A 56506-nucleotide genomic window follows, 5' to 3' on the forward strand; every position below is an offset into this window, starting at 1 on the left:
CGTCGCGTCGCCTCGCGCGGACAACCGCCTGGCCACCCGCGGGATCCGGTGCGCGACCCGCACCACCGGCGCCCGCCGCCCCAGCAGCGTCGCCAGGGGAGGGGCCGTCTCGCCGAGCGCGTCGACGATGGCGTCGAACCGGCCGCCGGCCAGCCACCGGTAGATCCCGCCCGGTCCACGGACCCGCCGCACCTCGATGCCGTCGACCAGCGCGTTGGCCGCCGAGGCAGGCGTCCCGGTGCAGAGCCACGTCACCCGGGTGCCCCAGGCCACCCAGCGCAGTGCGATCTGGTGCAGGTAGTACTCGGCCTCGCCGGCGAGCGGGTGCGCGGTGTCGCGCTGGCTGACGACCACCACCCGCCGCCCCGCGAGCGCCTCTCCCCTGGACATCAGTGCTGGTACAGCTGGAGGAGGGCCGCGAACGCGGGGAGGCCGTCACGAACCGGCCGGAAGGTCGAGCCGAGGTCGTTGGTCCACGCGACCGGCACCTCGACGATCCGCCCGCCGTCCCGCTGGATCTGCCGAAGCAGCTCGACGTCGAACGCGAAACCGTTGACCCAGCAGCCGGACAGCGCGCGTTGTGCGGCGGCACGCTCGAAGAACTTGAACCCGCACTGGGTGTCGTGGACGTCATGGACGAGCTGCCGTGCCAGCACACGGAAGGCGGTGCCACCGACCCTGCGGCCGAGCGACTGCGGGTGCACGAGCCGTGCACCCGGCGCGTGCCGCGAGGCGATCACGGCCGCCGCGCCGGTCGCCAGCTCCGCCATGACCGGGCCGAGGGTGCCGACCGGTGTGGAGAGGTCCGCGTCGGCGAAACCGACGAACCGGGAGGTGCTGCTGAGCACTCCGCGCCGCACGGCGGCGCCTTTTCCCGGCCGCGAACAACCGATCACGACGACGTCGACGGAATGGCGGGTGACCGCGTCCGCGAGCGCCACCGTGTTGTCCGTACTGCCGTTGTCGACCACGACGACCCGGGAACGCCATTCCTGTTCCTCGAGGAAGTCGACCAGGGCGCGAAGGGTCGCCGGCAGGCGTTTCGCCTCGTTGAACGCGGGTACGACCAGTTCGAGGTCCAGCGGCGTGCGTGGCCGCGCGCCGTGATCAGTCTTGGTGGATGTGTGCACGACGAACTCCCCGTGGTAAGGATGTCGATTCCTGAAGGCACGCCGAATACGGCCGGTTGTTTAATCGTGAAACGCAACCGGAAACTGATATGAAGGTAGCAGGAAGCAACCCATGTTTCAGTCATGCTGATCAGTGCGGGGAATGCGACTATCAGACCAATAGGAATTCGCGATGGCGCCATCGCGAAGGGTGTTCGCCCTCGCCGCTGAACGACCGGCGGGCTTGGCCCGACGCGAACGAACTCGGCGCTTCCCCCGGCCGTGGCCAGGGAAAGCGCCGAGTTCGTACCGGCTCGGCCGGCATCTCCGGTTCGTGGTGCGTACGCACCGGTCGATGCGGCTACCGTCTCATTTCGTGCTTCTGTCTCATTTCCTGCGTCTGTGGTGCTGAAGGTGTTGCGTGTACTCGGCGAAGTCGGCCGCCAGCTGCTCGGGGGTCCAGCCGCCGTCGCGGTGGGTGACGAACGACTCGGTCGGGTGTGCCCAGATCGCGAACCGGTCGCCGCCGAAGCTGAAGTACTGGCCGGTGACGGCGGCCGACTCCGGAGAGCTGAGGTAGACGATGATCGGGGCCACGTCCTCGACCGTGCCGGTGCCCTCGTGGCGCAGGTCGGCCGGGACCGGCTCACCGGCCTCCACCTTCGCCACGATCTCGGTCAGCGCCGGGATGGTCGCCGACATTCTCGTCAGCGCCTTCGGGATGACGGCGTTCACCGTGACGTCGATCTTCGCCAGCTCCACCGACCAGACCCGGACCAGGGCGATGATCGCGGCCTTCGACGCCGCGTACGCGGTCTGGCCGAACCCGCCGAGCTGACCGGCCGGTGACCCGATGAGGATCAGCCGGCCACCCTCGCCCTGCTCACGGAACCGGCGCGCCGCGGCCCGGCCGCAGGTGATGGTGCCACGCACGTGGCTGTCCAGCACGAGATCCAGTTCCTCGTCGGTCACCTTCAGCAGGGTCCGGTCGCGCAGGGCGCCCGCGTTGGTGCACATGACGTCCAGCCGGCCGAACTCCTTCACCGCCCGGTCGACGAGCGCGTCCGCCGCCGCGGCGGTGCCGACCGCGCACACCTCCGCGACGGCGGAGCCGCCCGCCGCGGTGATGGCGTCGACCACCTCCGCCGCGGCGTCGGCGTCCAGGTCGTTGACCACGACGCCGGCCCCGGACCGGGCGAGGGCCTCGGCGTACGCGCGGCCGAGCCCACGTCCGGATCCGGTGACGACCGCGACCCTGCCGGTCAGGTCGATCTTCTGCATCCTGGTCCTTCCGGTCAGCCGCTGATCTTCACGGAGGCGAAGTCGTAGTCGCCGAACTTCGGCACCTGGAACCCCGTGACGCCCTGGCGGAAGGCACCCACCCACAGGACGCCGCAGACGGGGATCATCGGCGGGCCGGCGTCGAACACGTCGCCGACGATCTCCCGCATGGGGCCCTGCCGCTCCTTCTCGTCACTGCTGGCGCGGGCCTTCGCGAGCTGGTCCGTCACCCCGGCCACGGTGAAACCGCCCGCGTTGTAGCTGCCGCCCGGCACGTAGAAGTCGGCGACGAACTGGCTCGGGTCGGGTCGTCCCACCTGCAGCAGCGACGTGGCCGCGGCGAAGTTGCCGGTCCTGCGGTTCTGGAGGATCTGGCTGAACTCCAGCGTGCGCACCGACGCGGTGATGCCGACCTCCTTGAGCTGTGCCTGGAGCACCTGGCTCAGGTTCTCGTAGGTCGTGTTGGGGCCGTTGACGAGCTCGAACGAGAAGCCGTTCGGCAGCCCGGCCTGCTTGAGCAGGTCCTTCGCCTTCGCAACGTCGTGGTACTTCGCGACGTCGTTCAGCTTGGGGTCGTTCGGCCAGAACCCCTCGGCGAACGGCTGCACGGTCGGCGCGCACCCGCCGTCGAACAGGCTGTCGCTGATGGCCTTGCGGTCGACGGCGTACATCAATGCCTTGCGCACCAACGGGTTGCCGAACTCCGAGGCCTTGGTGTTCAGCAGGACCCCCATGATCTGGCTGTTCGGGCCCTGCACGATCGAGAGGCCGTTCGCCTCGGCCTCCTTCTTCTGCCCCGCCGAGATGGTCGTCCCGTCCATCTCGCCGGACACCACCGAGCGCAGCCGCGTCGGCTCGTCGGAGAAGACGGTCATCTCGATCCCGCCGATGGTCGTCTTCTTGGCGTCCCAGTACTTGTCGAACTTGGCGAACGTGATCTTTCCCTGCTGCAGCCCGGTCAGCGTGAACGCCCCGGTGCCCACGGGCTTCGTGGCCAGGTCGGGGCTGTCGAGCGCCTTGGGCGCGACGACGATGCCCGCCTCACCGGCGAGGACGTTCAGCATGTACCCGGACGGCTGGGAGAAGTCGATCTTGACGGAGTACTTGCCGACCGCCTGCACGGCCGCGACGGTCTTGAGCGACCCCGCCTGCGCGCCGGACTTCTTGAGCGCGTTCATCGACGTGACGACCGCGGCCGAGTCGAAGGCCTCGCCGTCGTGGAAGGTGACCCCTTCGCGAAGGGTCAGCGTGAGCGACTTCTGGTCGTCGGAGAACGTCCACTTCGTCGCGAGCCCCGGCTCGAACTTGCCGGCCGGCGTGCGCCCGATCAGGCTTTCGTAGACCACGTCGAGGAAGACCGGGTCCAGCGGGGACGCGAGCCGTGGGTCGAACGAGGTCGGCATGGCCGGCACGCCGTACTTGAAGACGGCGTTCGGGTCGTAGGCGCTGTCGGCGGTCTCGGCCGACCCACCGCCGCCGCAACCGGCGAGCGCCAGCACGGCGGCGCCTAACAGCGCGACGATCCGGAGGGGACGTTGTCTCATTGGTGACCTCCACTGGCATGGCTCGTCGCGGGTGGCGTGCCGCCGACGAGAGGGAACTGGGCTTGCGGCGGCATGGGTTCCGCCGGTTCGTGGCGTAGGCAGGCGACCCGGCGGGTCGGCCCGATCTGGAGCAGGGGCGGGTCCTGGGTGGCGCAGCTGTCCATCGCGACCGGGCAGCGGCTACGGAAGTTGCACCCGACGGGCGGGGCTGCCGGGTCGGGCAGGTCGCCCTGCAGAACCGTGCGCTGCCGGGTCCGCTGCAGGTCCGGGTTCGGCACCGGCACCGCCGAGAGCAGTGCCTTCGTGTAGGGGTGCAGGGGCGACTCGGCGATCTCGGCCGCCGTGCCCTCCTCGACGATCCGGCCGAAGTACATGACCGCGATCCGGTGCGACAGGTGGCGGACGGTAGCGAAGTCGTGCGAGACCAGCACCACCGCCTGGCCGCTGTCGGCCTGGATGTCCATCAGCAGGTTCAGGATCTCCGACCGCGTCGACAGGTCCAGCGCCGACGTCGGCTCGTCGGCGATCAACACGCTGGGGGACAAGGCGAGCGCCCGCGCGATGCACACCCGCTGCCGCTGCCCGCCGGACAGCTCGTCCGGGCGCCGGAACGCGAACTCACGGTCGAGCGCGACCCGTTCGAGCAGCGGGCCGGCGTGCGCGGCCAGCTCCCCGCGCGAGATCCGGCCGTGCACCAGCAACGGCTCCGCGACCGCGTGCCCGACGGTCTTGGTGGGGTCCAACGCGCCGTACGGGTCCTGGAAGATGTACTGGAGCCCCTGCCGGACGGCCTTGAGCGCCTTGCCGCGGGCCCGCGTGACGTCGACGCCCCGCACCTCCACGGTGCCCTCGTCGGGCTCCTGGAGGCGGGAGATCAGCTGCCCGACCGTGGTCTTGCCGGAGCCGGACTCGCCGACGATCCCGAGCGTCGTTCCCGAGTGGACGGTCAGGTCCACGCCGTCGACCGCCCGCACCGACCGAAGTGGACGGCCGAACAGGTTGCGGGTCAACGGGAAGCTCTTCACCAGCCCGCTGGCCCGGACGACCACGTCCTCCTCATCCACGAGGCACCCCCGAAAGCGTCACGGCGCCGTCGGCCACGCGGCAACACCTCGTGCGGTGCCCACCATCCAATTCGGACTCCCCCTGGGGGAGTGCGCACGGCTCGGGCAGCGCGTGCCCGCAGCGGGGTTGGAACCGGCAGCCGTCGGGGAACCGGCCGGCGGGCGGGACGCGGCCGGGGATGACCGGCAGCCGGGTCCTCGGCTCCTCCGCCGACGGCACCGAACCCAGCAACGCGCTGGAGTACGGGTGTTTGGGCTCGTAGAACAACCCGTCGACCGACGTCCGCTCGACCACGTGTCCCGCGTACATCACCACGACGTCGTCGCAGAAGTCGGCGACCACCCCGAGGTCGTGGGTCACCAGCATGACCGCGAGGTCGAGGTCGCGCCGCAGGTCGGCCAGCAGCGCGAGGATCTCGGCCTGGATCGTCACGTCCAGCGCGGTCGTCGGCTCGTCGGCGATGACGAGCTTCGGGTCGCACGCGATCGCCGCGGCGATCATGACCCGCTGCTGCATGCCGCCGGACAGCTCGTGCGGGTAGGACCGGATCCGCTCCCGGGCGTTCGGGATCCCGACGCGGTCGAGCAGTTCCACTGCTCGACGCGACGCGGTCGACCGGCGCTCCCCGAGGTGGATCCTTCGCGCCTCGGCGATCTGGTCGCCGACGGTCATGGTCGGGTTGAGGCTGCTCATGGGCTCCTGGAACACGATCCCGACCGGGCCGCCCCGCACGCGGCGCAGCTCACGCTCGGAGCAGTGCAGCAGGTCCACCCCGTCGAACTCGACCGAGCCGGCACGCACCGGCAGGTTGGGTGGCAGCAGCCCCAGGACGGCCATCGAGGTGAGGCTCTTCCCGCACCCGGACTCGCCGATCAACGCGAGCGAACCCTTCTGGTGCAGGTCGAAGCTGACGTCCTCGACGAGCCCGCGCTGGCCAGGGTCGCCGGACAGGTCGATGGTCAGGCCCTTGACCGACAGCAACGGTGTCCCGAGTTCGCTGTTCTTCTCGACGCTGCTTGTCATCGCGGTCACGCCCGCCTCCTGATGCCGACCGCGTCGCGGATCGCGTCGCCGATCGTGTTGAACGACAGCACGGTCAGCACCATCGCCACCCCGGGTGGCACGACCGCGAACGGCGCCTTGAACTGGCTGCCGTAGGCCGCCTTGAGCATCGAGCCCCAGCTCGCGTCCGGCGGCTGGACACCGAGCCCGAGGAAGGAGAGGCTCGCCTCGACCAGCAGCGCGACGCCCATCAGGATGGTCACCTGCACCAGCACCGGCGCGGCGATGTTGGGCAGCACGTGGACCGCCAGGATCCGCCGGCGCGACGACCCGATGGCGACGGCCGAGCGCACGAAGGTCTCCTCGGCGACCGACACGGCCGCGCCCCGGACGACACGGAACATGGTCGGCGTGAAGATGATGCCGACCGCGATCATGGTGGTGACGAGACCGGGCCCCAGGACCGATACGATCGCGAGCGCGCCGACGAGTGCCGGCAGGGCGAGCACGGTGTCGGCCAGCCGGCCGGCGATCGCGTCGACCCACCCGCCGCTGATCGCCGCCAGCATGCCCAGCGGCAGCCCGATCAGCACCGCGATGCCGACCGAGATCAACGGGGCGAGGATCGTTATCCTGGCGGCCTCGATCATCCTGCTGGCCACGTCCCGGCCGAAGTCGTCCGTGCCGAACAGGTGCGTCCAGCTCGGCCCGGCGAACGGGTTGGCCAGATCCTGCGCGCCCGGGTCGTGCGGCGAGATCAGCGGGCCGAGGACCGCGAGCAGCACGAGCAGCCCCACGAAGCACACCGAGACCGCACTGGCGGGCCTACGCATCACCGCGCGAACCACCTCGCCACGCCGGGGATTGCGGGTCACGGCCACCTCTGGGCTGGCCGTTGCCGTCTCGATACTCATGACGCGCGCACCTTCGGGTTGATCCAGCCGTAGGCGAGGTCCACGACGAGGTTGACGACCACCACGACGACCGCGCAGAACAGCACGTACCCCTGGATGACGGGGTAGTCGCGGTGGAGGACGGAGTTGACGGCCAGCGTGCCGAGCCCACTGATCCCGACGACCGCCTCGACCACGATCGTCCCGCCGAGCAGGCGGGAGGTCTGCAGGCCCAGCACCGTCACCACCGGGATCGCCGCGTTGCGCAGGACGTGCCGGCGGACCAGCCGGACCGTGCCCGTCCCACGCGACCGCGCGGTCCTGATGTAGGGCCTGGTGAGCACATCGGCGACGGAGCCGCGGGTGTGCCGGGCCAGCTCGGCGGCCGTGGCGAGGCCGAGCGCGATCGCCGGGATGATGATGTGCGACAGCCAGATCCCGAAGCCCCGCTCCAGGGGCACGTAGGTCGTGGCGGGCAGCCACTTCAGCGAGAGTGAGAACACCGACACCAGCAGCATCGCGACCCAGAAGCTCGGCATGGCGATCCCGAGGGTCGCGACCGTCGAGATCGTCCGGTCGAGCCAGCCGCCCTGCCGCAGACCCGCCAGGACCCCCGCGCCGACCCCGATGACCACCGCCAGCACGATCGCGGTCAGCGTGAGCGCCAGGGTGGGCGGCGCCGCGTCGACGATGGTCGAGGTGACCGGGCGGTGGGTGAACAGCGAGCTGCCGAGGTCCCCGCGGAGCACGCCGCCCAGCCACGAGAAGTACTGCTCGACCACCGGCCGGTTCAGCCCCAGCTGCTCGCGGATCCGGTTGACGTCCTCGACGGAGGCGTTCTCGCCCGCGACGACCTCGGCCGGGTCGCCGGGGATCAGCCGAACCATGAGGAAGGTGAGCAGTGAGACCAGCCAGAGGACGAGTAGTCCGCCGCCGAGCCGGCGGAGGGCCATCCGTGCGGTCATTGTCGTCTCCGTCCGACGCTGGGCGGTAGAGACACAGCCGATGAGCTGCGTGGTCGGTGGTGGTGCGCGAAGGTCACGCGGGCGGTTGCGCCCCGGCTACTGTCCGATAATGGGACAGTCTTTTCATATTGTGACAAGTATTCTGCATGTCGGTGGCCTGGAGGTCAACGTCCGTCCTGGCGGGAACGGGCGCGCCGGACGCGTGGCACGCACGGTCAGATGTCCCCGTCGGCGATCTGCCCCGCCGCTTCCGTCAACCGCTTCGCCACGTGCTCGACGTCGACCTCGACCATCGAGATGATGCCGATGGCCGCGTCGAGCGAGTTCCCCTCGCCGTCGAACAGCGGCACGGCCACCCCGACCGCTCCGGCCGTGAGCCTGCCGCGGGAGACCGCGTACCCGATCTCCCGGGCCTCCAGGACGGCGGGCGGGTCGGCGGCGTCCGGCTTGCGTGCCATCAGGACCGCCAGGCCGCTGGCGCCCTGGTCGAGTGGGTGGCGGGCGCCGCTGTGCTGGGACAGGTGGTACACCGACGCGGGCGGCTCCACCACGGCGAGTGCCACCGCGTCGTCGCCGTCGGCCACGACGCACTGCGCGGTCGCGCCGAACTCGTGGGCCAGCTTGCGCAGGTGCGGTGCGGTCGCCCGGCGCAGCTCGTGGCTGACCTGCCGGGTCAGCTGGATGACGCCGAGACCGAGCCGGTAGCGGCCCGCGCCGCCGTCGGCCACGAACCGGTGGGCACGCAGGGTGGCCAGCAGCCGGTAGACCGCCTGCCGGTGCACCCCGAGGGCGGTCGCCAGCTCCGCGACCGTCATGTCGCGGTCCTCGACGGCGAGCAGCTCCAACAGCCGCAGCCCACGGTCGAGGGTCAGGGAACCGCTCTGGGCGGGACCATCACCGTCACTGGTCATGTCTGGCACCTTCCGAACCCTATCCACGCGTTGGACATCTCACCGCAACCCGGTCCGGTTGGCCGCCACGGCGGCCCCCGCGATCCGGCCGAAGGCCATGCACTCGGCGAGGCTGGCGCCGCCCGCCGGGTAGAGCAGGCCGTGCAGCGAGCCGAGCTCGCCCGCCGAGTACAGGTTGGCGACCGGCCCGCCACGTGCCGCGAGCACCCGCGCGTGTTCGTCGCGCCGGGGGCCGCCCACGGTGTGCGAACCGCCTGGCCACAGCGGGATCGCGTAGAACCGCGCGCCGGTGAGCGGGGTGAGCGTGGCCGGGTCGCGGCCGAAGTCGTCGTCCCGGCCCCGCGCGCACAGGTCGTTGTAGCGCTCGACCGTCGCGGACAGCGTGTCGGGATCGAGGTCGCAGGCGGCCGCGAGCTCGCGGATCGTGGTGCCACAGCTGATCCACCCCTTGTCCAGTTCGGTGCTGTTGTCGGCGCTCCACGTGTAGTCCCGCACCGGGCCCGCCGGGCCGGCGTAGGTCGTCACGAGTGGCGCCTTGCTGAAGCGGGCATCGTCGAAGATCCACCAGGTGGGGACCCTCGGGTGGGTCAGCGTCCGCCCGTCCAGCGCGGTCAGTTCGAGGTTCGCGGCGTGCTGGCGGCCGGGCTCGGCGAGGAAGCGCCGGGCCGAGCCGTCCACGAAGATCGCGCCGGGGTTGTCGGCGGTGGGCCCGAACCGGTTGGACCCCCACAGGTCGATGCCGGTGCCGCCGCCGTACCCGGCGCCGGGGAAGCGTGCGACGAAGTGCCCCGGCCACGTGTTCATGTGCCACAGCTCCGCGCCGACGTCCTGGGCCAGCCGGATCCCGTCGCCGGTGTTGTCCTGGCTGCCGTAGAAGTGTGCCGGGGTGACGGGGAGGTACTGCCGCTTGAGCGACTCGTCGCCCTCGAAGCCGCCGGTCGCGAGCACGACACCGCGCCGAACGCCGAGGTCGCCCTGCCGCGTCCGGACGCCGGTGACGTCGCCGTCCGGCCCGGTCAGCAGTGCCGTGGCGGCGGTGTCGTACCGGACCTCGATGCCGCGGTCGGCGACCAGTGACCGCAGGAGGCCGTGCAGCGGACAGCCCGGGTAGTCCGAGGTGGGTTGTGCCTTGTAGACGGTGACCGACTTGTGGTCGGGCAGGAAGTCGTGCTCGCCGTGCAGGTCCAGCACGGCGTACTCGCCGCCGTGCTCGGTGAGCCAGGCCGGGTTGGCGGCGGTCTGCTCGGCCCAGACGCGGATCAGCGCGGGGCTGACCTCCTCGCCGTTGACCGCGTACAGGGACTCGAGGTAGCGGCAGGCGCCGTCGACGTCGTTCGGGACCAGGAAGAAACCGGCCGCGTACCGGCTGTTCGGCCGGTGGGTGTCCTCGGGCTGCTTCTCCAGCACGACGACGCGGGCGCCCGCGTCGTGCGCGGTCATCGCCGCGACCGCGCCCGCGTTGCCGAGTCCCAGCACCGCCACGTCGGCCGTCTCGTCGAACTCGTCGGTGAAGTACATCGCTCAGCCCAGCCCGAACAGGCGCGCGGCGTTGTCCTTGAGGATCTTCGGCCGGACCTCGTCGCGGAAGCCGGCCTTGGCGAAGTCCGCCAGCCACCGTTCCGGGGTGATCATCGGGAAGTCCGAGCCGAACAGGACCTTGTCGCGCAGCAACGTGTTGGCGTACTGGACGAGCTGCGGCGGGAAGTACTTCGGCGACCAGCCGGACAGGTCGATGTGGACGTTCGGCTTGTGCATGGCCACCGAGAGCGCCTCGTCCTGCCAGGGGAACGACGGGTGCGCGAGGATGATCTTCAGGTCGGGGTGGTCGGCCGCCACGTCGTCGACGGCCAGGGGGTTGGAGTACTTCAGCCGCAGACCGCCGCCCCCGGGCCGGCCGGCACCCGCGCCGGTCTGTCCGGTGTGGAACAGGGCGACCATCCCGTGTTCGGCCAGGACCTCGTAGAGCGGGTAGGCCATCCGGTCGTCGGGGAAGAAACCCTGGGAGGTCGGGTGGAACTTGAACCCGCGCACGCCGTACTCGGTGATCAGGCGCCGCGCCTGCCGTACGCCGGCGGCGCCGCGGTGCGGGTCGACGCTGGCGAAGGGGATGAGCACGTCGCTGTGCTCGGCGGCCTGCTCGGCGATCTCCTCGTTGGACGGGTGGGGCTCGTTCCCGGTCAGGTGCACGGAGTCGACGGTGAACGTCACCGCGGCCATGTTCCGGGACCGGTAGTAGTCGGCGAGCATCGGGACCGTGAACCGGGTGACCTCGCCGGCCTTGAAGTACTTCGCCATGGCGGTGAAGCCCTCGCCGCCGGTCTCCTCCGGACCGTCGGCCACGGAGAGCTGCACATGGGTGTGCACGTCGATGGCCGCCAGACCGGCGACGTCGATGGTCACGGGACCACCACCGTGGCCGAGCCGCTCAACACCGTGACGGCACCGTCCTTGCTGGTGGCCTCGACCGAGACCGTCGCGTGCCGCTCACCGCCGACGTCGGTGATCTCCTCGACCCTGGCGGTCACCGAGATGGTGTCACCCGGCCAGGTGGGCGCCTGGAAGCGGGCCCGGTACCTGCGGACCCGCGCGGTGCCGACCCAGTCGGTGAGCACCTGGCCGACCATGCCCATGACGAGCATCCCGTGCGACATCACCGTCGGGTTGCCGGCCACCCGCGTGGCGAAGGGCTCGTCGGTGTGCAGCGGGTTGAAGTCTCCGGACGCCCCCGCGTACATGGCGATCTGGGTCCGTTTGAGGTCGGACACGACAACCTGGGACCGCTCGTCGCCCACCTTCATCGCTTCACCACCGTCACGGTCGTGGACCGGGCCACGAGTTCCCCCTCGGCGTCGAGGAAGTCGGTGTGCCGCTCGGTGAAGTCCAGCGCACCCGAACGGCCCTCCTTGGTCCACGTCCGGCCCGGTCGCTTGTGGACGGTCAGCGTCTCACCGACCCGCAACGGCCGGAAGTACTCGAACTCCTGCTCCGCGTGCAGCCCGCCGCCGCCCTTCTTCACGCCGGGCTCGGCCCCCGAGCCGTGCCACGGCTGCCCGGGGCGCATCACCAGCGGCCAGTCCGGGTCGAAATGGGCGTAGGCGATGGGAAACGTGAGGGGAACCCCGCCATCCGGCGCCGCCCCGAGTGCCCGCGCGAACGCCCGCACGTGCCCCTCCTCGATGGGAAAGGTACTCATCGGGCGGCCTCCTGGGCGGCGATCTCCCGTGCCAGCGAGCGGTTGAGCTTGCCGGCGGGCGTGCGTGGGATCGTGTCGGTGCGGACCAGTCGTCTGGGGTGCTTGTACCGGGCGAGCTGCCCGTCGAGGTGAGCGGTCAGCTCGTCGTCGGTGATGCCCGACAGCGCGCCGGCCGGCGCGACCATCGCCGTCACCGTCGCACCCCACCGCGGGTCCGGTGTCCCGAACACGACGGCGTCGGTGATCGCCGGGTGTGCCAGCAACGCCTGCTCGACCTCCTCGGGGAAGACCTTCTCCCCGCCGGTGTTGATGACGCCGTCACCGCGGCCGAGCAGCACCAGCTTGCCGTCGGCGTCGAGCGACGCCAGGTCACCGGGGACGGCGTAGCGCACCCCGTCGATGACCCGCCAGGTGCGCGCGGTCCGTTCCGGGTCCTTGAGATAGCCGACGGGCTGCGGTCCGGAGCTGGCCAGCACGCCGACCTGGCCACTGCCCGGCCGCACGTCCTGGTCGTCCTCGTCGAGCACCCGGGCCACCGAGGCCAGCGCGAACCGGCCGTCCGCCAGGTCCGCTGCGGTGCGTGCCTCCGCGACGCCGAACGGGCCGCCCTCGGACGCGGAGATCTGGTCCACCAACGTCATCGAGCCCCGCTCCAGCAGCGCACGTTTCACGTCGACGCTCCAGATGACGCCGGAGCTGTTCATCCTGGCGAGACTGGAGATGTCATAGGGCCGTCCCGACCGCTCGGCCTCGGCGAGTGCGGCGACCAACGGCCGGCCGAACGCGTCCCCGACGATGACCATGTCGGTGATCCGGTGGTCCTGGACGGCCTGCCAGACCTCGTGCCCGTCCAGTGACCGGGAGGTGGCGAAGCAGACGGTGCCGCCGCCGAGGAGGGTCCGCACGGCGTGGAAGAACCCGGTGCCGTGCATGAGCGGTGACATCGGCAGCACGACCGGGGTCACGTCCCGCTCCGCCAGCGCGGCGACCGCGGCGCGAACCTCGGCCGGCGTCGCCGGCGCCGGCAGGCCGCGCTGCCGGAACACCGAGCAGAGGATGCCGAGCAACCCGTCCCGGTCCCAGATCACGCCCTTCGGCCGGCCGGTGGTGCCGCCGGTGAGCAGGATGATCCCGTGCGGGGAATCCGCACCGGACAGGACTCTCGCGGGGCCGGTCGTGGCGGCCTCGTCGTAGGAGCCCGCCGTGGCCGGACCGACCCCCAGTACGGCCTTGAGCCCGGGAAGCTCGCCGGTGACGTTCGCCAACCGGTCGGCGAGGGCGTCGTCGTGGACGACCGCGACCGCGTCCGTGTACTCCAGGACGTAACGCAGCTCCGGCTCCCGGTACCGGTAGTTGATGTTGACCGGGACCGCGCCGAGCACGAACGCGGCGAGCACGGTCTCCAGGTACTCCGGGCTGTTGTGCAACCCGACGGCCACGACGTCCCCCTGCCCGACCCCGCGCGCCGCGAGCGTCCCGGCCACCCGGCTCGCCCGGACGTGCAGCTCGGCGTGGCTGATCCGCCGGTCGCCCTGGACGACCGCGGCCCGCGTGCCCGCGACCTCGCCCGCGGCGCGCAGTGCCGCGGCGACGCTCATCCGCGTCGACGGCGGGATACCGGGCGTCGGGATACCGGGCGACGAGGTACCAGGCGAGGTACCGGTCGACGGGGTGCTAGGCAACGTGTCCTCCGATTCGGGTGTGTCCGCGCAGCAGGTCGCGGGAGATGATGAGTCGCTGCACCTCGTCGGTGCCCTCGAAGATCCGCATGGCTCGCACCGCGCGGTACCACCACTCGAGCGGCAGGTCCTTCGTGTACCCCATGCCGCCGTGGATCTGGAGCGCCCGGTCCACGACCCGGCCGACCATCCCGGTGCAGTACAGCTTGGCCATCGCGGTCGAGTGCCGCGCGTCGGCGCCCCGGTCGGCGTCCCACGCGGCCCGCAGGGCGAGCCAGCGCCCGGCCTCCAGCTCGGTCTCCGAGTCCGCGATCATCCACTGGATCGCCTGGTTGCTTCCGATCGCGCGGCCGAACGTCCTGCGGAGGCCGGCGTAGTCGACGGCCATCCGCAGGCACCGCGTCGCGATGCCCACGCACTGCGCGGCGATGGCGTGCCGGCCGGCGCCGACCCAGCGCATGGCCAGCTCGAAGCCCTTGTCCACCTCGCCGAGCACCGCGGTCGCGGGGACCCGGACCTCGTCGAGGAACAGCGTCGCCGGTTCGTGCCAGCTGCCCATGGTCGCGATCGGGGTGGACGTCCACCCCGCGGTCCGGTCCACCAGGAACGCGGTGATCCCACGCGTGTCCCGGTCGGTCACGGCGAAGACGATCGCGTAGTCGGCGTCGTTCCCGTTGGTGATGAACGTCTTCTGACCGTTGATCAGCCAGTCGTCGCCGGCGCGCCGCGCGGTCGTCGCGATGGCCGAGGCGTCGGAGCCCGCGCCGGGCTCGGTGAGTGCGAAGCAGCCGAGCCGCTCGCCCTCGATGGTCGGCACCAGGTACTCGGCCCGTTGCTCGGCGTTGGCGTGGAACAGGATGTTGTCCGCCGTGCCGCCGAACCGGAACGGGACGCACGTGGTCGCGAGTTCGGTGTGGACGATCGACCGTGTGATGGCGGGCAGGTCCATCCCGCCGTACTCCTCGGGCGTGGCGAGTCCCCAGAAGCCGAAGGCGCGGGCCTTGTCCTGCAGCTCACGCAGCTCGTCGCGGGGCAGGCCGTGCCGCAGGAACCCCGCCTCCCGGGGGAGAAGCTCGGCGGCGACGAACCTCCGGACCGTGCCCCGGATGGCGAGCTGTTCGTCGTTGAGCGCGAAGTCCACTCCTGTCACCCCCTGCCACGGGGTGGCAGGTCGTAGGCACGGGCGTTGGAGATCATCGCCGCGTCCATCATCCACGCCTTCGCGCGTTCGGGGTCGGCGACGGTCTCCTGCATCTGCCGCTGGAACCGTTGCCGTTCCAGCTCGTCCCCCTCGGCGAGCGCGGTCGTCGTGCGGTGGGTGATCCGCTGGACCGTCTCCACGGCTGCCTTCCGCCGCCGCGTCGCCCAGAGGTCGAGTGCCGTCTCGTCGGCCGTGCCGTCGAGGAAACCGGTCAGCTGTACGGAAAGGTCGAACGCGTCGTGGATGCCGCCGTTCAGCCCCATGCCGCCCATCGGGCTGTTCACGTGCGCGGCGTCGCCGAGCAGCAGCACCCGGCCGTGCCGGAAGCTGTCGACGACCCGCTGGTGCACCGCGTAGGTCTTGCGCTCACGCAGCACCAGGTCCGGCCGGCCGAAGAGAGCCTCGAGCCGGGCGCCGACGTAGGCGTCCGACACCGCCTCGTCCGCGCTCACGTGCGGCGGCACCGCGACGACGACCCGCCAGACGTCCGGGACCTTCAGCACGAGCAGGTGCTCGACCGGGTCGGCGATGTAGTTGACGTGGCAGATGCCCGGCAGCAGCGTCTCGATCGGGTGGTCGATCGAGAGCACGAGGTACCGGTGCTCGTAGGTCAGCCCCTCGAACGGGAACCCCAGCGCCTTGCGGACCGTGCTGCTGGCCCCGTCGGCGGCCAGCACCCAGCTCGCGGTCGTGCTCTTGTCGCCGGCAGTCACCACCACGTGGTCACCCGACTCGCGGAGGTCGGTGAGCCCCGAGCCCATCCGGATCGTCACGTCCGGGTGGTCGGCTTCCAGCGCCGCCCGGATGATCTGGGTGTACTTGTACTGCTCCAGCTGCAACCGGTACGGGTACTCGGTCTCGTCGGCCAGCGCGCCGAAGTCGAACTCGGCGATCAGGCCGTCGCGGCGGTCCCGCACCTGGTAGCGCGGCGCGACCAGCCCGGCCTCGATCATCGTGTCCGCGATGCCGAGATGCCGGGCGATCTCGATGGTCGGCGGGTGGAAGGTCGACGCACGCCACTCGGTGGACAGCTCGGTCGCCTGCTCGAAGACGGTGACCGGCACGCCACGGCGGGCGAGTGCCAGCGCGGCGGTGAGCCCGACCGGCCCGGCCCCGATGACGGCTACCTCGGCGTCGGCCATCACGGGCTCCACTCGACGATGTGGTCGCACATCTCGGCGGCCAGCTCCGGGGTGCCCTGGAAGTAGTGGTCAGCGCCGGTGATCTCGACCAGCGCGCGCCGGTCGTGGGTCACCGCGTCGTACATCCCCTTGGCATGACTGGGAAAGGCAGCGCAGTCGGCCGAGCCGTACACGACCAGGACCGGGGCGGCCACGCCTGCCAGGCAGCGGTAGGCGTTGGCGCGACTGCGGGTGTAGCTCCACTGGCTGAGCCAGGACCGCAGGCTGGTGAGGTGGCCGAGCGACGCGGGCTGGAAGTTCGCGGTCCACGGGTCGCCCCACAGCGTCCCGGGGCGGCGGTCGGACGGGTCGACGGCCAGGTCGGTGAACCGCGGGTCGGCGGCCGTGCCGTGGACGACGAACGGGAGGTCGTCCGGGCCGGTCTTCTCACCGTGCCGGCCTTCCCGCCCGTGGGCGGCGAGGCCGGCCAGCTGGTCGTCCACCCAGCCGGTGATCCGCTCGTTGCGGGCGATCTGGGCGGCCCGGTACCGGTCGAGGAACTCGGCGTCGAAGGTGGGGCCGTGGGCGAACATGTCGAGGGCGAGGTCGCGGTCGAACGGGCGGGTCTCGTCGGTGATCGCCGGGTCCAGGCCCTCGGTGTAGACGGTCGCGCGGCCGGGATGTGCCATCGCCATCACGATCCGGTCCGCCGGCGGCAGGCCGGTGAGGTCCACCGGGTCGCCGGCCGGGGTCTCGGTGATCGTCGGGTGCTCAGCCTGCTCCTGGTAGAGGGCGGCCAGCCCGCCGCCGCCGGAGTTGCCCACGAGCACGACCTCGGCGTAGCCCAGCCCACGCAGGTGCGCGATGGCGGCGCCGATGTCGAGGACGCAGTTCTCCATGATGAGCGCCGAGTCGTTGCCGACGTAGCGGGTGCACAGCCCCACCGCGGCCACGCCGCGGGACGCGAGGTCCCGCAACGCGTAGTGCCCCAGGAAGTTCGACGCGGGGTGCACGATGAGGACCGCCGTCGTCGGGGACTGCCGGTCGTCGCGCCACAGCGCCGCCCAGATCGAGCCGGACAGCCGGGCAACGCCGGAGTTGATGTCCAGCCGCTGGCCGGCCGGCATGGGGATCGCGAGGAGTTCGCGGGTCAGCACGAGCGTCAGGCCTTGCGTGCGTTCCAGGCGCGCAGTGCGGCGGCGCCTTCGGTCGCGTCGTCGTCGGTGAGGTCACGGGTCTGGAGCGTCAGCTCGATCCGCACGCCGTTGGGATCGAAGATGTACAGCGACTCCCAGACGCCGTCGTGGTCGACGATCCCGTTCACCTCGATGCCCTCGGCCTCGAAGTGGGCCTTCCACGCGTGCAGCTCGTCCATCGAGTCGACGTTCAGCGCGATGTGCCGGATCCAGGACGGGATCCCGTCCGGCGTGGCGTTCGGCAGGCCGTCGACCTCGAAGAACGCGATGGCCCCGCCGTCGCTCAGCCCGAAGAAGGTGTGCAGGTACGGGGTCCGCTCACCACTGGAGGGCACCACGTCCAGCTTGATCGCGGCGAGGAACGGGCACTTCAGCACCTGTGTGTAGAAGTCGTGCGTCCGCTGGGAGTCCCAGGTCGGGTAGGCGATGTGGTTGAGCGAGCGAGGGGCGCGGAGGACAGGGGTCTCTGAACGAGCGACGGTGCCAGTCATTGCAGCCCTTCTCGATTATGGGACACATAGTCCGCTATGAGTAACGATAGTGGGACCTTACCTGTCGGGTTGTCAATTGGCCATTACATATAGGACAGTAGGTCCGATAATCGGTCAACCGAGGAGTCCAGTGTGGAGTACACCCGTCTCGGCCGCAGCGGGCTGGAGGTCAGCCGCCTGGTGCTGGGGACCGACAACTTCGGCACCCAGACCGACGCCGACGATGCCTTCGCGATCATGGACCGGGCGCTGGACCTGGGGATCAACATGATCGACACGGGTGACGTCTACGGCTGGCGGTTCGGCGAGGGGTACACCGAGCAGATCATCGGGCAGTGGCTGGCCACCGGCGGCGGCCGCCGCGAGCGCACGGTGCTCGCCACCAAGCTCTACGGGAAGATGGCCGACTGGCCCAACAACTCCGGCCTGTCCGCCCTGCACATCCGCCGCGGCTGCGAGGCGTCGCTGCGCCGCCTGGGGACCGACCACCTCGACATCTACCAGCCCCACCACATCGACCGATCGGTGTCGTGGGAGGAGATCTGGGAGGCGATGGACGTCCTGCGGACCCAGGGCAAGATCGTCTACGTGGGGTCGTCCAACCATCCCGGCTGGCACATCGCGGCGGGGCAGGAGGCGGCGGCCCGGCGCAACCGGATGGGCCTGATCAGTGAGCAGACCATCTACAACCTGCTCGAACGCACCGCGGAGCTGGAGGTGCTGCCGGCCTGCCAGCACTACGGCCTCGGCATGATGGCGTGGTCGCCACTGGACGCGGGGCTGCTCGGCGGGGTCCTGCGCAAGGAGCGCGAGAAGACCATGGGCGAGCCGCTGCCCGGCGCGCGGATCGCGAAGACGCGCGGCAACCGGCTGGCCAAGCTCGACCGCCACCGCGACGCCGTGCAGGCGTACGAGGACCTGTGCGACGAGCTGGGCGCCGCGCCGGCCGACGTCGCGATGGCGTGGCTGCTCGGCCGGCCCGGTGTCTCCGCGGCGCTCATCGGACCGCGCACGGTGGACCAGCTCGTCAGCGCTGTCGGTGCCCTCAAGGTCGAGCTGGACGAGCGGACCCTCGCCCGGCTCGACGAGATCTTCCCCGGCCGAGGGCCCGCGCCCGAGGCCTACTCCTGGTGAGTGGTCAGCGAAACGTCTGCCGCAGCCCGAGCAACCGCGTCACCCCGATCCGCTCCAGGTAGCCGGCGTGGTCGTCGACCGAGTGCACGTACTCCTTGAGGTACTTGGCCGTATCGCCGGCCACGGCCAGGTCCCGGTACTCGACCAGCTGGTCGCGGTCGTAGCCGTAGTGGCCCGGTGAGGACAGCGGATGCGCGCCGTAGGGGGCGTGCGCGACGCGTTCGACGATCGCGCCGGGGATGGAGACGATGCGCGGGTCGGGGGCCGGCGCGTACTCGTCGAGGATCTCGTCGGAGCTGATGATGACGTGGTCGCTCGCCTTCGCCATCACGTCCTCGAAGCGGCGCTGGCCGAAGATCTGGGTGTTGCCCTTGCGGTCGGCGACCTGCGCGTGGAAGAGACCGTAGTCGGCCCGCAGCGCGGGAATCGTGGTCACGGTCCTGCCGGTGTACGGGTCGGTCGTGGTCTTGATCATCGGGTTGACCTTGGGCAGGTCGGTGCCCTCGTACAGCGGCGGCAGCGGCAGGAAGGGCAGGCGGCTGGCGCCGGCGCGGAAGCCGTAGACCACGTACGCCTCGTCGCCCTCGACGATCTCGATCGTCTTCTCCTGCGCGGCCCGGCGGAAGTTGGGTGCGAGACCGAGGAACTCCAGGCCCACGTAGGACACGTGCAGCTTTCGCACTGCGCCTGCCGCGATCAGCATGTCGACCGGCGGTCCCGCGCTGGGCGTGGGGATCAGCTCCAGATCCTTGACCCCACGCCGGATCAGCGCGTTGACGAGCGCCATCGGGCTGTTGTGCGAGTGCACGCCGCCGAGCGCGATCGTCGCGCCGTCGGGGATGTCGGCCACTGCCTCGTCGGGGGTGGTCACCTTGCTCATGAACGCTCCTTGGTGCCGAGCAGGGCCAGGCCGGAACCGCTTTTCAGCTCGGCCCTCTTGATCTTGCCGCCCTCGTCCACCGGCAGCGTGTCGACGAACTCGACCTCGCGAGGGCACTTGTACCTGGACAGCTGTGTGGCGCAGTGGTCGATGACGTCCTGCTCGGTGAGCCGGCTGCCGGGGACGACCTGCACCAGCGCCTTGACAGCCTCGCCGAACCGTTCGTCCGGCACGCCGAGCACCGCCGCCCGGTGCACGCCGGGGCAGCTCTGCAACACCGCCTCGACCTCGCCCGCGTAGACGTTCTGGGCACCGGTGCGGATCACGCCCTGCGCGCGGTCGGCGAGGTAGAGGTAGCCGTCCTCGTCCCGCCAGGCCATGTCACCCAGCCGCAGCCAGCCGTCCTTGAGGACCTTCTGGGTGGCCTCCGGCTGGCACCAGTACCCGGAGAAGACGCTGGCGGCGCGGATCCGCATCTCGCCGGTCTCGCGGGGCGCCACCTCGCGGTCGTCCTCGTCGAAGATCTTCACCTCGGCGAACGCGGCCGGCCGTCCCACCGGGACGATCGACGAGGCGTCGGTGCGCAGGAATCGTTGGTGGTCCTCAGGGGTGAGCAGCGCGGCGAAGCCCCCGGCCTCGGTGGCCCCGAACGCGTGGTAGAGCCGCAGGTCGAGCCGCTCGGTGAGGGAGCGGATGAGGTTCCAGGACACGGCGGCGCCGCCGTAGCCGACGAGGTCGAGCGTGCGGGCGCGGGTCGCGTCCAGGTCCGGCAGCGCGGCCACGAGGTCCACCAGCATCGTCGGCACGAGGAAGGCATGCACGACGCCGTACCGCTCGACGTCGGCCAGGAACGCCGCGGGGTCGAACCGGCGGCGCACCAGCAGCGGGACCCCGAGGTAGGCGGTGGTGGTGACGAAGGAGGCGCCGACCCCGAGGCTCATCGGCATGGAGATCCAGGTCGGCCCACCCCTGGGGACCTCGACCTCGCACAGGTAGTTGGCGGTGCTGGCGAGCTGCTGGTCGTGGGTGGCCATGCAGCCTTTCGCCGCGCCGGTGGTGCCGCTGGTGTAGCGCAGCGAGCGCAGGTCCGACCCGGTGCCCATCTCCGGTACCGGCTCGGGGTCACCGCTCGCCAGCACGTCGTCGAAGGGGTCTCCGCCCTCGATGTCGCCGACGGTGATGATCCGGCGGATCGCCGGGGCGCCCGCGGCGGCCTCGACCGCGACCGCGGAGTCGCAGATTACCGCCGAGGCGCCGGAGTGGACGAGGATGCGCCGCATCTCGGGCACCGTCAGGCGGGGGTTGATCCCGACCGTCACCAGGTTGGCCTTCCACAACCCGTGGTAGGCGATCACCACCTGGACGTCGTTGGCGAGCACGAGCGCGACCCGTTCCTGGGGCAGGTGGCCGCGGTCGATCAGCGCGTGGGCGAGGCGGTTGGTCTCGCGGTCAAGCTCGGCCCAGGTCAGCTCGGCGCTCTCGGCGATGACGGCGAGCTGGTCGGCGCGCCGCACCGCGTTCTGGCGCAGGAGGTTCTCGATGCGCATGGCGGCTCCGGAGGTCAGCCGCGCGTCGCGGCGAGGTCGGTCTTGATCAGGTCCGCGACCCGGGCGGGGTGGTCGAGGTGCGGGTTGTGGCCGGCACCGGGGATGATCTCCACCGCACGGCCGAGGACGGCGGCCATGTCGGCGGGGTCGATCCCGGGGTCGGCGTCCCCGCAGACGAGCCGGACCGGCGACGCGGCGCGGCGCATCACGGTGGCCAGTTCCTCTTGCGTGGCAGGGGGATCGGCGGTGAGGTGCGGGTCGGCGGCCAGTTGGTAGCCGTCCGGGGTGTGCCGGATCCCGGACGCGAGGCCGGGGGAGTCCTCGCGCAGCCCGCTGACCTTCGCGAAGCGGCGCAGCGCGTCGTCCCGGTCGGCGAAGGTCCGAGGTGGACGGCTGCCACGCCTGGAGAGTTCTTCCGGCGTCCAGAGGACTTTCATCGCGATCGCGGTCACCGTGCGGGTACGGAAGTGCGTCCCATCGGCGAGAGTCAGTGCGATGAGCCCGCCGAGCGAGTGCCCGACGACGAGGTCCACGTCGGTCCCGACCGCCGCGCCGATCGCCGCCGCGTAGTCGTCGTGGTGGTAGGCGGGCAGCCAGTCGGATCGGCCGTGTCCCGGGAGGTCCACGACGATCCAGCGGCAGCCGATCTCACCGAGGACGGGTGCCCATACCGCACCGGTCGCACCTGAACCGTGCAGGAACAACACCGTCGGCCCGGGGTCACCACCGCGTTCGATGTGGACGGTCACGTGGCCACCTCGTTCAGGAACTCGAGTACGGCGGCGGCGAATTCGGCGGGCCGCTCGATCTGCGGGTAGTGCCCGCTGCCGGCGACGGTGACGGTCCGTGCCCCCGGGATCTGGTCGGCCAGCGCCTGCCAGGTGTCTGCCGGAACCAGCGCGTCATGCTCGCCCCGGATGAGTTGAACCGGAACCCTGATCGACCCGTAGTCGCGGGCCGGTTGGGGGCCACCCCGCGCACGGACCGGGGAGCGCAGTGCGGCTGCCGCGCCGGTCTCCCAGGCGCCGGGCATCGCCGCGAACTCGTACCTCCGGCGCAGGAAGTCCTCACTGTCCCGGAAGGCCGGGTCGTGGAACAGCACCTCCATCGAGGGCCGCAGCCCGTCGAGGGTGCCGTCGAAGTCCTCCAGCACCTTCCGGCCCTGCGCGCTGGGCGGGGCGAGCCCGATGCCCGCCGCCACCACGGCCTCGATCGGCCACGGCGCGGAGTCCCGGTTGACCATGTCCAGCAGCATCCGGCCAGTGAGCGAGGTGCCGACGAAGTACGCCCGCTGGATGTCCAGCGTCCGCAGCACCGCCGACACCTGGGCGATCATCAGCCTGCGCTGCCCGCCCGCGAAGTCCCGGAGCTTGCTGCTCCGGCCGAAGCCGACCAGGTCCAGTGCCAGCACTCGGAACTGCGTGCTCCACAACGGGATGCAGCTCTCCCACGTCAGCTCCGCCGCCGCGCCGTACTCCCCGCCATGCAGCAGGACGACGACCGGGCCGTCCCCGGCGTCGCGGTAGTGCGTCCGGATACCGTCGGCGACGACGTAGTGGCTCATGCGACCGGGGCGTAGCGGCGGAGCACGCCGTCCGAGTCCACCGCGGTGCGGAGCAGGTGCAGTTCCTCGGGCGTCGGTGGCGTGACGGTCTCGACGTCGTCCGCGACTGGCAGGTCGAACCCGGTCGCCGCGCGGATCTCCTCGACCGTCGTCCACGGGTGGGTCTTGCGCAGCCGCATGTGCTTGGTGTCCGGTTCGAAGTCGAAGACACCCAGCGGGGTGAACACCCGCCGTGGTCCGGAGGACTCCGGCCGCAGCACCTCCGCGCGGGAGTCGCCGCCGGACAGCCAGCCCGCCCCGCTGACGAAGTCCACCTTGTCCACGAACACCCTCGGCGTGTGGTGCTCGGTGTAGATGAAGCTCGACTTGAACCCGCCGGTGAACACCAGCCCGATGCTGCCAGGACCACGCACCTTCGGCTTGTCCCAGTCGCCGATCATCGCCATGTTCAGGTTGCCGAACTTGTCGATCTGCAACCCGCCGAGGAACGCGAAGTCGAAGCGGATCGCGGTCTCGAAGTCCACGACGTCGTCCAGGCTGTACTGGTACTCGGCCGTCACTAGGTTGCGGTAGTCCGCAGAGGACTCCGTCAGCCGACGGATCTTCGGGTTGCTCGCGCCGCTCCCGCCACAGAAGAACGTGAGGTTCGGCGCGTGTGTCAGCTGGGCCAGCCGCAACCCCGCCGCCGGGATGTGCGAGGCGGCGCCGATGGAACCGAACTCACCGTCCGACATCTCGTGCGAGATCGAGATCGCCATCATCTCGGCCCAGGTGTACGGCTCCGCGACCATGCGGCCTCCTCGTTGCGTGCCAGCGAGTTCCCGATTAACGTACACTAAGTCCAGATTTCGTTACAACGACGATGTTCACTCCGCAAGCTCCGGTCAGAAGTCGCCGATGGAGTCGCCGATGCCCCCCGCCACCGCGATCGAACGAGCCTTGCACGGTCTGGTCGACCTGCACTGCCACTCCGGGCCCAACCCCCTGCCGCGGCGGTTCGACCACGTCGAGGCCGCGCGGGACGGCGCCCGGCTGGGGATGCGTGCCCTGCTCGCCAAGTCGCACCACCACAACACGGTGATGGACATCCTGGCGATGCGAGAACAGCTGAGTGGACTGTCCACACAGGTGTACGGCGGCATCGCGCTGAACCAGTGGGTCGGCGGGATCAACCCGTACGCCGTGGAGCTGTGCCTGCGCATGGGCGGCCGGTGCGTCTGGTTCCCCACGGTGTCGTCCTCCGCGCACGTCGCCCACCACAACGCGGGCGGCGGCTTCCCGAACCCGACGATCCCGCTCAGCACGGCCCAGACCGACCTCCGCGGCGGCGACGGCGAACTGCTGCCCGAGGTGTTCCGGGTGCTCGACCTGATCGTGGAGGCCGGCGCGCTGCTCTCGGCCGGCCACCTGCCGGTCGACGACGTCGAGGCGTTGTTCACCACCGCCGCCGGACGCGGGGTGCGGCGGATGGTGGTGAGCCACCCCAACTTCCTGATCGGCTCGGACGCGGCACGGTGCCGTGAGCTGACCGCGCTCGGCGCCTACATCGAGCACGAGACCAGCATGTACGACCCGGAGGTCGCCCAGGCACGCGGCGGCCCCGACCTGCTCATGCGCTGGATCGAGGACGTCGGTCCGGAGCACACCGTGCTGGCCTCCGACCTCGGGCAGCGGGGCAGGCCGATGCCGGTCGACTCGTTCCTCCGGGTCGGCGGCGCGCTGCTCGACCTCGGCCTGCCCGAGAAGGACCTGCGCATGATCGTGCGGGACAACCCGGCCTTCCTGCTCGGTCTCGACTAACTGGAAAGGACGATCGTGTACAGCTCCACCGACCCCCGGGCGAGCCTGCCCACCAGCACCGCCGCCCGCTCCGACGAGCCGGTCGCGGCGCTCGCCACCTTCGAACTGCTCACCCTGCCCCCGGCCGAGGTGTCGGCGCGGGGCAGCCGCACGTGGTACGTCCGCGGCCAGAACTTCGTCCTGGCCTTCACCCGCGCGGTGGCCGGCGACCCACTGCGCCGCGCGGGACAACCGCACGAGTACGTGATCGTGTCGCCCCAGGACGGCCAGACCGTGGCGATCGAACACGGCACGGCCACCGACTCGTTGCGGGACAAGGGCGTCGCGATCGTCCCCGGCGGCGACAGCACCGTCACCCTCGACACCGACGCGGACGTGGTGCGCCTGTTCGACGTGCGCACCACCGACCTGCTCCCGATGTGCCACAACGCGGACAGCTACCAGAAGCCGCACCCGAGGGTCGCGTTGCTCGAACCGTGGCCGGACCCCGTCGACGGACCACGCATCCGGACCTACCGCAACGCCGACCACCCCGTCGAAGAAGGCCGGTTCGGCCGCATCTTCCGGTCCAGCGCGTTCATGGTCAACTTCGGCGACGCCCGGCCCGGTCCACGCAACCCGAACCGGATGTCCCCGCACCACCACGACGACTTCGAGCAGTGCTCGCTCACGGTCGCGGGGGACTACGTTCACCACGTGCGCACACCGTGGACCGCGAAGCTCTCCCAGTGGCGGGACGACGAGCACGCCGAGGTCGCCAGCCCGGCCGTCGCGATCATCCCACCGCCGACCGTCCACACCAGCCAGGCCATGGGCGAGGGCGAGCACCTGCTGATCGACATCTTCAGCCCGCCGCGATGGGACTTCTCGGCCAAGCCCGGCTGGGTGCTCAACGCCGACGAGTACCCGGCACCCGAGACGGTGACGGCCGGTGTCTGACGGGCCGCTGACCGGGGGAGCGCTCGGCACGTGGATCAAGCTCGACACCACCGAGAGCGTCGAGATCATGGCCGACGCCGGGTTCGACTTCGTCGTCATCGACCTCGAACACTCGCCGCTCGGCCTCGACACGGCGGCGCGGATGATCTCGCTGGCCCGTGCCGCGCGGATGCTCCCGCTGGTCCGGGTGCCCGGCCACGACGCGGCGCGGATCGGCCGGATCCTCGACGCCGGCGCGGGCGGGATCCTGGCGCCCCATGTGGACAGTCCGGCGGAGGCTCGCCAGGTGGTGGCCGCGACACGCTTCCCGCCGCTCGGCGAGCGCGGCGCGGGCGGGACCAGCAGGGCCGGCCGCTGGGGACTGCTGCCCCGCGCGGAGTACGTCCGGGTCGGCAACGAGGATGTCCTGTGCGTCGCGCAGCTGGAGAGCGTCGCCGCGATCGAGGCGGCACCGGAGATCCTGGCCGTGGCAGGGATCGACGCCGTCTTCCTCGGCGCCGGTGACCTGTCCCTGTCACTGGGCCTCAGCCCCGGCGACGAGCGGGTGCTGGAACTGCTCGCCGCGGGCCGCGCGGCGGCCGCGGCGGCGGGTAAACCCTGTGGCGCGGCGGCCGCCGGGGCCGAGGCCGCGGTGCGTGCCGCCGGGCTCGGCCACGGGTTCCTCATCGTCGGCAACGACGCGACCATGCTCGCCAGATCCGCCCACGCGCTCGTCGGCTCGGTCCGCGACGGGCTGAGGAGCCACGCATGAACGACAACCCGCTGGTCGGCACCTGGGAACTGGTCGCCCACGAGGTACCGAGGGCGGACCCGGCACACCGCAACCCGCTCGGCCCCCGACCCCTCGGGCAGCTGATCTACACGGCGGACGGCTACATGGCCGTGCACTACATGGCGGGGGACCGGCCCCCGCTGGAGTCGGAGAACTGGCGCTACGCCACCGACACCGAGCGGCTCGCCGCGGTGCGTACCTACGGCGGCTACTCCGGCCGGTACACCTGGCTGGGCGACCGGGTCGAGCACCACGTCGACGCCAGCATCAACCCCAGCTGGATCGGCACGACCCTCACCCGGCTCGTCGACCTCGACGGCGCGGACATCGTGCTGCACGTGGGGTCCGGCGACCCCGGCGAGCCGCCGACCCCGGTGCTGCGGTGGCGCCGCCGCGGCTGAAGGCGAGAACCCGTGCTGATCGACGCACACGCCCACCTGGTCACCGACGACCCCGCCTACCCACCGGTCGGCGACGCCACGCTGATGCCGGCCGAACGCCTGCTGGACTCGTTGCGCGGCAACGGTTTCGCCGCCGCGGTCGCGGTGCAGCGGGCACACGTGTACGGCTACGACAACAGCTATGTCCTGGACTGCGCCCGGAGCCATCCCGACCGGCTGCGGGCGATGTGCGTCATCGACGGGCAGGCCGAGGACGCCGAGCGGACCGTCCGCGACCTGGCCGGGCGAGGTGCGTCCGCGATCCGGCTGACCGCACCGGGCGGGAACCACCTCGCGGGGCCGGGCGGCGCCGACTGGTTCGCCGGTGCGGCGGCCCGGCGGGTGTGGGCGGCCGCCGCCGACACCGGGCTGTCGATGTGCCTGCACGTCTACCGCTGGAACCGCGGCGACGTGCTGCGTGCGCTCCCGGCCGTCGTCCGTGCGTTCCCGGACGTGCCGGTGGTGCTCGACCACGTGGCCGCCCTGGACGTGGCCGGGCCGACCCCGTACCCGGACGGCGACCTGCTGCTGGCGTTGACCGGCGTGCCGTCGGTGTACGTCAAGGTGACCACCCTGAACTTCGCGCAGCTCCGCAGGGCCGGGCGCGACCCGGAGGTACTCGTCGGCTGGCTCGCCGAACACTTCGGCGCGGGCCGGGTCCTGTGGGGCTCCGACGTGACGCAGACCCGGGGCACCTACGACGAGATGGTCGCGATCGCCCGCCGCGCCGTCGCCTGCCTGCCCGAGGCGTCCGCCGCGGCGGTGCTCGGCGGCACCGCGGCGCGGCTCTACCACCTGGCGCCGGCCGGATGACCGAGCCCGTGGTGGACACCCACGTGCACCTGTTCACCGCCGACCTGCCACTGGCGTCGACCGCGTGGACGGTGCCGGAGGTCGAGCTGCCCGTGGCGGCGTTCGAGGACCTGATGACCCGGCACGGCGTGACCCACGGGGTCGTCTCGGCGATGAGCCTGCTCGGCGACCTGAACGACTACACGATCGGCGCGCTGCGCCGGAACCCCCGGCTGCGCGGCACCGTCACCGTCACCCCGGCCGCCGACCGGTACGTGCTGGAGCGGATGCGTGACGACGGCGTGGTGGGCGTCCGCTTCCAGTGGCGCCGGCGCGCGGACCTGCCCGACCTGACCGACCCGGAGTACCGCCGCCTGCTCTACCGCGTGGCCGACCTGGGCTGGCACGTGGAGCTGAACGTCGAACGCGACCGCATGCCACCGGTGCTCGACCAGCTCGTGCGGTCCGGTGTGGACATCGTGGTCGACCACTACGGCGATCCCGGTAGGGACAACGGGTATGCCAACCCGGGCGGCCAGTCCCTCCTCCGCGCGCTCGACACCGGCCGGGCACGGGTCAAGCTCTCGGCGGGCTACCGCTTCGGGGTCGCCGAGGAGGTGCTGGCCGGGTTCGCGGCGACGCTGCTCGCCCACGCGGGCCCGGAGCGGGTGTTCTGGGGCAGTGACGCGCCGTTCGTCGGTGCCCGGCGCCCGACCGGCTATGCGGAGGAGCTGGCGGTGCTGTCCAGAGCCGTGCCGGACGCCGCGGTGCGCGGGCGGATGTCCGCCGCGGCACGGGACTTCTACTTCACGCGCTGACGGGTCGGCCCGTGCTCCCGGGGAGGCCCTGACCGACACGGACGCCGATGGCGGCCACACCCCGCAGGTGGCCGCCATCGTGCGGTACCGCTCGCCGGCGTGCCGGTGACCCCGCCGCCGGCCCGGATGGTGTCCACACCGAGTGCCGGTGCCCACCCTCACTTCCGCGCGGAGGCCTGTTTCAGGACCTCGTCCCGCGAGAAGTCGTTGATGTCCTTGAGCAGGCTCGTGTCGACGATCTTGTCGACGTCCACCGGCTTGTCGATGAGGCCGGCCTTCCTGGCGAAGTCGACGGCGCGCCGCACCCCGCCGGGATCGATGGTGCCCCAGTCCTTCTTGCCGGCCGGGACGCCCAGGCCCTTGAGCCGGACCTGCAGCACCTTCACCTGCTGGGCCAGCGCGTCGGCCTCCGGGATCCCCGCGGCCGGCCGCGTGTCGGGCTCGACCTTCCACATCGCCCTGATGGCGGCCTCGGGGTTGGCCTGGGTGTACACGACACCCTTGGCGAACGCGCGGCCGAACTTGACGAACGCGTCGGAGTCGGCGTCGAGCCGGCTCTTGCGGGCGGCGAAACCGCCGCCGAACACCCCTGCCATCTCCTGGACGGGCAGGTCGGTGAGATGGATGCCGGCGTTCTTCACGATCTGGTACTGCGTGTCCCACAGCGCGAGCGCGTCGACCTGACCGTCCTTGATGGCGCTGACCTGCTGCGCGCCGACCCCGATCGGCACGAGCGTCGCGTCGTCCTCGCGCAGGCCGGCCATCTGCAGTGCGACCCGGGCGAAGGTCGCGCCGGAGCTGCTCACGTTGGTGACGCCGATGCGCTTGCCCTTGAGGTCGGCCACCTTCGAGATGTGCGAGCCGTCGAGCGTCGCGAGGCTGTAGATCCAGTCGCCGTAGTAGGAGGCGAAGTAGGCGAGGTCGGTGCCCTTGCTCGCGCCGATGATCACCGGCTCCGGGGTGACGAGCGCGATGTCGGCACCGCCCGCGATCACCTGCTGGGCCGCCTGGGTGCCCGAGGGCGGGAGGGAGAACTGGACGTCGAGGCCCTCGTCGGCGAAGTAGCCCTGCGACTGCGCGAGCAGGAACGTGGCGAAGCCGGCGTTCCAGGTTGGGGTGGTGACGGCGACCTTCAGTGTCGACGAGCCGCCGCCGCTCGCGGTCCCGCCGCAGGCGGTGAGCGTGGTGACCAGCAACGTGGCGAGCAGTCCGATGAGGACTCTGGGTTTGGGCATGTGTTCCTCCTTGAACACCTGGCAGATCAGGGTGCCAGTGGTCGAGCCTGGTGTCGGTCTTGCCGTCGGTGGGTCGGCCGGTCGTCGAGGCCCAGGAGGAACGCGGGGTTGTCGCGGGTCATCCGCTGCAGGTCACGTTCGGGCAGGCCCAGGTCGAGCAGGGCGGCGGCGACCCGCAGCAGTGCGTCGACGGGCCGGGGCCTGCCCACCTGGCCGAGGTCGGAGGCGAGCACGGTGTGCTCGGGACCGATCCGCTCGATCCACGTCAGGAGCTTCTTCGGGTCCCACTTGCGGTACCCCTCGGGGTCGTACATGCCCCACTCGTGCTCGACGTAGGCGCCGAGGCTCACCAGTTCGAGGCACTGCTCGGGCTCGGCGCCGATGACGAAGTCGGGATGGTTGACCACCATGCGGCGCACGCCGTGTTCCTTGGCGGCGGTGAACAGCTGGGTGATCAGCTCCGGGGTGTTGTGCCCGCCGGACAGCAGCGCGCCCGCCTCGACCACGTGGTCGAGCACCTCGTACACCTCGGGAATCAGCTCACCCGCGTCGTCGGTGAAGTCCACCCGCGCCGACGGCACGGGCACCGACGTGGTGGGGAAGCCGTCGCCCTCGGGATGACACGCGATGTGCCGGCCCGAGGAGAAGGTCGGGAACCAGACCGCGCGTCCGCCCATCCGCAACGCCATCGCCACCGCGTACGGGTTGATGCCGCCGACCTGGCTGTTGAGCGCGATCCCGCCGTAGGCCTCGGTGTCGGCCTTCGCGAGCCGGTCGCTCATCGCGAGCAGGTCCATGACCGTGCTGTGGTGGTGCGACTTGACCAGGATCGCCCGCATCCGGATCCGGTCCCCGTCCGCCGCCGCCTCCGCGTGGTCGAGCTCGCGCGGAAACGGGCTGGGGCCGGAGTGGCAGTGCAGGTCGACGGAGCCATGGAGCACGCGGACCAGGGCGTCGGGCGGAGCCATGCGGGTGAACCCCTTTCGTCGTGTTCACGATGCACACTCCATGTTCACTATGAGAGATGTCAAGAGCGAGTTTCCGCGATCGACGTTGCCGATTCAGGGATGATGTTCTATGTTTCCGCACATCGTGTTCATAAACTGAACATGAGGTGCGTGAAGGCGAGGACGACGATGACGTCAGGAGTGCCCGACGCGGGTACCGCGTCGAACGGCGACATCCAGGCGGTCTCCCGTACGGCGCAGATCCTGACGCTGTTCGGCCCGGACACGCCGGAGATCACCGTTGCCGAGGCGGCGGAGCGGCTCGGCCTCAACCGCACCACGCTGCACCGGTACTTCGTCTCGCTGGAGGCGGCCGGGCTGCTGGAGCGCACCGAGGAACGCAACTCGGTGTTCACGCCGGGCCAGGTGCTGCTGCAGCTGGGCGCGTTCGCGATCGGCCGCAGGAAGGTCATCAGGCTGGCCCTGCCGCACATGCGTGACCTCACCCGGGCGACCGGACTCACGGTGGTGCTCAGCCTGTGGGGCCCGTCGGGACCGGTGGTGTCCCATGTGGAGGACGACGAGTCGCACGGCACCATCGTCACGGTGCGCGTCGGCTCGCAGCTGTCGCTGAACGCCGCGCAGGCGCTGGTCTTCCTGGCGTTCCTGCCCGACCAGCTCACGGCCGACCGGCTGCTGGGGACGCTCCCGGCCGACCAGCGCATGCACGTACGGGAACGGATAGCCGGCATCCGCGAGCGCGGCATGACCGAACCCGTCCTCAACGCGCGGGGGATCAGCGTGATCGCCGCGCCGGTCTTCGGCAAGACGGCGATCTGCGCCACGCTCGCGTTCGTCGGCACCGCCCACCTGCTGCCGGTCGACGGCAGTGCCCGGGAGTCGGCACTGCTCGCCGAGGCGGCGGCACGCGTCACCGCGGAGATGGGCGGTGCGACCACCGCATCGGAGGGACAACATGACTGACGTCGTTGGCACGACCGTCGACCACGCCGTCGAGCTGCGGCACGTCCACAAGCGATACACGACGCGCCGGTCGCGGCGGGGCGCGGTGCGGGTGGTCGACGCCCTGCACGACGTCAGCCTCTCGGTCGCGCGGGGCGAGTTCGTCTCGATCGTCGGACCGAGCGGGTGCGGCAAGAGCACGCTGCTGAAGGTCCTGCTCGGACTCACCAGGCGCACGGCGGGGGAGGTCGACTTCGGCGGCACGAGCCGGCTGGGCATGGTGTTCCAGCAGCCGCTCCTGCTGCCGTGGCGCACGGTCACGAAGAACCTGTTGATATCACAGGACATCAACCACCGGCTTGCCCCGAACGAGGCGCGGGACCGGGCCGCGGCGATGCTGACGATGCTCGGGCTGGCGGAGTTCGCCGACCGCTACCCGGGCGAGCTGTCCGGCGGGATGCAGCAGCGGGTCGGCATCGGGCGCGCGCTCATGCACGACCCGGAGATCCTGCTCATGGACGAGCCGTTCGGCGCGCTGGACGCCATGACCCGCGACCAGATGGGCATGGACCTGCTGGACATCTGGGAGCGGGACCGCAAGACCGTGCTGTTCGTCACCCACAGCATTCCGGAGTCGGTGCTGCTGTCCGACCGCGTCGTCGTGATGACACCGCGGCCCGGGCGGATCGCCGACATCATCGACGTCGACCTGCCGCGCCCACGCAGGCTGGAGAACATCAACACACCCGAGTTCGGCGCGATCGTCCGCCGCATCCGGGTGCTGCTCAACTCCGAGAACAGCGCCCACTAGGCGGGAGGACCCATGACAACAGGACCGACACCCGGCCGCGGGCTACCGGAACGTGACGCGGGCCTGCCCCAGGTGCGGGACCGGACAGGACCTTCCGATCTGGACACGGTGGATCCCGGGGCGGCGGAACCGCCGCCCGAGCCCGGCCGCCGGCAGGTGCCAGGCGTGGTGCTGAGTGGCGCCGTGCTGGTGGTCGTGCTCGTCGCCTGGCAGGTCCTCGTGCGCGTCCTCGACGTGCCCATCGTCCTCGTCCCCGCGCCGACCGACGTCGTGACGTCGCTGGTCGCCGGTCTGGGCGACGGCACCCTGATCGAGCACGCGTGGGTGACGTTGCAGGAGATCCTGCTCGGTTTCGGCCTCGCCGTCGTCGCGGCGCTGCTGTGCGCGTTCCTCGTCACCCAGTCACGCGTGCTCGACAAGGCGCTGTTCCCCCTGATCGTGATGACCCAGACGATCCCGAAGGTGGCGATGGCGCCGCTGCTGGTCATCTGGTTCGGCACCGAGATGACGTCGAAGGTGCTGACGACCGCGCTCATCGCGTTCTTCCCGCTGTTGATCAACGCCATCCTCGGGCTGCGCTCGGCCGACCCCGACCAGGTCGACATGCTCCGCTCGTTCGGCGCGAGCCGGCTGGACGTGTTGCGCCGCCTGCAGATCCCGTCGGCGCTGCCCCACATCTTCGCCGGGCTCGACGTCGCCGTCGTCCTGTCGGTCACCGGCGCCATCGTCGCCGAGTTCGTCGGCGCGACCGCCGGCCTCGGCTACGTCATCCAGGCGACGAACTTCACCCTCGACGTGTCGCGAACCTTCGCCGTCCTCGTGATCCTGTCCGCCATCGGCCTCGCACTGCACGCGATCGTCGTGCTGTGCAACCGAAAGATCGTGTTCTGGTCGGCCGAGCACCGAACCGTCACGGAACAGGCCTGATGCCGGGGGCCGGCACCGCCCGTGGCCCGCGCCGGGCATAGGTTGTGGGTGAGTCGGCAGTGGAGGTGGGTGTGCGAGCGTACGGGTTCGTGCGGGTGGGTGGCCCCGAGCAGGAGTCCTTTCTGGACGTGCCGGTGCCGGAGCCGGGGCAGGGGGAGCTGCTCGTGCGCGTGCGGGCGGCCGGGGTGAACCCGGGGGACTGGCGGCTGCGGCAGGGCTCGTACGGCGAGGTGCGTTCCGCCGTGTTCGGTCGTGAGGTCGCCGGCACCGTCCTGCGGCTCGGCGCCGGCGTGACCGGGTTCGCCCCGGGGGACGAGGTGTTCGGCGGTTGTCCCGGCATGGTCGGCGGCTGGGCCGAGCAGGCCCTGGTCACCGCCGGGTTCGCCGCGCGCCGGCCGGACGGGGTGTCGCCGGAGGCCGCCGCCGTGTTGCCGGTCGCGGCCGGCACGGCCTATGACGCACTGGCCCAGCTCGCCCTGCCGGCGGGCGCCACCCTGCTGGTCAACGGGGCGGGCGGTGGCGTCGGCGTGCCGCTGCTGCAGCTCGCCCGGACGCGCGGGATCCGGGTCGTCGGTACCGCGAGCCCGGCCAAGCACGACCTCGTCGCCGCGCTCGGCGCGGTTCCCGTTTCCTACGGGGACGGGGTCGTGGACCGGATCCTGGCCGCCTCGCCGCAGGGCGTCGACGGCGTGTTCGACCTCGTCGGCGGGGACGCCCTGCGCGCGGTCGCGCCACTGGCCCCGCCCGACCGGCTGTTCTCCGTCGCGGACAAGGCACTCGTCCGCACGCTCGGTGGGCGGGACGTGGTGCGGGACCGCAGCACCCGCGTGCTGGCCGAGCTGGCCCGGCTGGTGGCCGCGGGGGAGCTGGACCCCTACGTCAGCCAGGTCCGGCCGCTGAGCGAGGCCGGCGCGGCCCTCGCGCTCGTCGAGGAGGGACACACCCAGGGCAAGATCGTCCTGGTGCCGTAGGTACCGAGCAGCGAGGCGTGCGGGGACACTAGTGTCCCGCGCCGGGAATGCGGTGATTAAGTCGGTGGATCCGGGTTTCTGCTGGCAAGGCGCCGGTTCGCCCTCGTACTGGGTCGTACTTGGGCGAACCGGCAACGCCGCCAGCAGGAAGCTGGGCCGCCGAATTGGTTGCCTGATTTCCGGCGCGGGACACTAGCTCGAGAGCTGGTTCCGGCTCGCCAGGTAGGTGAGGACGGCGCTCACCCGGCGGTTGCTCGACGCCTTCTCGACGATGCCCAGCTTGCGGAAGACGTTGCCCGTGTGGGTGCCGACGGTGGTGAGGGCCACCTGGAGGCGGTCGGCGATTCCCTGGTCGGACAGGCCCTCCGCCATCAGCGTGAGTACCTCGCGTTCCCGTTGCGTGAGGTGGGCCAGGGGTTCGTCCGCCGCGGCGGGCAGGAGCGCGGAGACGACCTCGGGGTCCACGGCGGTGCCGCCGCCGGCGATGCGGTGGAGCACGTCGTCCAGCATCGTGTCGTTGGCCAGGTTGTCCTTGAGCAGGTAGCCGACGCCGATCTCGCTCGTGTCCAACAACGCCGTGGCGTAGGTGTGGTCGATGTAGTGCGACAGCACGAGGACCGCGACGCGTGGGTGCCGGGCGCGGATGACGGCGCCGAGGCGCAGGCCCTCGTCGTTGAAGGTCGGCGGCAGCCGGATGTCCAGGACGGCCACGTCGGGGTTGTGCCTGGCGACCAGCGCGAGCACCTGCTCGGCCCGCACGGCCGCGGCGAGCACCTCGTGCCCGAGCCGCGTCAGCACCCGGATCAGGCCTTCCCGCGCGAGCAGGGAGTCCTCGGCGATGATCACGCGCATGGCAGCTCCACGGTGAGTGTCGTGCCCGCACCCGCCGGGCTGTCCAGGGTGAGCCTGCCGTCCACGGCGGCGACGCGGTCGGCGAGACCGGAGAGGCCGGAACCCGGTGTCGCGCCGCCGATCCCGTCATCGGTGACCCGCACGACCAGGCGGCCTCCGGTGACGTCGAGGTCGACGCGCAGCTCGTGGGCCTCGGCGTGGCGCATCGTGTTCGTGACGGCCTCGCTGACGACGAAGTAGACGGTGGCCTCGACGGCCCGTGGCAGGTCGGGCAGGTCGCCGATGTGGGCGTGCACCCGCAGCGGGACGCGGACCAGCAACTGCTCGACCGCCGCACGCACGCCCTGCATCGTCAGTACCGCTGGGTGGATGCCGCGTGCGAGCTCACGCAGCTCCTGCGTCGCGGCGCGCAGCTCGGTCTGCATCTCGTCGACCAGTGCGACCGTCTCCTGGCCGGCGTCGGTCAGGGACCGGCGCAGCATGCTCAGGATCAGGCCGACCGACAGCAGCCGCTGCTGGGCGCCGTCGTGCAGGTCGCGTTCGAGCCTGCGTCGCGCGTCGTCCCCGGCGGTGACCAGCCGCGCCCGGGAGGCGCGCACCTGCGCCAACTGCTGGCGCACCGCCTCCTGCAGCCGGGCGTTCTCCAGCGCGAGGCCGACGGCCGCGCTCACCGCGGTCAGCAGGGCGGGCTCCTGGGACAGGGCGGGGTCGTGCACGATCACCGCGAGCGGCGTGTCCGGGTCGCCGACCACCGTACGGCCCGCCGGCTCACCCGGCGGCGGCTCGCCGGGCGACGGTACGACGATGCGCAGGCCCGGGTCGTCGAGCGCGGTGGCGACCGCGTCCCGCAGCTCGTCGGCCGGCAGGTACTGGATCCGCCGGACCAGGTCGGACGCCCGTGCCTCGTCGAGGCGGGCCCGCACCAGCCCCACGAAGAACGCGAACGGAACCGCGACCACCGCCGCGAACTGGGCCAGGACCAGGGTCTGGTTGACCTCGTCCGGCACGGTGACCGACAGCAGGCCGACCGCGGCGAACAGCACCGCGGTCGTCGCCATGGCGACCGCGGGGAACGCGAGGACCCGGCGTTGCCGCCTGGTCATCGCGACCGTTCTGCGCACGAGCACCAGAATGCCGACGAGCGTCAGCACGACCGAGCCGAACCCGGCCACCCGCGCGGTCGCCTCGGCGAGGTCCGGGACGTCGAACAGCGGCATCGGCGCGCACACGTCGCGACACCGGTCCGGCTGCCGCACCGGCCCGAAGACCGCCTGCAGCAGGAACGTCACCGCGCCGAACACGTAGCCGCCCGCCATCATCGCGCGGCCGGGCCGGTCGGTCACCCGGCCCGACGGGTAGGCCAGGAACACATGCGCGCCAAGGGGAAGCTGGAACGCGGTGAGCGCGAAGGCGGCGGCCACCAGCAACCGCACCGGATACGCGTCCGTGTCCAGCGCGAACGCCGCGGGAGCGGTGCACGCGAGCAGCAGGCCGAGCGTCGTCATCAGCACACCCATGGGCGAGCCGAGCCGCGTGGCGAGGAGCCCGGCGCCGATCCAGGTCAGGATCTGGCAGATCTCCTTGAGGTCGAACAGGAAACCGTAGGTGCCGCAGCGGGCGGCGAGCCACGCGTCGAACGCGACGAGCACCAGTCCGGCCGCGGGAACCGCGCCGGCCGGTCTCAGCACGGTGACAGGCCGGCCAGCTCGGCGAGGCGCCTGCCGTCGAGCTCCTCCTTGGCGAGGAACCCCGCGACCGGGGCCGTGTCGAGCCGCGCGCCCAGCTCGGTGCGGGTACGGCTGGAGATCAGCACGACCGTCGGCGGCGCCGGCAACGCGGCGAGTTCTGTGGCGACCACGAACCCATCCATATCAGGTAGCAGGACGTCGAGGATCACCACCTCGGGTCGCAGCTCCGCCACCAGCGCAAGTGCCTCGCGGCCGCTCGCCGCCTCGCCGACGACGCGCAGGCCGCCGGTCTCCAGCAGCCGGCGCGCCACGCGCCGGAAACCGGCGTGGTCGTCGACGAGGAGGATGCCCGCGTGCACCGGCCCATCCTGCGGCCTGAACGGGTCCGGGAGATCGTCGCGGGCGAAATCTCGTGGTTTCCCAGGAGGCGCGCGAGGCGGGTGTACGGCCACAGTGGGCGGACATCTGGGGAGGTTTCCGTTGACGAGTCCGACAGTCCCGCCGCCGGGCGGGTTCTCGTGGTCGAGCCGACCGGCGCGGGACTGACCGTGCGGCTTCCCGACCCGACGGGCTCGCGCGCGGTGGTCGCCGGCGTGGCCGCGTTCCACGACGACGCGCTGCCGGATCTGCCGGCCGTACGCGACCACGTCACCGGCCTCGCCAGGATCCTGACCTCACCGGCCGGCACCGGCCTGCCCGCCGAGCACTGCGTCGTGGTCACCGGCGACGCCGAGCTCAGCCGGCTCGGTGAGCACGTCGTGACCGCGGCGGCGGAGGCCGAGGACCTGCTGCTGCTCTACTACGCCGGCCACGGCCAGCTGGACGACCACGGCGAGCTCCATCTCGCGCTGCCGTCGACGGACCCGGACCGGCCGCCGTGTACCGGGCTCCCGTTCGCCATGATCCGCGAGGCGTTCGCCGCGGCCAGGGCACGCACGCGGGTCGTCATCGTCGACTGCCGCTGTCCGGCCGGGCAGCTCGACGTGGCCGGCACGTACACCCTGACCGCCACGGCACGCGACGAGCACCCGCCGGGCCACACCGCGTTCACCGGCGACCTCCTCACGCTGCTGACCGAAGGCGACCCGGAGGGCGCGGAGCTGCTCACGCTCGGACACGTCCATCAGTGCCTGCGCCGGGTGTTCCACCGCCGCGGCCTGCCGGCCCCGGACCGGTCCGGCACCCGCGGCGCCGACACACTGGCGTTGACGGTCAACCACGCGCACCGGCTGATGCCCGAGGACGTGATCGCCCGGTACGCGGCACATGTGCGTGCCTGGACCAGGACACACGGACCGGACCACCCGGAGGTGCTCGCCCTGCGCGACGAACACGCACACGCCGTCGGCGAGTCCGGCGCACCCGCCGAGGCCGCACGCCTGTACGCGGCACTGGCCGCGGACGCCGCCCGGATACGCGGCCAGGACCACCCGGAGACGACCCGCGCCCGGGACAACCACGCGGCCTGGGCCGGCCGCGCCCGCCCGTCCACCACCGTGGTGACCGACCGCATGACGGTCACCACGGTCGGCCCCTGCCGCGCGGGCATCACCCGCGCGACCCGAAAGGACCAGCCATGACGCCGACCGTCGTCCGCCTGATCACCGGCGACCCCGATGATCTCGTGTCCCTGCGGGAATGGCTCACGGGCGAGGACGAGTTGCGCGGCAACGTGTTCGTCGAACGCGGCCGGTCACCCGACGCCCGGACGGGTGCGGCCGCCAGCGTCCTCGTGGTCACCCTCGGCGCCGGCGGCGTGGTCACCGCACTCATCCGGTCCCTGCCCACCTGGCTACGCCGGCACACCCACGTGACCATCGAGATCCGCGACTCGGCGGGCCGCACCGTCGAGGTCTCGGCACGGGACGACGCGAACGTGGCCGACACCGTCCGCTCGGCACTGTCCATTGCCGAGCCGCCGAAGACCCCCGACGGTCACGGCGTCAGCCGGCGGTCCAGGTGATCTCGGTCCGGTCCGCGTCGCCGAAGTAGAAGCCGAGCACCACATCGCTTATGTCCTGGCCGGCAGGCGCGAGGTACACCTCGCAGTCGGTGTAGGACTCGCCGACGGCGAGGTTGTCCGGCACGTCACCCTGGCACGGCGCGAAGTCGCCGATCAGGCTCAGGCGGTTCAGCTCGTCGCCCGAGGTGTTGTGCGCGGTGATGACGCCGAAGATCCCGCCGGGCTCCATCGGCAGCGGACCGACGTTCTCGAACCTCACCGTCACGTAGAACGGGTCGCTCACCTTGGACTGGGCGTCCAGGTTGAAGTCCGCGAGGTCGCCGATCGAGCCGGCCTTCACCGACACCGCCGTCACGGCGAGCTTCGTGCCCTCCTTGCTGAGGCTCTTCGTCTCGTACATCACCGTCGCGGTCTGTCCCACCGCGAGCTTCGTCCCGGTGGGCGTGAGGCCGCCGTCGCTCGCGGGTGTGGCCTGCGCCGGCGTGGCGCTGCTCGTCGTGGCGCTGCTCGTCGTGCCCGGCGACTTCGGCACCGACGTGCCCGGCGCCGCCGCGCCCGCCGTCTCGCTCCCGCACCCGGCGAGGGCGAGCACTGCCGCACACGCGGCGATGATGGTCTTCCTGTGGCTCATTGCTGGTCTACCCCTGTCCGATGATCACAGCGCGGCGTACCCCCGCGTCACCCCAGTAGGCGTTCCGTACCGTTCCACCGGACGGAACGGGCCGTTCCCTCGGGGCCGGTAGACGCAGAACATGCCGGTACGCACGGTGTCCCGCAGGTGCTCGCCGAGTGCCGGGTCGGCCTGTGCCACCTTGACCAGCACCCGGCGGATCGCCTTGCCCACCGAGATCCGCGCGCGTTCCGCCTCGTCGGGGAAGCGTCGGGTGCGGCCGGCGAGCCCGGTGGCCCCGGTCAGCTCCGTCAGCACCCGGTCCCGTTCCACGCGGCACCGCTCGGCGGCCTCCTCGCTCCGACAGCATTGGCACGAGCTCGCCGAGCCGGCCCTGGCACCAGCGGATCGCGAACAGCTGCCCGCCGTACCAGCCGGTCCATTCGACGTCGCCGGCCGCGGCGCCGCGCTCGGCGCACCGGCCCGCCATCTCCTCGGCCTCGGCGAAGTGGCCCGCGCGGATCGCGAGCATCACCTCGATCGCGCTGACCACGAAGGCGACCGCGAGGTTGTCCCGCTCGGCCAGCACGACCCGCCCAGCCCCAGCGTGGCGACGGCGATCCCGTTGATGTCGCCCGTCCGCTCGGCCTCGGCGTACGCGGCCTCGAACAACGCGCGGCTGCTGCTGAGGTCGCCGTCGCCGAACAGGGCCTCGGCGCCCCGCGCGAGCAACGACTCGGTCCCGCCTCCCGCGCCGTCGACCGGTGCCGCCCCGACAGGTCCGATCGCGACCGTGCCGGTGCCCGGCCGGTCGTCTCCCTCATCGTCTCCCTCTGCATCCACTCGCACCATCACTCGTTCGCCGGCTACGCCGACGTTCTCGGGGGAGAACCGGCGGGATGTTACGCCGTCGATCAACACACCGTCCTCTTCGAATTCGTCCGCCGGGCGGGCGCGCCGGATGACGTAACCTCGGGGCATGGCGACCGAGGTGAAGGTGGACGTCGACCCGGCCAAGGTCGGGTTCGACGCGGAACGACTGGCCCGCATCGATCGCCGTTTCGCCCGGTACGTCGACGAGGGGCTGCTGCCCGGCTACCTCGCGGTGGTGAGCAGGCATGGCCGGATCGCGCATGTCGCCTCGCACGGCGACCGTGACGTCGAGGCGGGCGCGCCGGTGGAGCCCGACACGATCTGGCGCGTCTTCTCGATGACGAAACCGATCACGTCGGTCGTGGCGATGACGTTCGTCGAGGAAGGCCTGATCGACCTCACCGATCCGATCTCGCGGTGGCTGCCGGAGTTCGCGGCGCCGCGCGTCTACACCAAGGGCTCCGCCCTGGCGCCGGTCACCGAGCCCGCGACCGAGCCGATCCGGCTGTGGCACCTGATGTCGCACACCTCGGGGCTCACCTACGGCTTCCACCACACGCACCCGGTCGACGCGGCCTACCGCGCGGCGGGGTACGAGTGGGGCACCCCGAAGGGGCTGGACCTCGCCGCGTGCACCCGCGCGTGGGCGGAGCTGCCGCTGGTGTTCCAGCCCGGCAGCGAATGGAACTACTCGGTGGCCACCGACGTGCTCGGCCGGCTCGTGGAGGTGCTCGCGGGCAAGCCGCTGGACGAGGTGTTCGCGGAGCGGATCCTCGGCCCGCTGGGCATGGTCGACACCGGTTTCTGGACCACCGACACGGAACGGCTCGCCGCGCTGTACCTGCCGGCGCCGGGCACGAGACAGGTGGTGCGCAACGACGCGTTCGGCGCGGTGGGCACCGCGCGCCCGGACTGTCTCTCGGGCGGCGGCGGCCTGGTCTCCACCGCGGCCGACTACCACCGCTTCACGCAGATGCTGCTGCGCGGCGGCGAGCTCGACGGCGTGCGGGTCCTCGGCCCACGCACCGTGGAGCTGATGACGAGCAACCACCTGCCCGGCCACGTCGACCTGGAGGCCTACGGCAGGCCACTGTTCGCCGAGATGCCGCTCGACGGTTACGGGTTCGGCCTGGGCTTCTCCGTCCTGGAGGACCCGGTGAAGGCCAAGACGCTCGCCACCCCCGGCGAGTACGCGTGGGGCGGGGCGGCGTCCACCGCGTTCTGGGTGGACCCCGACGAGGACCTGACGGTGGCGTTCTACACCCAGCTGTTGCCGTCGAGCACCCACCCGATCCGCCAGCAGCTGCGTCAGCTGGTCTACCAGGCACTCGTCGACTGACCCACAGGCTCTCCAGCCGCCAATCCAAAAGGGACTGAGGCGTCAGACCCTGGAAATCTCCCGTTCTGCCGGACACGTCGTCCCGTGTGGACAATTGAGTCGAATTAGGTTTTCGAGATCGTCGAAGTGGGTGTGCCGGGGCTTGTGTAGGGGCGAATGGTGGGTTTGTTTCGACCATATTGGTGAGGGTGGTGCGGGCGGCCTTGAATTCTCGTCGCGCCCCATGGCGGCCGGCGCGGCGACGGCGTCAGACCCTCGGGGGCACAGGCGGTTCCGTAGTAGGCAAATGCCGGCGACGGGGGTACAGTCTGTGCCAGCGGAGCCCAGTCCTTGCTCTACGACGGTCGGCCGTCATCCACCACCGCAACTGTTTCTCGGCAGTGTGGTGGTTCATGTAATGCGGGGTCTGGGCCGGGTTCTGCTCTGTCCACGAAGGCATTTCTCTGTGGCGCTGTTTACACGTGCCGTCTTCTGGCCGCCGCGGAAATATCTCCTCGGTGCCCGGTCGTCATTTCGCTTTCCCTGCCACTCGCGGTTGCGGGTTCGGATCTCGCCGGGGCGGTTTCACCACGAATACGCCGCCAGGTATAAGGCCATTCATCCGACGGTGTTCTCCTGCCCGGCCGGCGCGTGGCTGCCTTCGGCAGTCGGCCGGCGTGGCCCGCGGCGAGGCGCCCACCCCCGCGAAATGCGGACTAGGCCGAATGGAGTAGTCTCCCGCGCTGTTGGTCGTGCGATGTCTCTCGGCCGTGACCCAGGCTTTGACGAAGGGAAACAGAATGAGTGTCGCGGGTATCCGCCGTATGTCGGCGGCCCGATCCGGTCTGCCCGCCGTGTTGACCGTTCTTCTGACGACGTTGTTTCTCGCTGTCGGGATGTCGCCGCAGCCGGCCAGCGCGGCCACCGCGCCGGTCCCGCTCGGCACCGCGGGCAACTTCGGGGTGCTGGCCGGTACGACGGTCACCAACACTGGTCCGACCGTCGTCGCGGCCGACGTCGGGGTGAGCCCGGGATCCGCGGTCACCGGTTTCCCGCCCGGTACGGTCGTCGGCACGATCCACGCCGCCGACACGGCCGCCGCGGCGGCCCAGGTCGACCTGACCACGGCGTACAACGACGCTGCCGGCCGCACCCCGTCGGCCACGTTGCCGGCCGAACTGGGCGGCACCACCGTGACTCCCGGCGTGTATGACTCGGTCACCGGCAGCTTCTCGATCACCGGAATCCTGACCCTCGACGGACAGGGTGACCCCAACGCGGTGTTCATCTTCCAGACCGCCTCCACCCTCGTCACCGCGTCCGGCAGTTCGGTGAACCTCATCAACGGTGCGACCGCGGCCAACGTCTTCTGGCAGGTCGGCAGTTCCGCGACGCTCGGCACGGGCTCCACCCTCGAGGGAACCATCCTGGCCCTGACGTCGATCACCGTCACCACCGGGGCGAACGTGACCGGCCGGGCGCTCGCCAGGAACGGCGCCGTCACGCTGGATACGAACATCATCTCCCGCGCTCCCGTGCTGTCGATCACGGCAGCGGAGACGGCAGACCTCGGCGCCGTCGCTCCCGGCGACACGATCACCGGCCAACTCGGCCCGGTGAGGGTCGATGCCGACGGGTACCCCTCCTGGACGGCATCCGTCTCCTCGACGAGCTTCACCTCGGCCGGCGCCCCGGTGGTGACCATCCCGAACACGGCGGTCAGCTACTGGGCGGGACCGGTGACCGCGCAGGAAGGCACTGGTACAGCCACCTCAGGACAGCCCACGTCGTCGGAGGCGGTGATCCTGGACAGTTCGCGCACCGTGTTCACCATGGCTGACGGCTCCGACGTCAACGCCGTGACCTGGACTCCGACGCTCCTCGTCGCGGTGCCCATGTCCGCCGTGGCAGACGTGTACACCGCCACCGTGACGCATTCCGTGGCCTAGCGGCACCTCGTAGCCGTCCATTTCTTTGGATTCCGCCGGTATGACCCTGATGCGGCTGCCTGCCGGACGGATCGAAGCCAGCGTTCGAAACCGCACTCCTTCAACAACGCCGGGAAAACATGGGAACGTGTCGCCGCCCGGGGTGGACGCCCGGCATGACAGCCCGCTCTGGCGGCCAGGTTCTGCTTGCCCGGCCGCGTCCTCGATATTCACTCGAAAGTGTGTGCCCCGCTGCGATCGGTCAACGACAAGGTTCAGTCGGGTGACCGCGTTGAGTAGGAAAGGTCTCGCGTGTTCCGTGCTCGTCCGCAGGCCCGCGGAGTCGATGGCCTGGGTATCTCCTCGGCAAGCCCCAACAGGGCGGGGCCCTGCCGTGGGAGGTCGCGGTCGTGGTCCGCTCCGCGTCATGTCCTCCGCAACCCCGCGCCCGGTCGCGTCGACACAAATCGTCACCCGTGTCGCATCAATGAGTCCATCTTGCCTGAGCGATTGGGTTCATTCGAGTGTCGAGATTACTCGGTGCAACACTTTTCCCGGCATATTCACTCGGTTAGCTGAGATGACGGAAGACGCAATATCTCAGGTCTCGCATCACGGATCGGTGTCATACACTGACCAGTGGTTCCGAGACCTCACAATCCGTGTTTCGGCGCTACCTACGAAAACAGAGGCAAGTTCCATGCGTATTGTCAGATTCCTCGTCGTGGGAAGTTCAGTCGCCCTGTTCGCCGCCGGGGCGGCCATCCCGGCCTCCGCCGCTCCCACGGACGACACGGCAACGACCTTCGCGGTTTTGGCCGGCACTCTCGACATCGATGCCGCCGCCACGGCCGACCTCGGTACCGGTGCTCCTGGCGCGGACATCACCGGCTCGCTCGGTGCCGTCACGGTCTCCGACACCCGCGCGGCCGCCGACGCCTCGTGGGAGACGAGCGTGGCCTCCACGGACTTCACGACCGGCGGTGCCACCGCCCCCGAGACGGTGCTGGCGAGCGAGGTCGACTACTGGTCCGGTGCCGCGACGGCCACCACCGGCACCGGGACGTTCACCCCGGCACAGGCCACCGCCGGGGCCGCGGTACCGCTCAGCGTCACGGTGCCCATCACCGCGTTCACCCACACCGGAGGCACGGGCAACGACACGGCGACCTGGGCGCCGACACTCATCGTCAACCTTCCACTGGACAGCCAGGCCGGCACCTACACCGGCACTGTGACCCACTCCGTTGCCTGAGTCGCGTCACCGGTCGGTCGGTCTGGCGGTTGCCGCGCTGTCCTACGCGGCCATCGCCCTGACCGCGCACACCGGCACGGCACTGTCGGATCCCGGCACACGTGGTGTCGGGATCCAGCTTTTGGACGCGCCGGTGAGCCGTCGCGACGATCCACGCGCACTGCGCTACATCGTCGACCATGTGGCGCCGGGCGCCGTCATCGAGCGCCACGTCCTGGTGATGAACAGGTCCAGCGAACGTCAGGTCATCGACGTGTACCCCGCCGCGGCGGCCGTCGAGGGGGAGCGGTTCCGCTTCGGAGCGGGGCGGGCCGCGAACGAGCTGACCTCCTGGGTCCGCATCGACCGCCAGCGACTGGAACTCAACGCCGGGGAGGCGGCGAAGCTGGGCCTGACGATCCGGGTTGACCCGAAGGCGTCGTCCGGCGAACGGTATGCGGTGCTCTGGGCGTCGACCCAGCCCGACCCGGCCGGTCAGGCGTCCGCCAACGTGACACAGATCCAGCGGGTCGGCGTCCGTATCTACCTCGACGTCGGTCCCGGGGGAGAGCCCGCGTCCTCGTTCGCCATCGGCGAGCTGATGCCCGCCCGTGACGAACAGGGCCACCCGTCGGTGGCCATCCACGTCGACAACACCGGGGGGCGGGCGGTGGACCTGACAGGTTCGACCACCCTTTCCGACGGTCCCGCCGGAATGGCGGCCGGACCGTTCGAGGTGGTCAAGGGCACCACCCTGGGCCCGGGACAGTCCGGCACCGTCATCGCGAGGTTCCCCCGAGAGCTGCCGAACGGTCCATGGACGATCCGGGTCGAGCTCAGAAGCGGCAGGACCACGGCCGACGTGACCGAACACATCACCTTCCCGGATCCCGGAATGGCCGGTGAACCCGGCAGCCTCCTGACGAGCCCGTGGCTCGTGGCGGGTGTCGCGGTGCCGGCCATCGCCGGTCTGGCCTTCCTGATCCGTCACCGCTCGCGCAGGTCCGGTCCCAACCGCAAGAAACGGTCGCTCATCGGTGCGAGGGCTGGTTCAGGTGGCCGGCCAGTCGAGAAAAGTTGATCACATCAGTGTTGATTCGAGAGAAAGCAGGTACAACATGAGGCGCAAGGCGCCCCTTTCGAACAGGGCGGTTCACCAGATCACCGGCTGGCGGCGGATCGCGATCGGCATCGCGATCAGCCTCGTGTCGATGACCTGTCTACTGCCGCTGTCGTCGCAGGCGAACGCCCAGGTGGGTCGTCCGGCGCCGGCTGTTCGTGGTGTCGTCGCGCAGCCCCCGCCGGCCCCGCCGGACGACACCGCCCAGACCGAGGTGCGTTTCCGCGTCGTCACGCCCGCCGGCATCGTGCCGCCACCCGCTCCGCCGCGCACCATTGCCAGCACCGGGCTCAACACGCCGGTGGCGCAACTGGTCGGTCTGGCGCTGGTGCTGTTCGCGCTCGGGTCCCTGTTCGTCGGGGTCACCTTCATCAGGCGCCGCGCGAGGACCCGCGGGACAGCTGACCCGACTTCGTGAGGTCGTCCCGGCACCGGGTTGTGCCGGGACTGACCGACAACTAGTGTCCCGCGCCGGAGATCAGGCAACTAATTCGGCGGCCCAGCTTCCTGCTGGCGGCGTTGCCGGTTCGCCCAAGTACGACCCAGTACGAGGGCGAACCGGTGTCTTGCCAGCAGAAACCTGGATCCACCGACTTAATCACCGCATTTCCGGCGCCTAGTGCGGTGTCCACCAACGTTCGCCGGGTCTCTCGGCGGCCCAGCGAGCGCCGGGCCGGCGAGACGGCGTTGCCGATCCGCCCGAGTACGGTCCAGTACGAGGGCGAATCGGCGCCTTGCCAGCGGAAACCTGGATCCACCGATGGACCCACCAACATCGGTGGACACCGTACTGGGCCGCCGGATTTCCGGTGGCCTAGTTGTCGGTCGGTGTCGAGGTACTGGAGCCGGCCGCCGAGTGTGCCGCCACCTCGCCGGTGTGCGGCGGTGCGGCGGGCAGCCGCACCGTGACGCGGAGCCCGCCGGCGGGGCGGGCGGTGAGCGTGAGGGTTCCGTCGTGTGCCTGGGTGATGCTCCTGACGATCGCCAGGCCGAGGCCGACACCCGCATGGTCGGTGCGGATGCGTTGGGTGCCGCGCTGGAACGGTTCGCCCAGGGTGGCGACGAACTGCGGGGTGAGCTGCTCGCCGGTGTTCTCGACGGTGAGTACCGCACTCCCGGCACGAACGCCCGCCGTGGCCCACACGGTGCCCCGTCCGGCCACGTTGTGGACGATCGCGTTGTGCAGAAGGTTGGTGGTCAGCTGCAGCAGGAGCGCGTGGGACCCGATGGTGGGGGTCGTGTCGCCGGCGGTCTCGATGGTGACGCCGCGTTTCTCCGCGAGGGGGAGGAGGGTCTCGGTGGCTTCCTCCATCGCCAGGGACAGGTCGACGTGTTCCCGGGTGAACGACCGCTGGTTGGCGCGGCTGAGCAGGAGCAGCGCCTCGGTGAGGTCGATCGCCCGGGCGTTGACGGTGTGGAGGCGTTCGACTAGCTCGCCGTTGTCGCGGTCCGGGTCGCCGCGGGCCACGTCGAGAAGTGTCTGCGTGATCGCCAGCGGGGTGCGCAGCTCGTGGGAGGCGTTGGCCGCGAACCTCCGCTGTTCGGCGTCGTGTGCCTCGAGCCGCGCGAGCATGGTGTCGAAGGCGTCGGCCAGTTCGCGGAACTCGTCCCCGCGGCCTTCCAGCTGGATCCGGTGGGAGAGCGATCCGTTCCCGGTCAGGCGGGTCGCGTTCGTGATGCGGGTCAGGGGCGCGAGCATGCTGCCGGCGAGGAGCCATCCTCCCAGCAGGCTGAACAACAGGAGGAACGCCAGCATCGCGGCCGCCTTCGGGACGAAGGCGGCCAGCAGGTCGGAACGGTCGGGTACGTCCACCAGGCCAGGCCGCGTCAGCGGTCCGGGAGGTCCCGTGTAGATGGTCTCGGGTACGTAGCGCAGCAGGAACACCCACACGACCGCGAGCAGCAGGACTCCCGCGAGCATGAGGAACCCGGCGTAGCTGAGGGTGAGCTTGAGGCGGACGCTCATCCCGGGCTGCCTATCCACGGTGCGCTCCCGCGTGCCCGGCCGTGTCGATGCGGTAGCCGACGCCGGGCACGGTGGCGATGACCCAGGGCTCGCCGAGCCGTTTGCGCAGTGCCGAGACGGTGATGCGCACGGCGTTGGTGAAGGGGTCCGCGTTCTCGTCCCAGGCCTGCTCCAGCAGCTCCTCGGCACTGACGACACCGCCCTCGGCGGCGACGAGCACCGCGAGCACGGCGAACTGTTTCCTGGTCAGCGCGATGTAGTGGCCGTCGCGGTAGACCTCCCTGCGGAACGGGTCCAGCCGTAGGCCCGCGATCTCCCGCACGGGTGGCCGGTTGTGGGCACGCCTGCGATCGAGGGCTCTGAGCCTGAGCACGAGCTCCTGGAGTGCGAACGGCTTCGTGAGGTAGTCGTCGGCGCCGAGACCGAAGCCGGTGGCCTTGTCATCGAGCCGGTCGGCGGCGGTGAGCATGAGGATCGGCATGCCGCTGCCGGAGGCGACGATGCGCTTGGCGATCTCGTCACCGTTGGGTCCGGGAATGTCCCGGTCCAGGACGGCGATCGCGTAGGCGTTGACGCTCAGCAACTCCAGGGCGGTGTCGCCGTCCGGCGCGATGTCCGCCGCGATCGCCTCCAGCCGGAGGCCATCGCGGATGGCCTCGGCCATGAAGGGCTCGTCCTCGACGATCAGCACACGCATCGTCTCGATGCTACGAGCCGGTGGATATCGCCGTCATATCGAAAACCGCGCCGCCCCGAAACGACCGACCGGGCGCGCGCCGCTTGGCGGTGGTGCTCGTCGGCCACCATGCGGTTAACTCGTGTTCATCTTGCGTTCACGTTCGTCCGACCGCCTGAGGAGACGCCATGACATCGTCGCGACGCCAGTTCCTGAGCCGTGCCGCAGGTGCCGTTGTCGTCGCCGGATCCGTGGAGGCGTTGTTCGCCGCGCAGCCGGCGGCGGGGACCTCCGGACCGCCGGCCGGATACGGCCCGCTGATCCCGGACCCCGACGGGATCCTGGACCTGCCCCGCGGTTTCCGCTACACGATCCTGTCCCGTGAGGGGACCGTTCGGCCGGACGGCCTGCCGGTGCCGAGCCGGTTCGACGGCATGGGCGTGTTTCCCGCCCGCGGCCGGGGCTCCCGGCTGGTCCGCAACCACGAGTGCTCGCCGACGTCGCGGATCAGGGTGCAGGCCCCGCCGGAGCGGACGTACGACCCGGCGGGTGCCGGTGGCACCAGCACGCTGGTGATCGGCCGGCACGGCGGGGCCGAGTCCGAGCACGTCAGCCTCGGCGGCACCGCGATCAACTGCTCCGGCGGCCGCACACCGTGGCACACCTGGCTGACCTGCGAGGAGACCGAGAACAAGGCCGGCACCAACGGCTACACGCGCGACCACGGTTTCATCTTCGAGGTCGACCCGTACGACGACCGGCGCAACGAGAACCCGACGCCGCTGACGGCGATGGGCCGGTTCCAGCACGAGGCGGTCGCGGTCGACCCGCACACCGGCATCGTCTACGAGACCGAGGACGCGTTCGTCGCACCGCTGGGCAGCCTCTACCGTTTCCTGCCGGAGCGTCCCCGCGGCGGCTGGGGGAGCCTGCGTGCGGGCGGGGAGCTGCAGGCGCTGCACGTGCCGGACCTGCCCGACCTGTCGGTGGTGCAGGAGGCGGGGGCGGTGTTCGGCGGCGCCGAGTGGATGACCGTGCCCGATCCGTTGGCCGTCACCGAGTCCGTCCGGGCGCAGCACTACCCGAAGCCGATCACGGGCGGCTACAAGCTCGAGGGCGCCTGGTGGGGCGAGCAGGACCGGTGCGTGTACTTCGTCTCGTCGTTCGCCCGCACCGAGCTCGGCCCCGCGATGAACCACGACGGCCAGGTCTGGAAGCTCGACCCGCGGCGCAGGACGCTGCGCCTCGAGGTGATCTTCACCCGGCCGACGCCCGGACCGGAGAACCCGGAGTTCGACGCCCCCGACAACATCTGCATGTCGCCCTACGGCGGCCTGATGATGTGCGAGGACGGCATCGGCGACGCGTACATGCTCGGCACCACGCGCCACGGCGAGGTCTTCCACTTCGCCCGCAACCGCGTGAACAACGGCACGCCGGAGGAACCGTCCTACGGGGAGCTTGCCGGAGTGGGCTTCTCCGCCGACGGCAGGACGATGTTCTTCAACATCTACGAACCCGGCATCACGCTCGCGGTCACCGGACCGTGGAACCGCCGCCACGACTGATCCCGCGGGCGGCGACGCGAGTACGCGTGAGCCGCGTCCAGGGGCGCTGTGCGTCACTCGGCCGGGCCGTCGGCACACGGCCCGGCCGAGCGTGGACCCCCGTCGTCAGCGCGTACAGGTGAAGCTCGACGCGGTGTTCGGGTCGCCGGCGCGATACCTGGGCCAGGCCGGATACTCGCAGAGTGGGCGAGTGCGGCCGTGGTTCACGTCGGTCACGGTCGGGTTGGTGGGCTGCTGTCCTCTCTCGACCCAGCGTTCGAGCGCCGTGAGCGAGTCCCAGCTCGCCGCGTACGCCGGTGCGCCGAAGTTCGCGTGGTTCGCGCCGGGGACGAGGTAGTACCGCATGAACCCGTGGGTCGACGCGGGGCCGACCACGGCGCGCACCCGCTGGTAGTAGTCGTTCGTCGAGCGGTGCGAGACCAGCTCGTCCGCGGCGCCGTGGATCAGGAGCAGCTTGCCGCCGGCGCGGGCGAACGGGCGAAGGTCAGCGTTGTTGCGGTCCTCGATCGTGGACAGGTAGCTGATCCGGTCGAGCCACTTCCCCGGATGCCGGGGATCCAGGTCGAGCGAGTTGAAGCCGGGGTCCCGGGTCAGGAAGTACTTGACCCACTGGTCCCAGTACTGCATCCCGTAGCCGCTCGTCACCGGCATCGGGTTGGCCGGCGGGGTCGTGCCGAACCCGAGGAACGGGGTCCGCATGTCCGCCCCCGAGAGGAACGGGAAGCCCGGGTACTGGGTCTCGCCACTGGCGACCCGGTACGGCCACCTGAACGGCGTGGACATGGCGAGCACGGATCCGATCTGCGCATCTGACAGACAGGCCGGGCCGGCATCGGCGCCGCCGGGGCAGCGAAGCGTGCGCGGATCGAAGCGACAGCCGCGTTCGTTCGAGATGACGTTGTCCCGGAGGCCGTCCAGACCGTCACACGCGTTGATGACGCTGGTGTACAGCAGCCCCTGCTTCTCCACGCCGGGGAAGGCGCCGGGCCGGGACAGCACCTGTGTCAGATAACCCAGGTCCAGGATCTCGGCGAGGTTGTTCCACGCGGGGAAGACGGAGATCACGCCGTCGAACGCCGTCGGCCACCGCTGTGCGACGACGAGGGCTTCGCGGCCGCCCGTCGAGCCTCCCGCGAAGTAGACCTCGGCGGGGTTCGCCCCGTAGGCGCGCCGGATGAGGAACAGGCTCGCGTCGCGGGTCTTCTTGAGTGCGTCACCGGCCGCGAAGTTGCGCACCGCCTCGTCGTTCGACCCGAACGAGCCGTCCAGCGACGGCGGGGACGTCGGGCTCTGCTGGTGGCCGGAGTCGCTGCCGAACGTCGCGTACCGCCGGGCCAGCGGCACCGGCCGGTCGGTGGGGCCGAACGGCACGTTCGACGCCACGTCGGGAATCGTGCCGTTGAAGCCGCCGCCACCGAACATCATCCCCCTGCGGTTCCAGTCGTCGGGCAGGGCGACGCGCATCTTGATGGCGGGCGCGGCCGGATCGACGGGGAGGATGTCGGCGTCGACCTGGCAGTAGGTGATCGTCTCGCCACTGATGACCCTGGTCATGACCGAGGCCGACGTGACGCGACCGCCGGTCGTCGGCAGGCTCATGACCGAGGCCGGGATCCTCGTCTGGGCCAGCCCGGCGCAGTCCGGGTCCGCCGTCGAGTGGCCGGCTCCGGCCGGGGTCGTCGCGATGGCGGGACCGGCCCCGAGAATCCCGCCTGTCAACAGAACCATGGTCGCCAGCACGGTGAGCCGACGAGCCCTCGCGCTCCTTGCCGATCTTGTGGTGCTCACGCGAACCTCTTCTCTGAAGTTTGCCGGACCGCTCAGCGGTGGAGGTGCGTACCCGGGATGGCCTGCGGATCGTTGCGGACCTCGGCGGTGTTCGTCTCGGGCAGGAACCACGCGCAGACGAACGTGATCAGCCCCATGACCATGATGTAGGCGGCGACCGGCATGGTGCTGCCGGTCTTCGCGATGAGCGCCGTCATGAGGAACGGGGTGCCGCCGCTGACGATGATCGCGGACAGCTGGTAGGACAGTGACGCGCCCGAGTAGCGGACGTTGGGCGCGAACAGCTCGCCGAGGAAGCTCGCGATCGGGCCGTAGGTGAGGGTCTGGAACACGAAGCCCACCACCACGGCGACGAAGATCAGCGGCAGCGACGCGGTGTCGACGAGCCCGAAGTACGGGAACGCCCAGACGGCGACGCCCAGACCACCGATCAGGATCAGCGGCCGGCGACCCACCTTGTCCGACAGGTGGCCGGACCAGGGGATGACCACGAGCATCGCCACGGAGCTGAGCAGCACGACCGCGAGCAGGGGGTTGCGCTCGAGTCCGAGCTTGGTGGTGCCGTAGCTCAGGAGTCCGGAGATGCTGACGTAGAAGAGGCTGTTGGTGGCCGAGAGGATCCCGCAGCCGAGAAGGATCGTCCGCCACTTGCTGCGAACAACCTTGGCCAGCGGGGCCCGGACCACCGCGCCCTCCGTCCGCGACACCTCCCGCCGCAGCTCGCGGAACTCCGGCGTGTCCTCGACCTTCGCCTGGATGTAGAGCACCACCAGGAACATCACGACGCTGAACAGGAACGGGATGCGCCAGCCCCAGCTCAGGAACGCGTCATCCGGCATCAGTCCGCTGGCGGCGACGAAGATCAGGTTCGAGATGATCACGGCGACGGGGACGCTGGTCTGTCCGAAGGTGCCGGCGAAGCCGCGCCGCTTGGGGCCTGCGGACTCGGTGAGGAGGAGCATGATGCCGCCCCACTGGCCACCGGCGGCGAGTCCCTGCAGGAAGCGCAGCGTGACCAGCAGCGTCGGGGCGAGCGCGCCGACGCTCGTCGCGCTGGGCAGGCAGCCGATCAGGAAGGTCGCGGCTCCCATGAGCGCCAGGCAGGTGACGACGACCGGCTTGCGTCCGTACTTGTCCCCGAAGTGCCCGGCGAGCACCCCGCCGATCGGACGCGCCACGAAGCCCGCCCAGAACGTGCTGAAGGCGAGAAGGGTGCCCGTCAGAGCGGACGAGTTCGGAAAGAACACATGGGGGAACACCAGTGCGGCCGCGGTGCCGTAGAGGAAGAAGTCGTACCACTCGATCGAGCTTCCGATGAGGCCCGCGGCAAGCAGCTTGCGGAAGGATCGGCGCCGGGTGATGGAATCTCCGGCGCCGAGCTGGCCGGTCCGTTCGTCGGGTTGGGTGAGCGGAGTTGCCATACATGCCGCCTTAGTGAGCGGGCGAGTGATGACGGTCATATTAGGTCGCGGTTACGCTGCGATTGAGGTGTGGATCACCCACGCCTAACGCCGGTTCGGTAGGTTTTTCCCCCACTCGACGCTGTGAAGGGATGGCACCGTGGCCACCAACCTCGATCGCGAGACGGAGTCGCGCGCGCTCGTGCGCCGGCAGCGCGAACTGGCGTCGTTGTACGCCACCGCCAAGTCGCTCACCGCGCTGGGCGAGCTCGACGAGGTGCTGAAGTCGATCGTCCACCACGCACACGAGCTGATCGGCACCGACTTCACCTACCTCTCGCTCGTCACCCCCGACGGCAAGCTGTCGGCACGGGCGTCGGAGGGCACGATCTCCGCCTCGTTCCTCACCGCGTCCATCCCGGCCGATGTGGGGCTCGGTGGCAAGGTGCTGGCCACCCGGAGCCCGCACTGGGTGAGCAACTACACCGCCAGCACCCTCATCGACCACGATCCGAACTTCGACCGCCTGGTCGCCACCGAGACACTCGTCGCGCTTCTCGGTGTGCCACTGGTCATCCGAGGTGAGGTGGTGGGCGCCCTGTTCGCCGCGGACCGTGCCGAGCGTTCCTTCCAGGCCGGCGAGATCGCGCTGCTGAGCGCGTTCGCCGACCATGCCGCGGTCGCCCTCGACAACGCCCGTCTCTACGAGGCGAGCCAGTCCTCCCTGCAGGAGCTGCGGGTCGCGTACCGCAAGATCGAGGACTACGTGGCCGTCATGGAGCGGGCACAGGCGATCCACGAAGCCCTGACCGGTGCCGTGCTGGAGGGTGGGACGCCGGACGATGTCGCGCAGCTTCTCGCCGACCAGCTGGGTGGCAGCGTCATCCTCCTCGACAGGTCCGGTGCCACCCTCGTTGGCCGGGACTCGGCGTCGAGTCGGTGTCAGCCCCCGTCGGAGACCGAGCTGGCCGCCGCGGTCGAGAACGCACGGCGCTCGGGCCGCTGCACTACCTCGGTCGACAAGGCGGGGGTCGCCCGCAGCGTGGCGTCGATCCAGGCAGGCGACAGCTACCTCGGCGCACTGGCGTGGAGCCGGGAGGCGGTCGCGGACCGCGGCGTCCAGGCCGACATGGACCTGCGGACCCTCGAGCGGGCCACCCACATCATGGGGCTGCTCATCCTCAGGGAGCGGGCCGTCGCCGAGGCCGGCGAGCGACTGAGCGGAGAGCTCCTGACCGAGCTGATGGTCGGCAGCCCCGGGATCAGCCCGACCCAGCGGGCCCGCACCCGGGCCCGCAACATCGACGCCGACCGCCTGGAGCTGGTCGTCGTCGCGGACTCACCCGCGCTGTCGTCGACCGATCTCTCCCGGCACCTGCACGACATCGCCCGGGACCGCGCCGGACTGGCCGGCGAACATCTCGGCAGGGCCACGATGATCCTCCAGAGCGCGGACGACGACCGGACCGTCGAGGAGGTCCACCAAAGACTGCGCCGCACGCTGGGTGGCCCCGTCGTCGTCGTCGGCGAGCGGGCGGTCAACCACGACTGGTCACAGGCCTTCTCCGTTGCCAGCCGCTGCGGAGCCGTGATGCGGGCGATCGGACACGCGGATCTCGGCGCCACGACGGGCCGGTACGCCCTCTACGCCATGATCTTCGACACCGAACGGGTCCGCGAGCTCGACCGTTTCATCGCCGGTTCGATAGGCCCGCTCCTCGACTACGACCAGCGGCGCGGCACCGATCTCGTCGGCACCCTCAGCGCCTACTACGTCCATCGCGCCAACGTGGCGGCGACCGCCCGCGCGCTGCACGTGCACGTCAACACGCTGCTCAAGCGGCTGGACCGCGCCGGCAGCATCCTCGGCCTCGACTGGCGCCACGACAACGACCTGGAACTCCAGCTCGGGCTGCGCCTGCACCGGCTCAGACCGATCGCGGCCGCCCCGTCGTGAGGTGCCGCGGCCGGCTCACGCGATACGCGTCGAGTCCCGCAGGGCGCTCTTCGACAGCTTGCCGGTGCCCGTCTTGGGCAGCGTGGGCATGAAGACGACGTCGTCGGGCAGCCACCACTTGGCGACCATGGGGGTGATGTGTCGCAGAAGCTCGTCGGCCGTGGTGGTGGCGCCGTCGCGCAGGACGACGTAGGCGACCGGCCGCTCCATCCACCGCGGGTCCGGGCGGGCGATCACGGCGACCTCGACGACGTCGGGATGCGAGGAGATGACGCCCTCGAGCTCGACCGAGGAGATCCACTCGCCGCCGGACTTGATCAGGTCCTTGACCCGGTCCACGATCCGCAGGTAGCCGCTGGCGTCGATGGTGGCCAGGTCGCCGGTGCGCAGCCACCCGTCGGCGGTGAAGCTGTCGCCGCCGTCCACCCGGAAGTAGCCGCCCGCCACCCAGGGGCCCGCCACCTGTACCTCGCCAACGGCGTCGCCGTCGCGCGGAAGCTCCTGGCCCGTCTCGACATCGACGATCCGCACGTTCACGAGCGGCAGGGGCTGGCCCTGGGCGGCCCGCACGGCGACCTGCTCCTCGGCGGTCGCGTCCCGGTGCTGGGTGCGCGTCCCGCCGATGACCCCGACGGGGCTGATCTCCGTCATCCCCCAGGAATGGGTGATGGGTACGCCGATCGCGGCGCGGTAGGTCTCGGACAGCGCCGGGGCGACGGCGGAGCCGCCCCCGAGCAGGAACCGGGTCGCGCTCAGGTCGTGGGCCCGCAGCTTGGGAGCCATGCTCGTCCAGACCGTGGGCACGGCGCCGGCGACGGTCACCCGCTCGGCCGCCATCAACCCCAGCAGGTGGGCGGGATTCGAGGACAGGCCGGGCAGGACCAGCGAGGCGCCGGTCATCATCGCGCCGTAGGGAAGGCCCCAGGCGTTGGCGTGGAACATGGGCACGATCGGCATCACGACGTCGCTCTCGCACAGGCCGATGAACCCGGCGGCGAGGGTGCCGAGGCAGTGCAGGACCGTCGATCGGTGGCTGTAGAGCACGCCCTTGGGCCGTCCGGTCGTCCCGGAGGTGTAGCACAGTCCGGAGGCCAGGTTCTCGTCGGCGAGGGTGAACGTGTCCTCGAACGAGCCCGCGAACGGCTCGACCCCCTCGATCAGCTCGTCGTAGTCCAGGATCCGGGGGTCGGCCGGGATCGCCGTGTCACTGCCGTCCGGCAGCACCACCCAGTGCCGCACCTTCGGCAGCCGGTCCGCACTCGGCCAGATCCGGGGGAGCAGCTCGCGGTCGACGAAGATCACGTCGTCCTCGGCGTGGTTGACGATGTACTCGAGGTGCTCCGCCGAGAGCCGGATGTTGATCGAGTGCAGCAC

At 70.9% G+C, this 56506-nt stretch carries 55 protein-coding genes and 1 pseudogene (1 of these 56 cut by a window edge); 20 read left to right on the forward strand and 36 right to left on the reverse strand.

Translation table 11 applies throughout. The annotated features are described in order from the left end of the window. The 18 genes and pseudogenes from VET29_RS04245 to VET29_RS04330 form a co-directional block, all read right to left on the reverse strand. Positions 1-390: pseudogene (locus VET29_RS04245) on the reverse strand (hypothetical protein); the annotation flags it as partial. Then, on the reverse strand, positions 390-1130 hold the full coding sequence (locus VET29_RS04250) for a glycosyltransferase (protein ID WP_324914893.1): 741 nt from the start codon (positions 1128-1130) through the stop codon (positions 390-392). The gene VET29_RS04250 and the pseudogene VET29_RS04245, both read right to left, overlap by 1 nt. Before the next feature lie 366 nt (positions 1131-1496). After that, complete coding sequence (locus tag VET29_RS04255) at positions 1497-2390, reverse strand: SDR family NAD(P)-dependent oxidoreductase (RefSeq protein ID WP_324914895.1); 894 nt, start codon at positions 2388-2390, stop codon at positions 1497-1499. Positions 2391-2404: 14 nt separating this feature from the next. Next, entirely contained in the window at positions 2405-3934 is a 1530-nt protein-coding gene (locus VET29_RS04260; RefSeq protein ID WP_324914897.1) for an ABC transporter substrate-binding protein, read from the reverse strand. Further along, positions 3931-4998 (reverse strand): oligopeptide/dipeptide ABC transporter ATP-binding protein, encoded by a 1068-nt coding sequence (locus tag VET29_RS04265; protein ID WP_324914899.1) that lies wholly within the window; start codon positions 4996-4998, stop codon positions 3931-3933. The genes VET29_RS04260 and VET29_RS04265 overlap by 4 nt, the downstream gene beginning before the upstream one ends. Next, positions 4991-6022 carry an ABC transporter ATP-binding protein gene (locus VET29_RS04270; RefSeq protein ID WP_324915031.1) on the reverse strand — a complete coding sequence of 344 codons (1032 nt, stop codon included), beginning with the start codon at positions 6020-6022 and terminating at the stop codon, positions 4991-4993. Before VET29_RS04270 ends, VET29_RS04265 begins: the two co-directional genes overlap by 8 nt. 5 nt (positions 6023-6027) lie before the next feature. Next, entirely contained in the window at positions 6028-6915 is an 888-nt protein-coding gene (locus tag VET29_RS04275; protein ID WP_324914901.1) for an ABC transporter permease, read from the reverse strand. Then, a complete protein-coding gene (locus tag VET29_RS04280; RefSeq protein WP_324914903.1) occupies positions 6912-7859 on the reverse strand; it encodes an ABC transporter permease in 948 nt (315 codons plus the stop codon). The genes VET29_RS04275 and VET29_RS04280 overlap by 4 nt, the downstream gene beginning before the upstream one ends. Positions 7860-8074: 215 nt before the next feature. Continuing rightward, on the reverse strand, positions 8075-8770 hold the full coding sequence (locus VET29_RS04285; RefSeq protein WP_324914905.1) for an IclR family transcriptional regulator: 696 nt from the start codon (positions 8768-8770) through the stop codon (positions 8075-8077). A gap of 39 nt (positions 8771-8809) precedes the next feature. Next, positions 8810-10288, reverse strand: coding sequence for an FAD-dependent oxidoreductase (locus VET29_RS04290; RefSeq protein WP_324914907.1), 1479 nt, complete (start codon positions 10286-10288; stop codon positions 8810-8812). 3 nt (positions 10289-10291) lie between these two features. Beyond that, positions 10292-11170 (reverse strand): amidohydrolase family protein, encoded by an 879-nt coding sequence (locus VET29_RS04295; protein WP_414636445.1) that lies wholly within the window; start codon positions 11168-11170, stop codon positions 10292-10294. Beyond that, complete coding sequence (locus tag VET29_RS04300; protein WP_324914909.1) at positions 11167-11568, reverse strand: MaoC/PaaZ C-terminal domain-containing protein; 402 nt, start codon at positions 11566-11568, stop codon at positions 11167-11169. Before VET29_RS04300 ends, VET29_RS04295 begins: the two co-directional genes overlap by 4 nt. After that, positions 11565-11963 carry an FAS1-like dehydratase domain-containing protein gene (locus VET29_RS04305; RefSeq protein WP_324914911.1) on the reverse strand — a complete coding sequence of 133 codons (399 nt, stop codon included), beginning with the start codon at positions 11961-11963 and terminating at the stop codon, positions 11565-11567. Before VET29_RS04305 ends, VET29_RS04300 begins: the two co-directional genes overlap by 4 nt. Further along, positions 11960-13561, reverse strand: a complete 1602-nt coding sequence (locus tag VET29_RS04310) for an AMP-binding protein (RefSeq protein WP_324914914.1) — start codon at positions 13559-13561, stop codon at positions 11960-11962. The genes VET29_RS04305 and VET29_RS04310 overlap by 4 nt, the downstream gene beginning before the upstream one ends. 76 nt (positions 13562-13637) lie before the next feature. Next, entirely contained in the window at positions 13638-14783 is a 1146-nt protein-coding gene (locus VET29_RS04315; RefSeq protein ID WP_324914916.1) for an acyl-CoA dehydrogenase family protein, read from the reverse strand. A gap of 5 nt (positions 14784-14788) precedes the next feature. Further along, on the reverse strand, positions 14789-15985 hold the full coding sequence (locus VET29_RS04320; RefSeq protein ID WP_324914918.1) for an NAD(P)/FAD-dependent oxidoreductase: 1197 nt from the start codon (positions 15983-15985) through the stop codon (positions 14789-14791). Then, positions 15985-17121 carry a hypothetical protein gene (locus VET29_RS04325; RefSeq protein ID WP_324914920.1) on the reverse strand — a complete coding sequence of 379 codons (1137 nt, stop codon included), beginning with the start codon at positions 17119-17121 and terminating at the stop codon, positions 15985-15987. Before VET29_RS04325 ends, VET29_RS04320 begins: the two co-directional genes overlap by 1 nt. Before the next feature lie 5 nt (positions 17122-17126). Continuing rightward, positions 17127-17651 (reverse strand): VOC family protein, encoded by a 525-nt coding sequence (locus VET29_RS04330; protein ID WP_324914922.1) that lies wholly within the window; start codon positions 17649-17651, stop codon positions 17127-17129. A gap of 132 nt (positions 17652-17783) precedes the next feature. On the opposite strand from VET29_RS04330, the gene VET29_RS04335 reads away from it, so the two are divergent. After that, on the forward strand, positions 17784-18785 hold the full coding sequence (locus VET29_RS04335) for an aldo/keto reductase (protein ID WP_324914924.1): 1002 nt from the start codon (positions 17784-17786) through the stop codon (positions 18783-18785). A gap of 4 nt (positions 18786-18789) precedes the next feature. Here the strand turns inward: VET29_RS04335 and VET29_RS04340 are convergent, their stop codons facing one another. The 5 genes from VET29_RS04340 to VET29_RS04360 are packed head-to-tail and all read right to left on the reverse strand — an operon-like array spanning position 18790 to position 23567. Next, positions 18790-19665 (reverse strand): CoA transferase subunit A, encoded by an 876-nt coding sequence (locus VET29_RS04340; protein ID WP_324914927.1) that lies wholly within the window; start codon positions 19663-19665, stop codon positions 18790-18792. Then, positions 19662-21212, reverse strand: coding sequence for a class I adenylate-forming enzyme family protein (locus tag VET29_RS04345; RefSeq protein WP_324914929.1), 1551 nt, complete (start codon positions 21210-21212; stop codon positions 19662-19664). Before VET29_RS04345 ends, VET29_RS04340 begins: the two co-directional genes overlap by 4 nt. A gap of 14 nt (positions 21213-21226) precedes the next feature. Continuing rightward, complete coding sequence (locus VET29_RS04350; protein ID WP_324914931.1) at positions 21227-21961, reverse strand: alpha/beta hydrolase; 735 nt, start codon at positions 21959-21961, stop codon at positions 21227-21229. Next, positions 21958-22776, reverse strand: coding sequence for an alpha/beta hydrolase (locus VET29_RS04355; RefSeq protein WP_324914933.1), 819 nt, complete (start codon positions 22774-22776; stop codon positions 21958-21960). The genes VET29_RS04350 and VET29_RS04355 overlap by 4 nt, the downstream gene beginning before the upstream one ends. After that, positions 22773-23567, reverse strand: a complete 795-nt coding sequence (locus VET29_RS04360) for a CoA-transferase subunit beta (RefSeq protein WP_324914935.1) — start codon at positions 23565-23567, stop codon at positions 22773-22775. The genes VET29_RS04355 and VET29_RS04360 overlap by 4 nt, the downstream gene beginning before the upstream one ends. A 118-nt stretch (positions 23568-23685) precedes the next feature. Here VET29_RS04360 and VET29_RS04365 point away from each other — a divergent pair, with 118 nt between their 5' ends. From VET29_RS04365 to VET29_RS04390, 6 genes are read left to right on the forward strand one after another with little or no spacing between them, the layout of a single operon-like run. Continuing rightward, a complete protein-coding gene (locus VET29_RS04365; RefSeq protein WP_324914938.1) occupies positions 23686-24576 on the forward strand; it encodes a DUF6282 family protein in 891 nt (296 codons plus the stop codon). 15 nt (positions 24577-24591) lie between these two features. Next, on the forward strand, positions 24592-25515 hold the full coding sequence (locus tag VET29_RS04370; protein WP_324914941.1) for a hypothetical protein: 924 nt from the start codon (positions 24592-24594) through the stop codon (positions 25513-25515). Then, positions 25508-26266, forward strand: a complete 759-nt coding sequence (locus VET29_RS04375) for an HpcH/HpaI aldolase family protein (RefSeq protein ID WP_324914943.1) — start codon at positions 25508-25510, stop codon at positions 26264-26266. Before VET29_RS04370 ends, VET29_RS04375 begins: the two co-directional genes overlap by 8 nt. Further along, positions 26263-26688, forward strand: coding sequence for a lipocalin-like domain-containing protein (locus tag VET29_RS04380; RefSeq protein WP_324914945.1), 426 nt, complete (start codon positions 26263-26265; stop codon positions 26686-26688). The genes VET29_RS04375 and VET29_RS04380 overlap by 4 nt, the downstream gene beginning before the upstream one ends. Before the next feature lie 12 nt (positions 26689-26700). Then, positions 26701-27540 (forward strand): amidohydrolase family protein, encoded by an 840-nt coding sequence (locus tag VET29_RS04385; RefSeq protein WP_324914947.1) that lies wholly within the window; start codon positions 26701-26703, stop codon positions 27538-27540. Next, positions 27537-28337: an amidohydrolase family protein gene (locus VET29_RS04390; protein WP_324914949.1), complete on the forward strand. Its 801-nt coding sequence runs from the start codon at positions 27537-27539 to the stop codon at positions 28335-28337. The genes VET29_RS04385 and VET29_RS04390 overlap by 4 nt, the downstream gene beginning before the upstream one ends. Before the next feature lie 158 nt (positions 28338-28495). On the opposite strand, the gene VET29_RS04395 is transcribed toward VET29_RS04390, so the two are convergent. Further along, entirely contained in the window at positions 28496-29572 is a 1077-nt protein-coding gene (locus VET29_RS04395) for an ABC transporter substrate-binding protein (RefSeq protein WP_324914951.1), read from the reverse strand. A 26-nt stretch (positions 29573-29598) separates the two neighbouring features. After that, complete coding sequence (locus tag VET29_RS04400) at positions 29599-30540, reverse strand: DUF6282 family protein (protein ID WP_324914953.1); 942 nt, start codon at positions 30538-30540, stop codon at positions 29599-29601. A gap of 168 nt (positions 30541-30708) precedes the next feature. Between VET29_RS04400 and VET29_RS04405 the strand changes: the two genes are divergently transcribed. From VET29_RS04405 to VET29_RS04420, 4 genes are all read left to right on the forward strand, one after another. Next, on the forward strand, positions 30709-31503 hold the full coding sequence (locus VET29_RS04405) for an IclR family transcriptional regulator (protein WP_324914955.1): 795 nt from the start codon (positions 30709-30711) through the stop codon (positions 31501-31503). Beyond that, positions 31496-32293, forward strand: coding sequence for an ABC transporter ATP-binding protein (locus VET29_RS04410; protein WP_324914957.1), 798 nt, complete (start codon positions 31496-31498; stop codon positions 32291-32293). The genes VET29_RS04405 and VET29_RS04410 overlap by 8 nt, the downstream gene beginning before the upstream one ends. A gap of 12 nt (positions 32294-32305) precedes the next feature. Then, on the forward strand, positions 32306-33220 hold the full coding sequence (locus VET29_RS04415) for an ABC transporter permease (RefSeq protein ID WP_324914959.1): 915 nt from the start codon (positions 32306-32308) through the stop codon (positions 33218-33220). 71 nt (positions 33221-33291) lie between these two features. Then, positions 33292-34191 (forward strand): NADP-dependent oxidoreductase, encoded by a 900-nt coding sequence (locus VET29_RS04420; protein WP_324914961.1) that lies wholly within the window; start codon positions 33292-33294, stop codon positions 34189-34191. 192 nt (positions 34192-34383) lie between these two features. Here VET29_RS04420 and VET29_RS04425 read toward each other — a convergent pair whose 3' ends face one another. Genes VET29_RS04425 through VET29_RS04435 form a run of 3 tightly spaced genes read right to left on the reverse strand, consistent with a single transcriptional unit; the run spans position 34384 to position 37090 of the window. Then, positions 34384-35043 carry a response regulator transcription factor gene (locus VET29_RS04425; RefSeq protein ID WP_324914963.1) on the reverse strand — a complete coding sequence of 220 codons (660 nt, stop codon included), beginning with the start codon at positions 35041-35043 and terminating at the stop codon, positions 34384-34386. After that, positions 35034-36731, reverse strand: coding sequence for a sensor histidine kinase (locus VET29_RS04430; RefSeq protein WP_324914964.1), 1698 nt, complete (start codon positions 36729-36731; stop codon positions 35034-35036). The genes VET29_RS04425 and VET29_RS04430 overlap by 10 nt, the downstream gene beginning before the upstream one ends. Then, positions 36725-37090, reverse strand: a complete 366-nt coding sequence (locus tag VET29_RS04435) for a response regulator transcription factor (protein WP_324914966.1) — start codon at positions 37088-37090, stop codon at positions 36725-36727. The genes VET29_RS04430 and VET29_RS04435 overlap by 7 nt, the downstream gene beginning before the upstream one ends. Before the next feature lie 159 nt (positions 37091-37249). On the opposite strand from VET29_RS04435, the gene VET29_RS04440 reads away from it, so the two are divergent. After that, complete coding sequence (locus VET29_RS04440) at positions 37250-38311, forward strand: caspase, EACC1-associated type (RefSeq protein WP_324914968.1); 1062 nt, start codon at positions 37250-37252, stop codon at positions 38309-38311. Then, entirely contained in the window at positions 38308-38694 is a 387-nt protein-coding gene (locus VET29_RS04445; protein ID WP_324914970.1) for an effector-associated constant component EACC1, read from the forward strand. Before VET29_RS04440 ends, VET29_RS04445 begins: the two co-directional genes overlap by 4 nt. Here VET29_RS04445 and VET29_RS04450 read toward each other — a convergent pair. The 3 genes from VET29_RS04450 to VET29_RS04460 all read right to left on the reverse strand — a co-directional run bounded on the left by VET29_RS04450 (position 38675) and on the right by VET29_RS04460 (position 40147). Beyond that, positions 38675-39325 (reverse strand): hypothetical protein, encoded by a 651-nt coding sequence (locus VET29_RS04450; protein WP_324914972.1) that lies wholly within the window; start codon positions 39323-39325, stop codon positions 38675-38677. The two genes, VET29_RS04445 and VET29_RS04450, sit on opposite strands and share 20 nt — an antisense overlap. Before the next feature lie 24 nt (positions 39326-39349). Further along, positions 39350-39637, reverse strand: coding sequence for a hypothetical protein (locus VET29_RS04455; RefSeq protein ID WP_324914974.1), 288 nt, complete (start codon positions 39635-39637; stop codon positions 39350-39352). Between the two features lie 198 nt (positions 39638-39835). Next, the gene (locus VET29_RS04460) at positions 39836-40147 is read right to left on the reverse strand and encodes a hypothetical protein (protein ID WP_324914976.1); all 312 of its coding nucleotides are present in this window, start codon (positions 40145-40147) and stop codon (positions 39836-39838) included. 136 nt (positions 40148-40283) lie between these two features. Here VET29_RS04460 and VET29_RS04465 point away from each other — a divergent pair, with 136 nt between their 5' ends. The 5 genes from VET29_RS04465 (at position 40284) to VET29_RS04485 (ending at position 46195) form a co-directional block, all read left to right on the forward strand. Continuing rightward, entirely contained in the window at positions 40284-41516 is a 1233-nt protein-coding gene (locus VET29_RS04465) for a serine hydrolase domain-containing protein (RefSeq protein ID WP_324914978.1), read from the forward strand. Positions 41517-42295: 779 nt separating this feature from the next. After that, the gene (locus VET29_RS04470) at positions 42296-43444 is read left to right on the forward strand and encodes an ice-binding family protein (protein ID WP_324914980.1); all 1149 of its coding nucleotides are present in this window, start codon (positions 42296-42298) and stop codon (positions 43442-43444) included. A gap of 703 nt (positions 43445-44147) precedes the next feature. Continuing rightward, complete coding sequence (locus VET29_RS04475) at positions 44148-44678, forward strand: hypothetical protein (RefSeq protein ID WP_324914982.1); 531 nt, start codon at positions 44148-44150, stop codon at positions 44676-44678. Continuing rightward, positions 44671-45738: a hypothetical protein gene (locus VET29_RS04480; RefSeq protein WP_324914985.1), complete on the forward strand. Its 1068-nt coding sequence runs from the start codon at positions 44671-44673 to the stop codon at positions 45736-45738. The genes VET29_RS04475 and VET29_RS04480 overlap by 8 nt, the downstream gene beginning before the upstream one ends. Continuing rightward, positions 45713-46195, forward strand: coding sequence for a hypothetical protein (locus VET29_RS04485; protein WP_324914987.1), 483 nt, complete (start codon positions 45713-45715; stop codon positions 46193-46195). The genes VET29_RS04480 and VET29_RS04485 overlap by 26 nt, the downstream gene beginning before the upstream one ends. 396 nt (positions 46196-46591) lie before the next feature. On the opposite strand, the gene VET29_RS04490 is transcribed toward VET29_RS04485, so the two are convergent. Next, positions 46592-47761, reverse strand: a complete 1170-nt coding sequence (locus VET29_RS04490) for a sensor histidine kinase (protein WP_414636446.1) — start codon at positions 47759-47761, stop codon at positions 46592-46594. Next, complete coding sequence (locus VET29_RS04495; protein ID WP_324914990.1) at positions 47754-48440, reverse strand: response regulator transcription factor; 687 nt, start codon at positions 48438-48440, stop codon at positions 47754-47756. Before VET29_RS04495 ends, VET29_RS04490 begins: the two co-directional genes overlap by 8 nt. A 167-nt stretch (positions 48441-48607) precedes the next feature. Between VET29_RS04495 and VET29_RS04500 the strand changes: the two genes are divergently transcribed. Next, the gene (locus VET29_RS04500) at positions 48608-49987 is read left to right on the forward strand and encodes an alkaline phosphatase PhoX (RefSeq protein ID WP_324914992.1); all 1380 of its coding nucleotides are present in this window, start codon (positions 48608-48610) and stop codon (positions 49985-49987) included. A gap of 105 nt (positions 49988-50092) precedes the next feature. Here VET29_RS04500 and VET29_RS04505 read toward each other — a convergent pair whose 3' ends face one another. Both VET29_RS04505 and VET29_RS04510 read right to left on the reverse strand, forming a co-directional pair. After that, positions 50093-51715, reverse strand: a complete 1623-nt coding sequence (locus VET29_RS04505) for a tannase/feruloyl esterase family alpha/beta hydrolase (RefSeq protein WP_324914994.1) — start codon at positions 51713-51715, stop codon at positions 50093-50095. Between the two features lie 92 nt (positions 51716-51807). Next, positions 51808-53196, reverse strand: coding sequence for an MFS transporter (locus VET29_RS04510; RefSeq protein ID WP_324914996.1), 1389 nt, complete (start codon positions 53194-53196; stop codon positions 51808-51810). Between the two features lie 139 nt (positions 53197-53335). Here VET29_RS04510 and VET29_RS04515 point away from each other — a divergent pair, with 139 nt between their 5' ends. Beyond that, positions 53336-55132 carry a helix-turn-helix domain-containing protein gene (locus tag VET29_RS04515; protein WP_324914998.1) on the forward strand — a complete coding sequence of 599 codons (1797 nt, stop codon included), beginning with the start codon at positions 53336-53338 and terminating at the stop codon, positions 55130-55132. A gap of 15 nt (positions 55133-55147) precedes the next feature. Here the strand turns inward: VET29_RS04515 and VET29_RS04520 are convergent, their stop codons facing one another. Then, positions 55148-56506, reverse strand: the 3' portion of a protein-coding gene (locus VET29_RS04520) for a long-chain fatty acid--CoA ligase (protein ID WP_324915000.1). The gene runs 321 nt beyond the window's last position; the window shows 1359 of its 1680 coding nt (coding positions 322-1680); its start codon lies beyond the right edge, outside the window — the gene reads right to left on this strand; its stop codon occupies positions 55148-55150.

Origin of the sequence: Actinophytocola sp. (genome assembly GCF_035634895.1) — a bacterium.
Lineage (GTDB): Bacteria > Actinomycetota > Actinomycetes > Mycobacteriales > Pseudonocardiaceae > Actinophytocola.

Bases quoted from the DNA above. Each gene is read 5' to 3' on its own strand.
- VET29_RS04255 (WP_324914895.1), bottom strand. From the start codon at position 2,390: ATGCAGAAGATCGACCTGACCGGCAGGGTCGCGGTCGTCACCGGATCC.
- VET29_RS04260 (WP_324914897.1), bottom strand. From the start codon at position 3,934: ATGAGACAACGTCCCCTCCGGATCGTCGCGCTGTTAGGCGCCGCCGTG.
- VET29_RS04270 (WP_324915031.1), bottom strand. From the start codon at position 6,022: ATGACAAGCAGCGTCGAGAAGAACAGCGAACTCGGGACACCGTTGCTG.
- VET29_RS04275 (WP_324914901.1), bottom strand. From the start codon at position 6,915: ATGAGTATCGAGACGGCAACGGCCAGCCCAGAGGTGGCCGTGACCCGC.
- VET29_RS04280 (WP_324914903.1), bottom strand. From the start codon at position 7,859: ATGACCGCACGGATGGCCCTCCGCCGGCTCGGCGGCGGACTACTCGTC.
- VET29_RS04285 (WP_324914905.1), bottom strand. From the start codon at position 8,770: ATGACCAGTGACGGTGATGGTCCCGCCCAGAGCGGTTCCCTGACCCTC.
- VET29_RS04290 (WP_324914907.1), bottom strand. From the start codon at position 10,288: ATGTACTTCACCGACGAGTTCGACGAGACGGCCGACGTGGCGGTGCTG.
- VET29_RS04300 (WP_324914909.1), bottom strand. From the start codon at position 11,568: ATGAAGGTGGGCGACGAGCGGTCCCAGGTTGTCGTGTCCGACCTCAAA.
- VET29_RS04305 (WP_324914911.1), bottom strand. From the start codon at position 11,963: ATGAGTACCTTTCCCATCGAGGAGGGGCACGTGCGGGCGTTCGCGCGG.
- VET29_RS04310 (WP_324914914.1), bottom strand. From the start codon at position 13,561: ATGAGCGTCGCCGCGGCACTGCGCGCCGCGGGCGAGGTCGCGGGCACG.
- VET29_RS04320 (WP_324914918.1), bottom strand. From the start codon at position 15,985: ATGGCCGACGCCGAGGTAGCCGTCATCGGGGCCGGGCCGGTCGGGCTC.
- VET29_RS04330 (WP_324914922.1), bottom strand. From the start codon at position 17,651: ATGACTGGCACCGTCGCTCGTTCAGAGACCCCTGTCCTCCGCGCCCCT.
- VET29_RS04340 (WP_324914927.1), bottom strand. From the start codon at position 19,665: ATGAGCAAGGTGACCACCCCCGACGAGGCAGTGGCCGACATCCCCGAC.
- VET29_RS04345 (WP_324914929.1), bottom strand. From the start codon at position 21,212: ATGCGCATCGAGAACCTCCTGCGCCAGAACGCGGTGCGGCGCGCCGAC.
- VET29_RS04355 (WP_324914933.1), bottom strand. From the start codon at position 22,776: ATGAGCCACTACGTCGTCGCCGACGGTATCCGGACGCACTACCGCGAC.
- VET29_RS04360 (WP_324914935.1), bottom strand. From the start codon at position 23,567: ATGGTCGCGGAGCCGTACACCTGGGCCGAGATGATGGCGATCTCGATC.
- VET29_RS04365 (WP_324914938.1), top strand. From the start codon at position 23,686: ATGCCCCCCGCCACCGCGATCGAACGAGCCTTGCACGGTCTGGTCGAC.
- VET29_RS04380 (WP_324914945.1), top strand. From the start codon at position 26,263: ATGAACGACAACCCGCTGGTCGGCACCTGGGAACTGGTCGCCCACGAG.
- VET29_RS04390 (WP_324914949.1), top strand. From the start codon at position 27,537: ATGACCGAGCCCGTGGTGGACACCCACGTGCACCTGTTCACCGCCGAC.
- VET29_RS04395 (WP_324914951.1), bottom strand. From the start codon at position 29,572: ATGCCCAAACCCAGAGTCCTCATCGGACTGCTCGCCACGTTGCTGGTC.
- VET29_RS04400 (WP_324914953.1), bottom strand. From the start codon at position 30,540: ATGGCTCCGCCCGACGCCCTGGTCCGCGTGCTCCATGGCTCCGTCGAC.
- VET29_RS04405 (WP_324914955.1), top strand. From the start codon at position 30,709: ATGACGTCAGGAGTGCCCGACGCGGGTACCGCGTCGAACGGCGACATC.
- VET29_RS04410 (WP_324914957.1), top strand. From the start codon at position 31,496: ATGACTGACGTCGTTGGCACGACCGTCGACCACGCCGTCGAGCTGCGG.
- VET29_RS04415 (WP_324914959.1), top strand. From the start codon at position 32,306: ATGACAACAGGACCGACACCCGGCCGCGGGCTACCGGAACGTGACGCG.
- VET29_RS04425 (WP_324914963.1), bottom strand. From the start codon at position 35,043: ATGCGCGTGATCATCGCCGAGGACTCCCTGCTCGCGCGGGAAGGCCTG.
- VET29_RS04445 (WP_324914970.1), top strand. From the start codon at position 38,308: ATGACGCCGACCGTCGTCCGCCTGATCACCGGCGACCCCGATGATCTC.
- VET29_RS04450 (WP_324914972.1), bottom strand. From the start codon at position 39,325: ATGAGCCACAGGAAGACCATCATCGCCGCGTGTGCGGCAGTGCTCGCC.
- VET29_RS04465 (WP_324914978.1), top strand. From the start codon at position 40,284: ATGGCGACCGAGGTGAAGGTGGACGTCGACCCGGCCAAGGTCGGGTTC.
- VET29_RS04470 (WP_324914980.1), top strand. From the start codon at position 42,296: ATGAGTGTCGCGGGTATCCGCCGTATGTCGGCGGCCCGATCCGGTCTG.
- VET29_RS04495 (WP_324914990.1), bottom strand. From the start codon at position 48,440: ATGCGTGTGCTGATCGTCGAGGACGAGCCCTTCATGGCCGAGGCCATC.
- VET29_RS04500 (WP_324914992.1), top strand. From the start codon at position 48,608: ATGACATCGTCGCGACGCCAGTTCCTGAGCCGTGCCGCAGGTGCCGTT.
- VET29_RS04505 (WP_324914994.1), bottom strand. From the start codon at position 51,715: ATGGTTCTGTTGACAGGCGGGATTCTCGGGGCCGGTCCCGCCATCGCG.
- VET29_RS04510 (WP_324914996.1), bottom strand. From the start codon at position 53,196: ATGGCAACTCCGCTCACCCAACCCGACGAACGGACCGGCCAGCTCGGC.